Origin of the sequence: Enterobacter cloacae complex sp. 397G4 (genome assembly GCF_050031515.1) — a bacterium.
Classification (GTDB): domain Bacteria; phylum Pseudomonadota; class Gammaproteobacteria; order Enterobacterales; family Enterobacteriaceae; genus Enterobacter; species Enterobacter hormaechei_C.
This window is the reverse complement of record NZ_JBLGWE010000001.1, coordinates 916,949-974,619: the sequence shown is the minus strand read 5'-3', so window position 1 is coordinate 974,619 and position 57,671 is coordinate 916,949. Positions and strand designations below refer to the sequence as shown.

The 57,671-nt window shown below is 54.7% G+C and carries 51 protein-coding genes and 1 rRNA gene (2 of these 52 running past the window's edge); 16 read left to right on the top strand and 36 right to left on the bottom strand.

Annotated elements, in window-relative coordinates:
• Both ACQG1Y_RS04605 and gmhB read right to left on the bottom strand, forming a co-directional pair.
• Window positions 1-966, bottom strand: a 16S ribosomal RNA gene (locus tag ACQG1Y_RS04605); it reaches 576 nt to the left of the window's first position.
• Window positions 967-1,337: 371 nt separating this feature from the next.
• Entirely contained in the window at window positions 1,338-1,904 is a 567-nt protein-coding gene (gene gmhB, locus ACQG1Y_RS04600) for a D-glycero-beta-D-manno-heptose 1,7-bisphosphate 7-phosphatase (protein ID WP_047740772.1), read from the bottom strand.
• A gap of 188 nt (window positions 1,905-2,092) precedes the next feature.
• Between gmhB and metN the strand changes: the two genes are divergently transcribed.
• The 6 genes from metN (at window position 2,093) to proS (ending at window position 7,672) form a co-directional block, all read left to right on the top strand.
• Window positions 2,093-3,124 carry a methionine ABC transporter ATP-binding protein MetN gene (gene metN / locus ACQG1Y_RS04595; protein ID WP_006810022.1) on the top strand — a complete coding sequence of 344 codons (1,032 nt, stop codon included), beginning with the start codon at window positions 2,093-2,095 and terminating at the stop codon, window positions 3,122-3,124.
• On the top strand, window positions 3,117-3,770 hold the full coding sequence (locus ACQG1Y_RS04590; protein WP_003856130.1) for a methionine ABC transporter permease MetI: 654 nt from the start codon (window positions 3,117-3,119) through the stop codon (window positions 3,768-3,770). The genes metN and ACQG1Y_RS04590 overlap by 8 nt, the downstream gene beginning before the upstream one ends.
• Window positions 3,771-3,810: 40 nt before the next feature.
• Window positions 3,811-4,626 (top strand): methionine ABC transporter substrate-binding lipoprotein MetQ, encoded by an 816-nt coding sequence (gene metQ, locus ACQG1Y_RS04585; RefSeq protein ID WP_003856132.1) that lies wholly within the window; start codon window positions 3,811-3,813, stop codon window positions 4,624-4,626.
• Window positions 4,627-4,732: 106 nt separating this feature from the next.
• Window positions 4,733-5,137 (top strand): Rcs stress response system protein RcsF, encoded by a 405-nt coding sequence (gene rcsF, locus ACQG1Y_RS04580; protein WP_015572735.1) that lies wholly within the window; start codon window positions 4,733-4,735, stop codon window positions 5,135-5,137.
• Complete coding sequence (gene tsaA, locus ACQG1Y_RS04575) at window positions 5,134-5,841, top strand: tRNA (N6-threonylcarbamoyladenosine(37)-N6)-methyltransferase TrmO (protein ID WP_015572734.1); 708 nt, start codon at window positions 5,134-5,136, stop codon at window positions 5,839-5,841. Before rcsF ends, tsaA begins: the two co-directional genes overlap by 4 nt.
• Window positions 5,842-5,953: 112 nt before the next feature.
• A complete protein-coding gene (proS, locus tag ACQG1Y_RS04570; protein ID WP_032647317.1) occupies window positions 5,954-7,672 on the top strand; it encodes a proline--tRNA ligase in 1,719 nt (572 codons plus the stop codon).
• A gap of 45 nt (window positions 7,673-7,717) precedes the next feature.
• On the opposite strand, the gene nlpE is transcribed toward proS, so the two are convergent.
• The 3 genes from nlpE to ACQG1Y_RS04555 are packed head-to-tail and all read right to left on the bottom strand — an operon-like array spanning window position 7,718 to window position 9,414.
• Window positions 7,718-8,416 carry an envelope stress response activation lipoprotein NlpE gene (nlpE, locus tag ACQG1Y_RS04565; protein ID WP_017383734.1) on the bottom strand — a complete coding sequence of 233 codons (699 nt, stop codon included), beginning with the start codon at window positions 8,414-8,416 and terminating at the stop codon, window positions 7,718-7,720.
• A gap of 39 nt (window positions 8,417-8,455) precedes the next feature.
• Entirely contained in the window at window positions 8,456-8,872 is a 417-nt protein-coding gene (gene arfB / locus ACQG1Y_RS04560) for an alternative ribosome rescue aminoacyl-tRNA hydrolase ArfB (RefSeq protein ID WP_006810027.1), read from the bottom strand.
• Window positions 8,869-9,414 carry a YaeQ family protein gene (locus ACQG1Y_RS04555; RefSeq protein WP_033486501.1) on the bottom strand — a complete coding sequence of 182 codons (546 nt, stop codon included), beginning with the start codon at window positions 9,412-9,414 and terminating at the stop codon, window positions 8,869-8,871. Before ACQG1Y_RS04555 ends, arfB begins: the two co-directional genes overlap by 4 nt.
• Window positions 9,415-9,609: 195 nt before the next feature.
• Here ACQG1Y_RS04555 and ACQG1Y_RS04550 point away from each other — a divergent pair, with 195 nt between their 5' ends.
• Together ACQG1Y_RS04550 and rof are read left to right on the top strand one after the other, a co-directional pair.
• The gene (locus ACQG1Y_RS04550) at window positions 9,610-9,810 is read left to right on the top strand and encodes a YaeP family protein (RefSeq protein WP_003856146.1); all 201 of its coding nucleotides are present in this window, start codon (window positions 9,610-9,612) and stop codon (window positions 9,808-9,810) included.
• On the top strand, window positions 9,797-10,057 hold the full coding sequence (gene rof, locus ACQG1Y_RS04545) for a Rho-binding antiterminator (RefSeq protein ID WP_003856148.1): 261 nt from the start codon (window positions 9,797-9,799) through the stop codon (window positions 10,055-10,057). Before ACQG1Y_RS04550 ends, rof begins: the two co-directional genes overlap by 14 nt.
• Window positions 10,058-10,083: 26 nt before the next feature.
• Here the strand turns inward: rof and tilS are convergent, their stop codons facing one another.
• From tilS to rpsB, 20 genes are all read right to left on the bottom strand, one after another.
• Window positions 10,084-11,370: a tRNA lysidine(34) synthetase TilS gene (tilS, locus tag ACQG1Y_RS04540; protein WP_047062365.1), complete on the bottom strand. Its 1,287-nt coding sequence runs from the start codon at window positions 11,368-11,370 to the stop codon at window positions 10,084-10,086.
• Between the two features lie 58 nt (window positions 11,371-11,428).
• On the bottom strand, window positions 11,429-11,818 hold the full coding sequence (locus ACQG1Y_RS04535) for a VOC family protein (RefSeq protein ID WP_003856151.1): 390 nt from the start codon (window positions 11,816-11,818) through the stop codon (window positions 11,429-11,431).
• Between the two features lie 66 nt (window positions 11,819-11,884).
• Window positions 11,885-14,017 carry a lysine decarboxylase LdcC gene (locus tag ACQG1Y_RS04530; protein ID WP_058688997.1) on the bottom strand — a complete coding sequence of 711 codons (2,133 nt, stop codon included), beginning with the start codon at window positions 14,015-14,017 and terminating at the stop codon, window positions 11,885-11,887.
• A gap of 100 nt (window positions 14,018-14,117) precedes the next feature.
• Window positions 14,118-15,077: an acetyl-CoA carboxylase carboxyl transferase subunit alpha gene (gene accA / locus ACQG1Y_RS04525; RefSeq protein WP_003856154.1), complete on the bottom strand. Its 960-nt coding sequence runs from the start codon at window positions 15,075-15,077 to the stop codon at window positions 14,118-14,120.
• Window positions 15,078-15,089: 12 nt separating this feature from the next.
• Window positions 15,090-18,572 (bottom strand): DNA polymerase III subunit alpha, encoded by a 3,483-nt coding sequence (gene dnaE, locus ACQG1Y_RS04520; protein ID WP_047740770.1) that lies wholly within the window; start codon window positions 18,570-18,572, stop codon window positions 15,090-15,092.
• A 38-nt stretch (window positions 18,573-18,610) separates the two neighbouring features.
• Entirely contained in the window at window positions 18,611-19,207 is a 597-nt protein-coding gene (rnhB, locus tag ACQG1Y_RS04515) for a ribonuclease HII (protein ID WP_015572727.1), read from the bottom strand.
• Window positions 19,204-20,352 (bottom strand): lipid-A-disaccharide synthase, encoded by a 1,149-nt coding sequence (lpxB, locus tag ACQG1Y_RS04510; RefSeq protein ID WP_003856161.1) that lies wholly within the window; start codon window positions 20,350-20,352, stop codon window positions 19,204-19,206. The genes rnhB and lpxB overlap by 4 nt, the downstream gene beginning before the upstream one ends.
• On the bottom strand, window positions 20,352-21,140 hold the full coding sequence (gene lpxA, locus ACQG1Y_RS04505) for an acyl-ACP--UDP-N-acetylglucosamine O-acyltransferase (protein ID WP_047740769.1): 789 nt from the start codon (window positions 21,138-21,140) through the stop codon (window positions 20,352-20,354). The genes lpxB and lpxA overlap by 1 nt, the downstream gene beginning before the upstream one ends.
• 3 nt (window positions 21,141-21,143) lie before the next feature.
• Window positions 21,144-21,599, bottom strand: coding sequence for a 3-hydroxyacyl-ACP dehydratase FabZ (gene fabZ / locus ACQG1Y_RS04500; RefSeq protein ID WP_003856165.1), 456 nt, complete (start codon window positions 21,597-21,599; stop codon window positions 21,144-21,146).
• A gap of 104 nt (window positions 21,600-21,703) precedes the next feature.
• Window positions 21,704-22,729 carry a UDP-3-O-(3-hydroxymyristoyl)glucosamine N-acyltransferase gene (gene lpxD, locus ACQG1Y_RS04495; protein ID WP_003856168.1) on the bottom strand — a complete coding sequence of 342 codons (1,026 nt, stop codon included), beginning with the start codon at window positions 22,727-22,729 and terminating at the stop codon, window positions 21,704-21,706.
• Window positions 22,730-22,732: 3 nt separating this feature from the next.
• A complete protein-coding gene (skp, locus tag ACQG1Y_RS04490) occupies window positions 22,733-23,227 on the bottom strand; it encodes a molecular chaperone Skp (RefSeq protein WP_006810039.1) in 495 nt (164 codons plus the stop codon).
• A 123-nt stretch (window positions 23,228-23,350) separates the two neighbouring features.
• Window positions 23,351-25,768, bottom strand: coding sequence for an outer membrane protein assembly factor BamA (bamA, locus tag ACQG1Y_RS04485; RefSeq protein ID WP_003856172.1), 2,418 nt, complete (start codon window positions 25,766-25,768; stop codon window positions 23,351-23,353).
• Between the two features lie 31 nt (window positions 25,769-25,799).
• Window positions 25,800-27,152 carry a sigma E protease regulator RseP gene (rseP, locus tag ACQG1Y_RS04480; RefSeq protein WP_023303108.1) on the bottom strand — a complete coding sequence of 451 codons (1,353 nt, stop codon included), beginning with the start codon at window positions 27,150-27,152 and terminating at the stop codon, window positions 25,800-25,802.
• 11 nt (window positions 27,153-27,163) lie between these two features.
• Entirely contained in the window at window positions 27,164-28,021 is an 858-nt protein-coding gene (gene cdsA, locus ACQG1Y_RS04475; protein WP_003856175.1) for a phosphatidate cytidylyltransferase, read from the bottom strand.
• A 12-nt stretch (window positions 28,022-28,033) separates the two neighbouring features.
• Window positions 28,034-28,792 (bottom strand): (2E,6E)-farnesyl-diphosphate-specific ditrans,polycis-undecaprenyl-diphosphate synthase, encoded by a 759-nt coding sequence (gene ispU / locus ACQG1Y_RS04470; protein ID WP_003856176.1) that lies wholly within the window; start codon window positions 28,790-28,792, stop codon window positions 28,034-28,036.
• Window positions 28,793-28,977: 185 nt separating this feature from the next.
• Window positions 28,978-30,177, bottom strand: coding sequence for a 1-deoxy-D-xylulose-5-phosphate reductoisomerase (gene ispC / locus ACQG1Y_RS04465; protein ID WP_015572723.1), 1,200 nt, complete (start codon window positions 30,175-30,177; stop codon window positions 28,978-28,980).
• A 92-nt stretch (window positions 30,178-30,269) separates the two neighbouring features.
• A complete protein-coding gene (frr, locus tag ACQG1Y_RS04460; protein WP_017383739.1) occupies window positions 30,270-30,827 on the bottom strand; it encodes a ribosome recycling factor in 558 nt (185 codons plus the stop codon).
• Window positions 30,828-30,994: 167 nt separating this feature from the next.
• The gene (gene pyrH / locus ACQG1Y_RS04455; RefSeq protein WP_002889306.1) at window positions 30,995-31,720 is read right to left on the bottom strand and encodes a UMP kinase; all 726 of its coding nucleotides are present in this window, start codon (window positions 31,718-31,720) and stop codon (window positions 30,995-30,997) included.
• A 149-nt stretch (window positions 31,721-31,869) separates the two neighbouring features.
• Window positions 31,870-32,721, bottom strand: a complete 852-nt coding sequence (gene tsf, locus ACQG1Y_RS04450; protein WP_015572722.1) for a translation elongation factor Ts — start codon at window positions 32,719-32,721, stop codon at window positions 31,870-31,872.
• Between the two features lie 117 nt (window positions 32,722-32,838).
• Window positions 32,839-33,564 carry a 30S ribosomal protein S2 gene (rpsB, locus tag ACQG1Y_RS04445; protein ID WP_003856207.1) on the bottom strand — a complete coding sequence of 242 codons (726 nt, stop codon included), beginning with the start codon at window positions 33,562-33,564 and terminating at the stop codon, window positions 32,839-32,841.
• Between the two features lie 321 nt (window positions 33,565-33,885).
• Here rpsB and map point away from each other — a divergent pair, with 321 nt between their 5' ends.
• From map to ACQG1Y_RS04425, 4 genes are all read left to right on the top strand, one after another.
• Window positions 33,886-34,680 (top strand): type I methionyl aminopeptidase, encoded by a 795-nt coding sequence (gene map / locus ACQG1Y_RS04440; RefSeq protein WP_032652626.1) that lies wholly within the window; start codon window positions 33,886-33,888, stop codon window positions 34,678-34,680.
• Window positions 34,681-34,742: 62 nt separating this feature from the next.
• Window positions 34,743-37,418, top strand: a complete 2,676-nt coding sequence (glnD, locus tag ACQG1Y_RS04435; RefSeq protein ID WP_032671533.1) for a bifunctional uridylyltransferase/uridylyl-removing protein GlnD — start codon at window positions 34,743-34,745, stop codon at window positions 37,416-37,418.
• A gap of 32 nt (window positions 37,419-37,450) precedes the next feature.
• Entirely contained in the window at window positions 37,451-38,275 is an 825-nt protein-coding gene (gene dapD, locus ACQG1Y_RS04430) for a 2,3,4,5-tetrahydropyridine-2,6-dicarboxylate N-succinyltransferase (RefSeq protein ID WP_003856214.1), read from the top strand.
• A 111-nt stretch (window positions 38,276-38,386) separates the two neighbouring features.
• A complete protein-coding gene (locus ACQG1Y_RS04425) occupies window positions 38,387-38,776 on the top strand; it encodes a DUF3461 family protein (RefSeq protein WP_015572719.1) in 390 nt (129 codons plus the stop codon).
• 89 nt (window positions 38,777-38,865) lie between these two features.
• On the opposite strand, the gene ACQG1Y_RS04420 is transcribed toward ACQG1Y_RS04425, so the two are convergent.
• The 3 genes from ACQG1Y_RS04420 to dgt form a co-directional block, all read right to left on the bottom strand.
• Window positions 38,866-40,023 (bottom strand): CdaR family transcriptional regulator, encoded by a 1,158-nt coding sequence (locus ACQG1Y_RS04420; protein WP_003856217.1) that lies wholly within the window; start codon window positions 40,021-40,023, stop codon window positions 38,866-38,868.
• A 146-nt stretch (window positions 40,024-40,169) separates the two neighbouring features.
• Window positions 40,170-41,603 carry a serine endoprotease DegP gene (gene degP, locus ACQG1Y_RS04415; RefSeq protein ID WP_015572718.1) on the bottom strand — a complete coding sequence of 478 codons (1,434 nt, stop codon included), beginning with the start codon at window positions 41,601-41,603 and terminating at the stop codon, window positions 40,170-40,172.
• Window positions 41,604-41,735: 132 nt separating this feature from the next.
• A complete protein-coding gene (gene dgt, locus ACQG1Y_RS04410; protein WP_047740767.1) occupies window positions 41,736-43,250 on the bottom strand; it encodes a dGTPase in 1,515 nt (504 codons plus the stop codon).
• A gap of 82 nt (window positions 43,251-43,332) precedes the next feature.
• Here dgt and mtnN point away from each other — a divergent pair, with 82 nt between their 5' ends.
• Genes mtnN through ACQG1Y_RS04395 form a run of 3 tightly spaced genes read left to right on the top strand, consistent with a single transcriptional unit; the run spans window position 43,333 to window position 45,480 of the window.
• Window positions 43,333-44,031: a 5'-methylthioadenosine/S-adenosylhomocysteine nucleosidase gene (mtnN, locus tag ACQG1Y_RS04405; RefSeq protein ID WP_003856223.1), complete on the top strand. Its 699-nt coding sequence runs from the start codon at window positions 43,333-43,335 to the stop codon at window positions 44,029-44,031.
• Window positions 44,024-44,833 (top strand): vitamin B12 ABC transporter substrate-binding protein BtuF, encoded by an 810-nt coding sequence (btuF, locus tag ACQG1Y_RS04400; RefSeq protein WP_017383741.1) that lies wholly within the window; start codon window positions 44,024-44,026, stop codon window positions 44,831-44,833. The genes mtnN and btuF overlap by 8 nt, the downstream gene beginning before the upstream one ends.
• 23 nt (window positions 44,834-44,856) lie before the next feature.
• A complete protein-coding gene (locus ACQG1Y_RS04395) occupies window positions 44,857-45,480 on the top strand; it encodes a TRIC cation channel family protein (protein ID WP_003856227.1) in 624 nt (207 codons plus the stop codon).
• 58 nt (window positions 45,481-45,538) lie between these two features.
• On the opposite strand, the gene erpA is transcribed toward ACQG1Y_RS04395, so the two are convergent.
• Together erpA and clcA are read right to left on the bottom strand one after the other, a co-directional pair.
• Complete coding sequence (gene erpA, locus ACQG1Y_RS04390) at window positions 45,539-45,883, bottom strand: iron-sulfur cluster insertion protein ErpA (RefSeq protein ID WP_003856230.1); 345 nt, start codon at window positions 45,881-45,883, stop codon at window positions 45,539-45,541.
• Window positions 45,884-45,968: 85 nt separating this feature from the next.
• Window positions 45,969-47,369, bottom strand: coding sequence for a H(+)/Cl(-) exchange transporter ClcA (gene clcA / locus ACQG1Y_RS04385; protein ID WP_017383743.1), 1,401 nt, complete (start codon window positions 47,367-47,369; stop codon window positions 45,969-45,971).
• 177 nt (window positions 47,370-47,546) lie between these two features.
• Between clcA and hemL the strand changes: the two genes are divergently transcribed.
• The gene (hemL, locus tag ACQG1Y_RS04380; protein ID WP_015572714.1) at window positions 47,547-48,827 is read left to right on the top strand and encodes a glutamate-1-semialdehyde 2,1-aminomutase; all 1,281 of its coding nucleotides are present in this window, start codon (window positions 47,547-47,549) and stop codon (window positions 48,825-48,827) included.
• Between the two features lie 528 nt (window positions 48,828-49,355).
• Here hemL and fhuB read toward each other — a convergent pair.
• The 6 genes from fhuB to ACQG1Y_RS04350 all read right to left on the bottom strand — a co-directional run.
• The gene (gene fhuB, locus ACQG1Y_RS04375; protein WP_193360876.1) at window positions 49,356-51,338 is read right to left on the bottom strand and encodes a Fe(3+)-hydroxamate ABC transporter permease FhuB; all 1,983 of its coding nucleotides are present in this window, start codon (window positions 51,336-51,338) and stop codon (window positions 49,356-49,358) included.
• On the bottom strand, window positions 51,335-52,225 hold the full coding sequence (gene fhuD / locus ACQG1Y_RS04370) for a Fe(3+)-hydroxamate ABC transporter substrate-binding protein FhuD (RefSeq protein WP_047051285.1): 891 nt from the start codon (window positions 52,223-52,225) through the stop codon (window positions 51,335-51,337). The genes fhuB and fhuD overlap by 4 nt, the downstream gene beginning before the upstream one ends.
• Window positions 52,225-53,022 (bottom strand): Fe3+-hydroxamate ABC transporter ATP-binding protein FhuC, encoded by a 798-nt coding sequence (gene fhuC / locus ACQG1Y_RS04365; protein ID WP_047733132.1) that lies wholly within the window; start codon window positions 53,020-53,022, stop codon window positions 52,225-52,227. The genes fhuD and fhuC overlap by 1 nt, the downstream gene beginning before the upstream one ends.
• Before the next feature lie 50 nt (window positions 53,023-53,072).
• Window positions 53,073-55,283 carry a ferrichrome porin FhuA gene (fhuA, locus tag ACQG1Y_RS04360; RefSeq protein ID WP_015572711.1) on the bottom strand — a complete coding sequence of 737 codons (2,211 nt, stop codon included), beginning with the start codon at window positions 55,281-55,283 and terminating at the stop codon, window positions 53,073-53,075.
• 204 nt (window positions 55,284-55,487) lie between these two features.
• Window positions 55,488-56,435, bottom strand: coding sequence for a fimbrial protein (locus ACQG1Y_RS04355; RefSeq protein WP_260591401.1), 948 nt, complete (start codon window positions 56,433-56,435; stop codon window positions 55,488-55,490).
• Window positions 56,436-56,479: 44 nt separating this feature from the next.
• Window positions 56,480-57,671 carry the 3' portion of a fimbria/pilus outer membrane usher protein gene (locus ACQG1Y_RS04350; RefSeq protein ID WP_086524264.1) on the bottom strand. It continues 1,286 nt past the right edge of the window, so only the last 1,192 of its 2,478 coding nucleotides appear in the window; the start codon falls outside the window, past its right edge; the stop codon is at window positions 56,480-56,482.

Here is a 57,671-nt window from a genome sequence, read left to right as displayed (position 1 = left end):
CATCGAATTAAACCACATGCTCCACCGCTTGTGCGGGCCCCCGTCAATTCATTTGAGTTTTAACCTTGCGGCCGTACTCCCCAGGCGGTCGACTTAACGCGTTAGCTCCGGAAGCCACGCCTCAAGGGCACAACCTCCAAGTCGACATCGTTTACGGCGTGGACTACCAGGGTATCTAATCCTGTTTGCTCCCCACGCTTTCGCACCTGAGCGTCAGTCTTTGTCCAGGGGGCCGCCTTCGCCACCGGTATTCCTCCAGATCTCTACGCATTTCACCGCTACACCTGGAATTCTACCCCCCTCTACAAGACTCTAGCCTGCCAGTTTCGAATGCAGTTCCCAGGTTGAGCCCGGGGATTTCACATCCGACTTGACAGACCGCCTGCGTGCGCTTTACGCCCAGTAATTCCGATTAACGCTTGCACCCTCCGTATTACCGCGGCTGCTGGCACGGAGTTAGCCGGTGCTTCTTCTGCGGGTAACGTCAATTGCTGAGGTTATTAACCTCAACACCTTCCTCCCCGCTGAAAGTACTTTACAACCCGAAGGCCTTCTTCATACACGCGGCATGGCTGCATCAGGCTTGCGCCCATTGTGCAATATTCCCCACTGCTGCCTCCCGTAGGAGTCTGGACCGTGTCTCAGTTCCAGTGTGGCTGGTCATCCTCTCAGACCAGCTAGGGATCGTCGCCTAGGTGAGCCGTTACCCCACCTACTAGCTAATCCCATCTGGGCACATCCGATGGCAAGAGGCCCGAAGGTCCCCCTCTTTGGTCTTGCGACGTTATGCGGTATTAGCTACCGTTTCCAGTAGTTATCCCCCTCCATCAGGCAGTTTCCCAGACATTACTCACCCGTCCGCCACTCGTCAGCAAAGCAGCAAGCTGCTTCCTGTTACCGTTCGACTTGCATGTGTTAGGCCTGCCGCCAGCGTTCAATCTGAGCCATGATCAAACTCTTCAATTTAAAAGTTTGATGCTCAATGAATTAAACTTCGTAATGAATTACGTGTTCACTCGTTGAGACTTGGTATTCATTTAGTGTCCGAGGACATTAAGAATCCATGTCACTTTGAGTGCCCACACAGATTGTCTGATAAATTGTTAAAGAGCAGTTGCGACGCGCTTCAGCGCTCTGTCGCGAGGTGGCGTATATTACGCTTTCCTCTTTCAGAGTCAACCCGTTATTTCAGGATTTTTTCTCTTCAACCGACCGGGTTGTCTGTGAAGTGATTCACATCCGCCGTGTCGATGGAGGCGCATTATAGGGAGCCGCCGAGGAATGACAAGCGGAAAAATGCATTTTTATTTCAACCGCTCACCTTTTCGCCAAAACGCCTAATTTTGGTGCTTTTTAATCTCTTTTGGCAGTTCTGCCAGACTCGTTATCACCCAGTCGGCTGCATTTTCTGCTTCTGGGGTGACCGGTTTACCGGTACGCACTAATACTTTGGTACCTACACCTGCCGCCGCTGCTGCCTGCATATCTTCCAGTTTATCGCCCACCATATAAGATGCGGCCATATCAATGTGCAGGAATTCCTGTGCAGAGATAAACATGCCCGGGTGTGGCTTACGGCAATCACAGGTCTGACGATACGCCTCTACACTTCCCTGCGGGTGATGCGGACAATAATAGATGCCATCAAGATCGACGCCACGATCGGCCAGAGACCAGTCCATCCATTCCGTCAGCGTCTCGAACTGCGCTTCGGTGAATTTACCCCGGGCGATACCGGACTGGTTAGTTACCACCACCAGCGCATAGCCCATCTCTTTCAACTGGCGCATGGCATCTATTACGCCCTCGATAAATTCGAACTCATCAATCTCATGGACGTAACCGTGATCCACATTAATAGTGCCGTCACGATCGAGAAAAATTGCGGGTACAGATTTTGCCACCGGTTTGCTCCTGAAAAAGTCTTGTTCAGCTAGTATCTCATGAATTGCAGCGCAATAAAGTGCTCATCGCACAGAGGTGGATTGATTTAGACGTCTGGATGCCTTAACATCCATTTTGTTTACGGTCATTCCCCGTATCTGGCAGAAGAAAATGCCACGGCTAACTTACTTACGATAAAAATAATCTAATGATTAAACTTTCCAATATCACCAAAGTGTTCCAGCAGGGGAACCGAACCATTCAGGCGCTGAACAACGTCAGCCTGCATGTGCCTGCTGGTCAGATTTATGGCGTCATTGGCGCATCGGGTGCGGGTAAAAGTACGCTGATCCGTTGTGTTAACCTGCTTGAGCGCCCAACCCAGGGCAGCGTAGAAGTTGGCGGCCAGGAGCTTACCGCTCTCTCAGAAAAAGAACTCACCAAAGCGCGTCGCCAGATTGGCATGATTTTCCAGCACTTTAACCTGCTGGCATCCCGCACCGTGTTCGGCAACGTTGCCCTGCCGCTTGAGCTGGATAACACGCCGAAAGAAGAAGTTACGCGTCGCGTCACCGAACTGCTCGACCTTGTTGGTCTGGGCGACAAGCATGATAGCTACCCGGCAAATCTGTCCGGTGGGCAAAAACAGCGTGTGGCCATTGCCCGCGCGCTGGCAAGCAATCCTAAGGTGCTGCTGTGCGATGAAGCCACCAGCGCGTTAGACCCGGCCACCACGCGCTCTATTCTGGAACTGTTAAAAGACATTAACCGTCGCCTGGGCCTGACGATTCTCCTTATTACGCATGAAATGGATGTAGTGAAACGCATCTGCGACTGCGTGGCGGTCATCAGCAACGGTGAGCTGATTGAGCAGGACACGGTGAGTGAAGTCTTCTCGCACCCGAAAACGCCGCTGGCTCAGCAGTTCATTCAGTCCACACTGCATCTGGATATTCCGGAAGATTATCTGGAACGTTTAAAAACAGACGCAACGCCTGACAGCGTCCCGATGCTGCGCATGGAGTTCACGGGCCAGTCCGTTGACGCACCGCTGCTGTCCGAAACCGCGCGTCGCTTTAACGTGAATAACAACATTATTAGCGCGCAGATGGACTACGCCGGTGGCGTGAAGTTCGGCATTATGCTGACGGAAATGCACGGCACACAGGAAGAAACCCAGGCGGCAATTGCCTGGCTGCAAGAACATCACGTAAAAGTAGAGGTACTGGGTTATGTCTGAGCCGATGATGTGGCTACTGGTTCGCGGCGTTTGGGAAACGCTGGCAATGACCTTCGTATCGGGCTTCTTTGGTTTTGTGATTGGGCTGCCGGTCGGCGTGCTGCTGTACGTTACGCGCCCGGGTCAAATTATTGAAAACGCGAAGCTGTATCGCACGCTCTCTGCGCTGGTGAACATTTTCCGGTCTATTCCGTTCATTATTCTGCTGGTGTGGATGATTCCGTTTACGCGCGTGATCGTCGGGACGTCGATTGGTTTACAGGCAGCTATTGTCCCGCTGACCGTTGGCGCGGCACCGTTTATCGCCCGTATGGTGGAAAACGCCCTGCTGGAAATCCCAACCGGCCTGATCGAAGCTTCCCGCGCTATGGGTGCGACGCCAATGCAGATCGTTCGCAAAGTTCTGCTGCCAGAGGCGCTGCCTGGGCTGGTGAACGCAGCAACCATCACGCTTATCACCCTGGTCGGTTATTCCGCAATGGGCGGCGCCGTAGGTGCTGGCGGTTTAGGCCAGATTGGATATCAGTACGGCTATATTGGCTATAACGCTACCGTAATGAATACCGTTCTGGTATTGCTGGTTGTGCTGGTTTACTTAATTCAATTCTCTGGCGATCGTATCGTCCGGGCTGTTACGCATAAATAACGTTACAAACAACACAAACTCGACGAGTTAAGGATATAACATGGCGTTTAAATTTAAGACCTTCGCAGCAGTAGGCGCACTGATTGGCTCGCTGGCACTGGTGGGTTGCGGTCAGGACGAAAAAGATCCAAACCACATCAAAGTAGGCGTTATCGTCGGTGCAGAACAGCAGGTTGCTGAGGCCGCGCAGAAAATCGCTAAAGAGAAATATGGCCTGGACGTTGAACTGGTGACCTTCAACGATTACGTTCTGCCGAACGAAGCGCTGAGCAAAGGCGACATTGACGCTAACGCCTTCCAGCATAAACCGTACCTGGATCAGCAGATCAAAGATCGTGGCTACAAACTGGTTGCTGTCGGTAACACCTTCGTTTACCCGATTGCCGGTTACTCCAAGAAAATTAAATCTTTGGATGAACTCCAGCCGGGTTCACAGGTTGCCGTCCCTAACGACCCAACCAACCTTGGCCGTTCCCTGCTTCTGCTACAGAAAGTGGGCCTGATTAAACTGAAAGAAGGCGTTGGCTTGTTACCGACCGTTCTGGACGTAACCGAAAACCCGAAAAATCTGAAAATTGTTGAGCTGGAAGCACCACAGCTGCCACGTTCTCTGGACGATGCGCAGATCGCCCTGGCCGTGATCAACACCACTTACGCCAGCCAGATCGGCCTGACCCCAGCGAAAGATGGCATCTTCGTTGAAGATAAAGATTCCCCGTACGTCAACCTGATCGTGACTCGCGAAGACAACAAAGACGCGGAGAATGTGAAGAAATTCATACAGGCATATCAGTCTGAAGAAGTGTACCAGGAAGCCAATAAGGTGTTTAACGGCGGCGCGGTTAAAGGCTGGTAATCTCCCGGCAGTGTAATATCATCAAGACGGGCATTTGCCCGTCTTGTCATTTGTGCGGTCAACTGCTTCAATATCTGACGTTTTGATTATCCACTGAGGAATTATTATGCGTGCTTTACCGATCTGTTTTTTAGCACTGATGCTGAGCGGCTGTTCTATGCTAAGCAGATCTCCTGTTGAACCTGTTCAAAGCACTGCAACCCCGCCAAAAGCGGAGCCAGCAAAACCGAAAGCGCCTCGCGCTGCGCCGGTACGTATTATTACCAAAGCCGACGAGCTGGTCGGTAAGCCATTCCGTGAACTGGGCGAAGTGAGCGGCGAATCCTGCCAGGCAACGAATCAGGACTCCCCACCCAATATTCCGACAGCCCGCAAGCGTATGCAAATCAACGCGTCGAAAATGAAAGCCAACGCGGTGCTGCTGCACAGCTGCGAAGTCACCAGCGGCACACCAGGTTGCTATCGCCAGGCGGTATGTATCGGTTCTGCGCTTAACATTACGGCGAAATGAGTTCATTTCAGTTCGAGCAGATAGGCGTTATCCGCTCCCCTTATAAAGAAAAGTTCGCCGTGCCGCGTCAGCCGGGTCTGGTCATTAACGGCGGCGGCGAGCTTCATCTTGTCGCGCCGTATAATCAGGCCGATGCAGTGCGCGGGCTTGAGGCGTTCAGCCATTTATGGGTGGTCTTTGTATTTCACCAGACCATGGAAGGCGGCTGGCGTCCCACCGTGCGTCCGCCTCGTCTGGGCGGAAATGCCAGAATGGGTGTCTTTGCCACCCGCTCAACCTTCCGTCCCAACCCCATCGGGATGTCGCTGGTCGAGCTGAAAGGCATACGTTGTCAGAAAGATCAGGTGATCCTGGAGTTAGGTAGCCTTGACCTGGTTGATGGCACGCCGGTCATAGATATTAAGCCTTACCTGCCCTTCGCCGAAGCGCTGCCGGATGCCCGGGCAAGCTATGCTCAGGACGCACCGCAGGCAGATATGCCGGTTCACTTCACGTCTGAAATTACAACGCAAATCAGCGAGCTGGAAAAGCGTTATCCTCGCCTGCGTGACTTTATCGTTGAAGTGCTGGCCCAGGACCCCCGTCCCGCCTACCGCAAAGAAGAGGAAGCCGGGAATACGTACGCCGTCTGGCTGCTGGACTTTAACGTGCGCTGGCGCGTGACTGCGGCGGGTTTTGAAGTGTTTGCCCTGGAACCCAGGTAATTTTGTTCTCCTCTCTTTTGGCATCTTTGCCACACTGGTAAACTAAACCACTTTTTTTGTGTCAGGCTGGTGTTTCAGCCTGTTCCAATCGTCGAAATGGAACCGTAACAACATGCGTACTAGCCAATATCTGCTCTCCACTCTGAAGGAGACACCTGCCGACGCCGAGGTGATCAGCCACCAGCTGATGCTGCGCGCCGGGATGATCCGCAAGCTGGCCTCCGGGTTATACACCTGGCTGCCGACCGGCGTGCGCGTCCTGAAAAAAGTCGAAAACATCGTGCGTGAAGAGATGAACAACGCCGGTGCTATCGAGGTGTTAATGCCGGTCGTTCAGCCCTCTGAACTGTGGCAGGAGAGCGGTCGCTGGGAGCAGTACGGTCCTGAACTGCTGCGTATTGCCGATCGTGGCGATCGTCCATTCGTTCTCGGTCCAACGCATGAAGAAGTGATCACCGATCTGATCCGTAACGAGCTGAGCTCTTACAAACAGCTGCCGCTGAACTTCTTCCAGATCCAGACTAAGTTCCGTGACGAAGTGCGTCCACGCTTTGGCGTCATGCGTTCTCGCGAGTTCCTGATGAAAGATGCTTACTCTTTCCATACTTCTCAGGAATCGCTGCAAGAGACCTACGACAAAATGTACGCGGCCTACAGTAAAATCTTCTCCCGCATGGGGCTGGATTTCCGTGCTGTACAGGCTGATACCGGTTCAATCGGCGGTAGCGCCTCCCATGAATTCCAGGTTCTGGCGCAGAGCGGCGAAGACGATGTGATCTTCTCTGACTCCTCTGATTACGCCGCGAACATCGAATTTGCAGAAGCGCTGGCACCGAAAGAACCACGCGGCGCGGCAACGCAAGAGATGACGCTGGTTGATACGCCAAACGCGAAAACTATCGCCGAGCTGGTTGAGCAGTTTACTCTGCCGATCGAAAAAACCGTGAAAACCCTGCTGGTGAAATCGGCTGAAGGTAGCGCTTATCCACTGGTTGCCCTGCTGGTACGAGGCGATCACGAGCTGAACGAAGTGAAAGCCGAGAAGCTGCCGCAGGTTGCCAGCCCGCTGACCTTCGCAACGGAAGCGGAGATCCGCGCCGTGGTGAATGCAGGTCCTGGTTCTCTGGGTCCGGTGAACATGCCTGTTCCGGTGATCATTGACCGCACCGTTGCGGCGATGAGCGACTTCGCTGCGGGCGCAAACATCGACGGTAAACACTACTTCGGCATCAACTGGGATCGTGACGTGGCGACGCCGGAAGTGGCTGACATCCGTAACGTGGTCGCAGGCGATCCAAGCCCGGACGGCAAGGGTACCCTGATGATCAAACGCGGTATCGAAGTAGGCCACATCTTCCAGCTGGGCGATAAGTACTCGCGCGCAATGAACGCTGCCGTTCAGGGCGAAGATGGCCGTAACCAGGTTCTGACCATGGGCTGCTACGGCATTGGCGTAACGCGCGTTGTTGCTGCCGCTATCGAGCAGAACTATGACGAACGCGGAATCGTCTGGCCGGATAACATCGCGCCGTTCCAGGTGGCGATCCTGCCAATGAACATGCACAAGTCTTACCGCGTGCAGGAGCTGGCTGAGAAACTCTACGCTGAGCTGAGCGCGAAAGGTATCGACGTGCTGATGGATGACCGTAAAGAGCGTCCTGGCGTGATGTTTGCTGACATGGAACTGATCGGTATTCCACACACCATCGTCATTGGCGACCGTAACCTCGACAGCGACGAGATTGAATACAAATACCGTCGCAACGGCGAAAAACAGATGATCAAGACGGGAGATATTCTTGATTACCTGGTGAAAGCCATCAAAGGTTAAGAAACAAAAAACCCCGCCAGTGCGGGGTTTTTTAATGGCTATATCTTATTTGCTTTCGCAGTCTTTCCCCGCAGCAAACTTCGCATCTTTATCTGCCACCAGCGTTTTCACCAGCTCGCCGCTATCCGGGTTTGGCTCCAGCGTAAAATGCCCTTCAACCGTCAGCAACACTGGCTTACTGTCGTTGCCGCGCGCGACGGCATAGTCTCGCTCCAACTGGGCATTGTTCGCCACGCTGACTTTCTTCCCGGTTGCACAGTCAGTGAAGATCGCCGCATCCGCCATGTAGAAATACATCCCTCGCATCGCCATTGGGGTGGCTGGCAGGGTCGCTTTCACCGGGGCCAACGTGTAGTTGAACTGGGATTCAATCGGATTGCCTTCGCGATCGAGCATCTCCATCCCCTCGCCTTTGGCGCGGAAGAAGGTTTTATCGCCCGTGGTATCCGTCAATACCAGCTTCTCAGCCGTACGCGCCCATGTTCCGTAAGATGCAAAAGAAGACGGTTCTTTCGCCCCCTGGTAACGCTGGTTCATGACCCAGGTGCCATCTTTTTGCAGGAACAGAGAGGTTTCGATGCCCTCGCAATCTGCACACGGTAATACGCCGCGCCAGCTTTGCTGCATCGGCTTTAATTCTTCATTTTGCGTTGGCTGTAGTACCTGCGTTTCTGAACGGTTATTACAGCCAAAAAGCGCGAACAGGCTTGTCACGGCCAGCGCTGATAATAATGCTTTTTTCACAATACTTTCCTTATGAAAAAGGGTATCCCTTTCGTCACATTATGGGTGACGGACTTTGCCACGCAGTGATTTTACAGTGGATTTCTGCGCCTTCGATGACAACCGACGTTCTTTCGATGCCCGCGTTGGACGTGTTGCCCGGCGACTTTTTTGTACAGCCGTCAGCTCTTTAATGACCGCGACCAGCCGGGCTATTGCCGCTTCCCGGTTAAGCTCCTGGCTGCGATACTCCTGCGCTTTAATCACCATCACACCCTCGCTGGTGATCAGGTGATGGCTGGCGGCAAGCAGGCTTTCTTTATAATACTCTGGCAGGCTGGAGGCCCGAATGTCAAAGCGCAAATGGATAGCCGTTGAGGCCTTGTTAACGTGCTGTCCCCCTGCTCCCTGGGCCCGGATGGCGGTGATCTCCAGCTCGTTATCAGGGATGCTGACGTTTCGGGACAATACAATCATGATGCGGGCTGCCAGGCCGCGAGATGAATTTCCAGATTATTCTGAGAACCGGAAAGCCAGATGGCGCCGTCCTGAATCGTCGCCTGTAGCGCCATCGTCCGGCTGGCGAACGCACTCAGCTGCGCCAGCTGTTCATCATCCAGATACCAGACGGTAAGATTTTTGAACTGCGCACATTTATTTTTATTTTGTTGCCACCAGATCTCCGCCGCTCTCTGGTTGTAGGCAAACAACGCCACTTCAGCAGACTGGGTGCAGGCCTTTTTGATCCGGCGTTCATCCGGCAGGCCAAGCTCAATCCATAAATCGATACCCAGATGATCGTTGCGCAGCCAGGCTTCCGGTTCATCTTCCGCGCTTAAACCACGGGTAAATTGCAGACGCTCGTCGGCATACTTAATCCACGCCAGCAGGCGCAGCATCATGCGCTCCTGGGTTTCAGAAGGGTGACGCGCCAGCGTCAATGACGCATCCAGAAACTGGTTACGGTCAAGATCCGCCACATTGACCACAGCTTTATAAATTGTCGCTTTCAGCGCCATGAGAGAACTCCTTTCGAATCAGGCATACATTGTAGCGAAAACCGCGGCAAAAGGCTGTTACGAGGTGGTGGCTCCCTCTTATCAAGGCGCTGATATTGCTTAAATGAGTATGGTATAGTCACCTTGCTAAACCGAGTTTAACTTCGTAGGCTTAATGATATCTCACAGTAAGTCAGTACGCTGGCAGGAGGTGATGTGAATAATTATTGTGAGTTGATTCGCAGACGGTATGCGGAGATCGCCAGCGGAGATCTGGGGTACATTCCGGATGCGTTGGGCTGTGTATTGAACGTGCTAAATGAAGTGGCCTCTGATGAGAGCCTTTCTGAATCGGTCAGGGAAAAAGCAGCGTATGCTGCGGCGAATTTACTGGTGAGCGATTATGTCGATGAATGATACCTATCAACCCATCAATTGTGATGACTATGACAACCTCGAACTCGCCTGCCAGCATCATTTAATACTGACGCTGGAGCTAAAAGATGGCGAAGTGCTAAAGGCAAAGGCCAGCGATCTGGTTTCCCGTAAAAATGTGGAATACCTGGTTGTGGAAGATGCAGGTGCAACGCGTGAGCTACGCCTCGACAAAATTGCCAGTTTCAGCCATCCGGAAATCGGCACCGTTGTGGTGAGCGAATCCTGATAACCAACGGGCAGCCAGGCTGCCCGTTACGCTTTCCATTCAAAATTAACACCCGCTTCAGCCCACCCCTCTTCAGTGATGAACACCTCTGCCGCCGCGATGAGCGTGTCGCCGTAAAACAGAAGCGGCGTGGTATCACGTCGCCAGGGCGGAACGTTCTGTTCCTGCCAGATTTTCTTCAGCTTACGCCCGCCGTTACGCCCGACGATATGCAGCATGCCGCTGGCCCTGAAGCGTATAGTGACGTTCTCGTCCGGCTCAGGTAGACGCACATTGCCCGAATGGCTTAACGCAACGACACCGGCATTCATCGGTAGCGTTAATGCTTTTTCCGGCGACGGCCAGTCGAGCACAACGTCAGCCAGCGACGGCACAGATTTTACCCACCAGAGTTGCCCTTTATAGCGCCTGACGTCATAACCATTCAGGTGTATACACGGGGCGGCATCTTCCCTCGCCTGTGCAACTTCCTCCCAGATACGGTTGAGCATCGCCCGGGACGGCATAACCGCATGGTGGTAAGCCAGCCAGCGACGAATCAGAGCAGCCCGACGCACGGGGCTCATCACCTTCAACGGCGCAATGTTCAGGGCACCGTCAGCGGTAGTCAGCGTATCCAGCTCCTCGCTCAGCAACTCATCCAGCAAGCTTTCCTGTTCAGCACACAGCATGGCGCTTCTGGCCGCCGCTTCGGAAAAATGCGCCCAGCGCTCACTCAGCAGCGGTAAGACGCGCAGGCGCAGGAAGTTACGGTCGTAACTGTCGTCCTGATTGCTCTCGTCTTCAATCCAGCACAGATGATGCTGCTGCGCCCAGGCTTCCAGTGATGCGCGCGTCTCACCCAGCAGCGGGCGGATGAGCTCTGTTTCAGCAAAATCTGCGCGCTCAGGCATGGCAGATAATCCCGCAGGCCCGCTGCCCCGCTTGAGCGCCAGTAAAAACGTCTCGCACTGGTCGTCCAGATGCTGCGCGGTGACCAACGCTTCTCCAGGCTGTAATGCGCCGGAAAACGCGGCGTAGCGGGCTTTCCGCGCCTGCGCCTCAATACCCAGCCCCTCATCCTCAAGCGTGACGCGTTCAACGATCAGCGGGATTGCCCACCCTGAACACACCGCTTCGCAGTGCGCTACCCAGTCGTCGGCATGGGGGCTTAAGCCGTGATGGATATGCATCGCCCGCAGCTGGACGTCAGGCTCACGGTCGCGCCAGAGCTTAAGGCGGTGCAGCAAAACGGTGGAATCCAGGCCACCGCTGAACCCCACCAGCAGCTGGCGATAGGGTGAAACGGCGTGCGCGATAGCAGGTAAGGTCATAGGAAATTACACATAAAAAATGCCCGAACTGAACGGGCATTATCACACATGACGGCGATTACTGCTGGTAAAGCTCCAGCGGCAGGCCGTCCGGATCGTTGAAAAAAGTGAAACGTTTATCGGTAAAGGGATCGACACGAATCGCTTCGCAGGCCACGCCGTGGGCTTCCAGATGTTTTACCGCGCTGTCCAGGTCATCGACGCTGAAGGCCAGGTGGCGCAGGCCGCAGGCTTCCGGGCGTGAAGGACGCGCTGGCGGGAAAGGAAAAGAGAACAGTTCAATCACATATTGTCCGTTTAACGCCAGATCGCCTTTCCAGGAGTCGCGCTCCTCACGGTAAGCCTCGCTCAACAGCGTAAAGCCGAGAACGTCGCAGTAGAATGCCTTACTTTTCGCGTAATCGGTGGCAATGATCGCAATATGATGAACCGCTTTTAAACCCAGCATAGTTTCTCCTTTTTATGATGCTCTGAACGTTACAACCGACAACCCGCCCCTGGCAAGCAGACCCTTTTATTTTAGGACTCTCACCCAGTACACGCCGTTATCATCGCGTTTCGCGCCATGAATATCCGTTTCAAAGCCCGGATAGTGGCGCCCTACCGAACAGAGCATCAGCAGGAAATCGAGCACCGCCCGGCTCTCCTCGGTGATCATTTCACCCGGCATCAGCAGCGGCACGCCCGGCGGATAAGGCAGGATCATGTTGGCCGATACCCGCCCGACCAGGTTCTCCAGCTCAACGGTTTCAACCTCCCCTTTCACCTGGCGCTGCCACGCCCTGTGCGGCGTCAGCTTCATTTCAGGCAGAACATCAAATGCCTGCAACATCAGGCGCGGCAGATCGTGCTGGCGGATCAGCCTGTGGATCCCCTGGGCCAGATCCTGAATACGCATATTGCGATAGAAGTCAGGATCTTCCGCGTAGAGATCCGGCAGCATATTCTTTACCCGCAGGTTCAGATCATATGCACGCTTAAACTCCATCAGTCCGCGCAACAGCCCCATCGCGCGGGTTTTATCGATCCCGATGCTGAACAGGAACAGCAAATTATAGGGGCCGGTTTTCTCCACCACCACGCCGCGCTCATCAAGGAACTTCGCCACCAGCGCAGCCGGGATCCCTTCCTCACCCATCACGCCCTGCTCATCCATGCCCGGCGTCAGGATCGTCACCTTAACCGGATCGAGGAACATATGGTCCGCATCGGCATCCCGAAAACCGTGCCAGCTCTCCCCCGGCGCGACGGGCCAGCATTCTGCTTCATCAATCTCTTCCGGCTGCCAGATATCAAAGAACCAGCCGTCCGCTTCATCTTTAAGCCGCTGAACCTCTTTTCGGAAATGCAGCGCCCGTTCCACCGAACGATTGATCAGGCGTTTACCCGGATTACCGCGCAGCATCGCCGCCGCCGTTTCGATGGACGCCACCAGCGGGTAGCTCGGCGACGTGGTCGTGTGCATCATAAAGGCTTCGTTGAAGGTGTCCTCGTCGTACTCGCCCTTGATGTGAATGAGAGACGCCTGGGAAAACGCGGCCAGCATTTTGTGCGTCGACTGCGTTTCGAAGAACACCTTGCCCGGCACCCGCTCGCCGCTCATCCCACTTTTACCCGAGTAAATCGGGTGGAAATTGGTGTAAGGCACCCACGCGGAGTCAAAGTGGATCGACGGCACGTCGAGCGTCTGCTTGATCCAGTTCGTGTTGTAAAGCAGCCCGTCATAGGTGGAGTTGGTGATCACCGCGTGCACAGGCCAGCTTGCCTCGGGGATCGCTGCGATCTTATTTTCAATGGCTTCAAGCGCGAATTCACGGCGAGGAATGCCGCCGAGAATACCCAGCGCATTACGCGTAGGCGACAGCCAGAGCGGCACCACGTCGCTCATCATCAGCAAATGCGCCAGTGATTTGTGGCAGTTTCGGTCAATCAGCAGCGTACTGCCGGCAGGCGCGGCGTACATCCCGACGATTTTGTTCGAGGTTGAGGTACCGTTGGTCACCATGTAGCTTTGCTCGGCGCCAAAGGTCCGGGCGATGTACTCTTCGGCTTCCAGATGCGGGCCGGTATGATCCAGCAGAGAGCCTAACTCGGTGACCGAAATCGACACATCCGCCTTCAGCGTGTTACCGCCGAAGAAATCGTAGAACAGACATCCCACCGGGCTTTTTTGATAGGCTGTTCCCGCCATGTGGCCTGGCGTACAGAAGGTGTACTTCCCTTCATTCACATAGGTGAACAGCGCGCGCGTGAACGGCGGTGTGATGTTATCGAGGTATTCACCGGTGTACTGCTGAATGCGGGTCGCAATGTCCTCGGCAACGCCGAGTGAGTATTCGAAGAACCACAGCGCCATACGCATATCATGCGCGCTCACGTCCATGGTCGAGTGAGTGTTGATAAACGCGTACAGCGGAAGATATTCGTTGAGCTTATTGATATCGCTGCACAACTCCATGTCGTATTCGTCCCAGTCGAATATCACGCCACAGATGCGCGGATTGTGTTCGATAAATTTCAGCAGGTCGGCGCTGTTTTGCGGCCAGATCAGCTGGTATCCGCGTGCTTTGAGGGCTTGCTCCAGCTCCTTGATGGGTTCGTCTTTATAAAAGACGCCGTGTGGCCCCATGATAGCAATGATGTTCATGGTTTACCTCCTTGAAAAACATCAGATAAGCATAGTTAAGGTAAACGGCAGGTATAAAAAAAGCCGCAACAATGTGCGGCTTTTAGGATAATTGTGAGGCTTACGCGTAACCGTAGGTCATCAGACGCTGATAACGACGGTTGAGCAGATCTTCTGTGCTCAGCACGTCCAGGTCCGCCAGATCTGCCAGCAGCTGCGCTTTCAGGGAAGCAGCCATCACTTCCGGCTTACGGTGCGCGCCGCCCAGCGGTTCAGGGATAACGGTGTCGATCAGCTTCAGCTCTTTCAGACGTGGGGCAATGATGCCCATCGCTTCAGCAGCCAGCGGCGCTTTATCGGCACTTTTCCACAGAATGGAGGCACAGCCTTCCGGAGAGATAACGGAATAGGTACTGTACTGTAGCATATTCACTTTATCGCCCACGCCAATTGCCAGCGCACCGCCGGACCCACCTTCACCGATAACGGTACAGATGACCGGCACTTTCAGGCGAGACATCTCACGCAGGTTGCGTGCGATGGCTTCAGACTGACCGCGCTCTTCAGCGCCAACACCCGGGTAAGCACCCGGCGTGTCGATGAAGGTGATGATAGGCATATTGAAACGCTCAGCCATCTCCATCAGACGCAGGGCCTTACGGTAGCCCTCTGGCGCTGGCATACCGAAGTTACGACGGATTTTCTCTTTGGTTTCACGGCCTTTCTGATGACCAATAATCATCACCGGACGTCCATCCAGACGCGCGATACCGCCGACGATAGCTTTATCGTCAGCGTATGCGCGGTCGCCTGCCAGTTCGTCAAATTCGTCAAACGCCAGGCGGACATAATCCAGGGTGTACGGACGCTGTGGATGACGCGCCAGCTGGGCGATCTGCCATGCGCCGAGATCGGCAAAGATTTTGCGCGTCAGTTCTACGCTTTTTTCGCGCAGACGATGCACTTCTTCGTCGATGTTAATATCCAGTTTTTCATCCTGACGGCTCACGGCTGTCAGAGAATCGATTTTCGCTTCCAGCTCTGCAATCGGCTGTTCGAAATCAAGGAAATTCAGACTCATAGTATTCCTGTATTAGTCAAACTCCAGTTCCACCTGCTCCGAACCAATGAGGCCACGGAGATCGTTCAGTAAACGATCGCTCGGAGAGACACGCCACGTTGCACCAAAGCGCAACCGCGCACGTGCATCCGCCCTCTGATAGTAGAGATGTACTGGAATGGTCCCCGAGCGGTGGGGTTCCAGAGACTGACGGAGTCGGTTTAAAAGCTGGTCATCAATTTGCCTGTCCGTCAGCGAGATAGCAAGCCCGCGAGCATATTTTTCCCGGGCTTCGTCAATGTCCATCACTTCGCGGGCGGTCATTTTAAGCCCCCCGCTGAAGTCATCAAAGCTGACCTGTCCGCTGACGATAAGTATGCGGTCTTTTTCCAGCAATTGCTGGTATTTATCCAGCGCGTCGGTGAACAACATCACCTCCAGACGCCCGGAACGGTCATCCAGGGTACAGATGCCGATACGATTGCCGCGCTTGGTGACCATTACCCTTGCAGCAATCACGAGCCCCGCAGCCGTGGTGATTTTACCACGTTCTGTCGGATGCATGTCTTTAAGCCTGTGGCCGCCGACATAGCGCTCAATTTCTTTCAGATACTGGTTGATCGGGTGCCCCGTCAGGTACAGGCCTAACGTCTCACGCTCCCCATCCAGCACCACCTGTTCTGGCCAGGGCTGGCAGTTGGAATAAGACTGCTCAATCTGCTCTGGCTCTTCCGCCAGCACGCCGAACATATCTGCCTGGCCAATGGCTTCCGCTTTCGCGTGCTGATCGGCTGCTTTCAGCGCATCGCCGAGCGAGTTCATCAGCGCGGCGCGGTGTGGCCCCAGCCGATCAAACGCGCCGGACATGATCAGTTTTTCCAGCACCCGGCGGTTAAGTTTTTTGGTATCGGTGCGGGCGCACAGATCGAACAGCTCGCGGAAATAGCCGCCGTTGTTACGCGCTTCGATGATCGCCTCGATCGGCCCCTCACCTACGCCCTTGATAGCGCCGATCCCATAGACGATTTCCCCGTCATCGTTAACGTGGAAATGGTACAGGCCAGAGTTAATATCCGGCGGCAGGATCTTCAGCCCCATGCGCCAGCACTCGTCCACCAGGCCAACCACCTTCTCGGTGTTGTCCATATCGGCGGTCATTACCGCCGCCATAAACTCAGCGGGATAGTGAGCCTTCAGCCACAGCGTTTGATACGAAACCAAAGCATAGGCGGCGGAGTGGGATTTGTTAAATCCGTACCCGGCGAATTTCTCCACCAGGTCGAAGATTTTCATCGCCAGTTCGCCATCGACGCCGTTTTTCTTCGCCCCATCCTCAAAGATGGAACGTTGCTTGGCCATCTCTTCCGGCTTTTTCTTACCCATCGCACGACGCAGCATGTCTGCGCCGCCAAGGGTATAACCAGAAAGCACCTGGGCGATCTGCATGACCTGTTCCTGATACAGGATGATGCCATAGGTTGGCTCCAGTACCGGTTTCAGGCTTTCATGCTGCCACTGCACGTCCGGGTAGGAAATCTCTTCGCGCCCGTGTTTACGGTCGATAAAGTTATCTACCATCCCCGACTGCAACGGCCCCGGACGGAACAGGGCCACCAGCGCGATCATATCTTCGAAGCAGTCTGGTTGCAGACGCTTAATCAAATCTTTCATGCCGCGGGATTCAAGCTGGAAGACGGCTGTCGTCTCCGAACGTTGCAGCATGTCGAAACTTTTCTTGTCATCAAGCGGGATAGCCGCGATATCCAGCGGAGGCTCGCCGTTCTTCTCGCGACGGGCGTTGATCATCTCCAGCGCCCAGTTGATGATGGTCAGCGTACGCAGGCCGAGGAAGTCGAACTTCACCAGCCCGGCGTATTCTACGTCGTTCTTGTCGAACTGGGTGACCGGATGCTGGCCCGCTTCGTCGCAGTACAGCGGCGCAAAGTCGGTGATTTTGGTCGGGGCGATAACCACCCCCCCCGCATGCTTACCGGCGTTACGCGTGACGCCTTCCAGCTTGCGCGCCATGTCGATCAGCGCTTTGACCTCTTCATCGGCTTCGTAGATTTCCGGCAGCTGAGGTTCAGCTTCAAAGGCTTTCGCCAGAGTCATGCCCGGATCGGGCGGCACCAGCTTAGAGATACGATCGACAAAACCGTACGGGTGGCCCAGAACGCGGCCCACGTCGCGGATAACCGCTTTCGCGGCCATCGTACCGAAGGTGATGATCTGCGAAACCGCATCACGACCGTACATATCGGCCACGTGCTCAATCACCTGGTCGCGTTTTTCCATGCAGAAGTCGACGTCAAAGTCGGGCATGGAGACACGTTCCGGGTTGAGGAAACGTTCGAACAGCAGGTCAAATTCCAGCGGATCGAGATCGGTGATTTTCAGGGCATACGCCACCAGCGAGCCGGCACCAGAACCACGGCCCGGACCTACCGGCACGCCGTTATCTTTCGACCACTGGATGAACTCCATCACGATCAGGAAGTAGCCTGGGAACCCCATCTGGTTGATCACCTGGAGTTCAATATCCAGGCGCTCGTCATATTCAGGACGCTTCTCTTTACGGACCGCTTCATCCGGGAAGAGGAATTCCAGACGCTCTTCCAGACCCTCTTTCGATTTCATGACCAGGAAATCTTCGGTGGTCATGTCGCCCGTCGGGAACTGCGGCAGGAAGTATTCGCCGAGACGCACGGTGACGTTACAGCGCTTGGCAATCTCTACGCTGTTTTCCAGCGCTTCCGGGATGTCCGAGAAAAGCTCACACATCTCCTCTTCGCTGCGCATGTACTGCTGCGATGAGTAGTTGCGCGGACGTTTCGGATCGTCGAGGGTGAAGCCGTCGTGGATGGCGACGCGAATTTCATGCGCGTCAAAATCAGCCGCCTCAAGGAAGCGCACATCGTTGGTGGCCACCACAGGCAGGCCACGCGCTTCCGCCAGGGCGACGGCCGCATGCAGGTAGCTCTCTTCATCCGCACGCCCGGTACGAATCAGCTCCAGGTAATAGCGATCCGGGAAATACTCTTCGTAGAACGAGACGCACTGATCCACCAGCGCGTTATTACCGCGCAGCAGACATTTGCCGACATCTCCCATACGGCCACCGGAGATCAGCAGCAAACCTTCGTTCAGCTCCGCCAGCCAGTCGCGGTCAATCCATGGACCCAGTGCGCCGTAGCCGCGCTGGTAGGCTTTTGAGATCAGCAGAGTGAGGTTCTGATAGCCCGTGTTATTCATGGCTAACACGGAAATTTGCGTCATCTCATCGCCGAGCAGGTCGCTCTGCACATGAAAATCCGCGCCGACGATGGGCTTTAATCCTGCACCATGCGCCGTTCCGTAGAACTTCACCAGGCCACAAAGGTTGGTAAAATCGGTGATCGCCAGCGCAGGCATGCCAAGCGAGGCCGCCTTTTTTACCAGCGGCCCGGTCTTTGCCAGCCCATCGATCATGGAGTAGTCGCTATGCACCCGCAGGTGTACGAAACGTGGTTCAGCCATCTTCAAATCCCGCGTTACTTAATTGCTTGCGTCTTGATTCAGGACACCAGTCCCAGCGCGCGTTTAACCGGGCCAAAGCTGCGCCGATGATGTTCAGTTGCGCCATGTTCAGCCAGCTTTTCCAGATGGAAAGCCGTTGGATATCCCTTGTGCTGGGCGAAACCATACGCGGGATAAGTGAGGTCCAGCGCGGCCATTTCGGCATCGCGCGTCACTTTGGCAATGATTGACGCCGCACTGATTTCTGCGACGCGGCTATCGCCTTTAACAACAGCCATGGAAGGCATCGGCAGCGCCGGGCAACGGTTACCGTCGATCAGCACATACTCAGGCACAATCTTCAGGCCAGCGACGGCACGCTGCATCGCCAGCATGGTGGCGTGCAGAATGTTCAGATCGTCGATCTCATCCGGCTCTGCGCGCCCGAGACTCCAGGCCAGCGCCTTTTCTTTAATTTCATCGAACAGCGCCAGGCGACGCTTTTCACTCAGTTTTTTCGAGTCGTTCAGGCCAACGATCGGGCGGGCTGGATCGAGGATCACCGCCGCGGTCACAACGGCACCCACTAACGGGCCACGACCGACTTCATCCACACCTGCAACGAGGTGGGTATGGGGATAAATAAATTCCATCATTGTGCTAACTCCAGCACCGCATCGGCCGCCTGCTCATCAGCATTACAGCGGATCAGTTGATGCAGTTCACGGAAGGTATCATGCATCTGGTGGCTGGTTTTACCGTTGGCCAGCAGCGGCAGTAATGCATCAGCCAGCGCCTGCGGCTGGCATTCATCCTGCAAGAGCTCTTTCACCAGCTCGCGGCCCGCAAGCAGGTTTGGCAGGGATACGTAATCTGTTTTTACCAGACGTTTTGCCAGCCAGAAGGTAAACGGCTTCATGCGATAACCGACCACCATTGGGCATTTTGCCAGCATACACTCCAGCGCAGCCGTGCCGGAAGCCAGTAGTGCGGCATCGCTCGCAAACATGGCTTGCCGCCCTTTCCCGTCCAGCAGGCGGACGTGAAGATCCGGGGCGACGTCAGCTTTGATACGCTCAAACTGCTCGCGGCGTTTGGCATTCACCAGCGGCACGACCACTTCAAGATCGGGGTAAGTCTTGCGAAGAATTTGCGCCGTTTTCAGGAAATCGGCACTGAGCATTTCAACTTCCGCACCCCGGCTCCCTGGCAGCAGCGCCAGACAGTGCACATCATGCGGGATGCCCAGTTCGTCACGCGCCGCGTTTTTATCCGGATCCAGCGGCATGGCATCCGCCATGGTATGACCGATAAAACGGCACGGGACATTAAATCTGTCGTAAAACGCTTTTTCGAAAGGCAGAAAAGCCAGCACCAGATTAGTGGATCGTCCGATTTTGAAAACGCGTTTCTGTCGCCACGCCCACACGGACGGACTGACGTAATGGATAGTTTTGATCCCCTGCTTTTTCAGGTTCCCTTCAAGGGTAATATTGAAATCAGGCGCATCAATGCCGACAAATACATCGGGCTTAAGGTCGGTAAAGCGGCGGGTAAGGTCGGCGCGAATATGCAGCAGGCGACGCAAGCGCCCCAGCACCTCGACGATGCCCATCACAGCCAGCTCTTCCATTTCATACCAGGCTTCACAGCCTTCGGCCTGCATCAGCGGCCCAGCCACGCCCACAAAGCGAGCATTGGGTACACGGGCTTTAAGCGCGCGGATAAGACCTGCACCAAGAATATCGCCGGAGGTTTCTCCGGCGACCAGGGCGATGGTAAGCGGACGACTGTCGACCATTAACGAATCAGACCACGGGTTGAACGTTCAAAGAATTCCATGAACGTTTTCACTTCAGGGTGCTTATTCGCCAGCTCGGCAATTTCCGGCTTAGCCTCTTCCAGCGTTTTACCGCTACGGTACAGCAGTTTGTACGCGTTGCGGATCGCAGTAATCGCTTCGCGACTAAAACCACGACGCTTGAGACCTTCGATGTTCACGCCAAACGGCGTGGCATGGTTGCCCTGCGCAATCACAAACGGTGGGACGTCCTGCGCCACACCGGAGCATCCGCCGACCATCACGTGTACACCAATGATGCAGAACTGATGGACTGCGGTCATGCCGCCAATAATGGCGAAATCATCAACCGATACGTGTCCCGCCAGCGTTGCGTTGTTGGCGAGAATACAGCGGCTACCCACGGTACAGTCGTGCGCAATATGCGCATTAACCATAAACAGGTTGTCGCTGCCCACCTTCGTCAATCCACCGCCTTGCGTTGTACCACGATGAATGGTGACGCTTTCGCGAATGCGGTTACGATCGCCGATTTCCACGCGGGTCGGTTCGCCAGCATACTTGAGATCCTGGTTAACTTCGCCGATGGAGGCGAACTGATAGATCTCATTGTTGCAGCCAATGGTGGTATGACCATTCACGACAACGTGAGATTTCAGTACTGTACCCTCACCAATTTCGACATGGGGTCCAACAATACAAAACGGGCCAATGTGGACATTGGCACCAATGATGGCACCCGTTTCCACAATGGCGGTAGGATGAATAAAGGCGGATTTATCAATCACGTATCAGGCCTCCCGGCTACGCGCACACATCATTGTCGCTTCGCAAACAACTTTGCCGTCAACCATAGCTACGCCTTTGAAGCGAGTCAGGCCGCGACGCGTTTTTTCAAAAGTGACTTCCATGATCATTTGATCACCAGGCACGACCGGACGCTTGAAGCGCGCTTCATCGATACCCGCGAAGTAATAGAGTTCACCCGGTTCCAGTTTACCTACGCTTTTAAACGCCAGAATACCGGTAGCCTGTGCCATCGCTTCCAGGATCAATACACCCGGGAAGATAGGCTTACCAGGGAAGTGCCCCTGGAAGAACGGCTCGTTAACGGAGACATTTTTCACTGCGCGCAGAAAACGACCTTCTTCAAAATCCAGCACACGGTCTACCAGTAAAAACGGATAGCGGTGCGGCAGAAGTTCTAAAATCTCTTCAATATGCAGAGTATGAGTGTCAGTAGTCAAAATACTCTTCCTGTCAAATGTACTAAGTAGCAATAATAACACGGCCTGCCGGTTTATAAACAAAGCCGACAGGCCGGGAAATTTAGCGTTAAACGGATGAACGCTTAGTCTTGTTGATCGATTTTGCGCTCAATCGCTTTGAGTCGCTTGCTCATATCATCAATATTCATCACCAGTGCAGCTGTTTTACGCCAGACCTTGTTCGGTTGCAGCGGAATACCTGAGGAATAAACGCCAGGCTCAGTGATTGGACGCATCACCATACCCATCCCCGTCACCGTGACTTTGTCGCATATTTCCATATGGCCATTGATCACGCTGGCACCGCCAATCATGCAGTAACGGCCAATTTTCAGGCTGCCTGCCATGATAACACCACCCGCAACTGCGGTATTGTCGCCAATCACAACGTTATGTGCAATCTGGCACTGGTTGTCTATGATAACACCGTTACCAATAATGGTGTCGTCAAGCGCACCGCGGTCGATAGTTGTACAAGCGCCGATCTCCACACGATCGCCGATAATCACGCGACCCAGCTGAGGGATCTTAACCCAGTTACCCCGATCGTTGGCGTAACCAAATCCGTCAGAACCAATCACCGTGCTGGACTGAACGAGACAATTCTCGCCAATCTCAACCTCATGGTAGACAGAGACATTGGCCCACAGACGAGTCCCTGCGCCAATTTTCGTATTTTTTCCAACAAAGCAGCCAGGGCCAATCACCACGTTATCACCCAAAACAACGCCGGATTCGATAACGGCGTTTGCGCCGACTGATACGTTGTTACCCAGCTGAGCCGTCGGATCAATCGCAGCACTGGCTGCAATATTCTGTGCCGGCTGCGGCGTGGTATCAAGAATTTGGGCCATGCGCGCATAGGTCAGGTAGGGATTTTTCACTACCAGTGCAGCGCTAGTGGCAAACGGAAGATCGTCCTGCGTCAGCACAACGGCAGACGCCTGGCACTGGGCCAGGTGTTCACGGTACTTAGGGCTTACCATGAAGGTAATAGTGCCTGCTTTAGCAGATTGCATGGACGCAACAGCGGTGATGACGATATCGCCATCACCGTGTAATTCTGCATCCAACTGCTGAGCTAAATCAGCCAGTCGAATTGAAGGCATTACTTATTTAACCTGTTTCAGAACATCAGCGGTGATGTCTTTAACATCGCTGCTGTTGAATGCAACGGCGTTCGCATCAACAACCAGATCGATGCTCTGATCGGCTGCTACTGCTTTAACGGCAGACTGAATACGCGTCACCAGTTTGCCACGCTCTTCGTTAGAACGACGCTGACGATCCTGCTCGAAAGCCTGTGCTTTCTGAGAGAAGGTCTGGCGCTGAGACATGACGTCTTTTTCCAGTTTGCTGCGCTCGCTCGCTTTCATGGTAGAACCATCACGCTGAAGACGCTGCATCTTGGACTGAAGATCACCTTCCATACGTTGCAGTTCGCTCGCACGGCCTTTGAATTCGTTTTCCAGCGTTGCAGAAACACCGGTTTTCTGTGCAACCTGCTGGAACAAATTACCCATGTTGACGATTGCAATTTTATCCGCTGCCTGAGCAGAAGTTGCCATCGCTAAACCGAGACCTGCAGCTAATAACCACTTTTTCACAATTAACTCCTTACCATCCCATTGGCACCCGAGGGGTACCGTTCTTTGCGTGGCAAGGCGACCGTGTTACCGATCGCCGGTTGTCAGCGCTACACTGCCAACGCATTCCATTGCAGCGGATTATTACCAGGTTTTACCAATGTTAAACTGGAACTGCTCCGCTTTGTCTCCATCGTATTTCTTAAACGGCTGGGCGTAAGAGAAGACCAACGGCCCCAGCGGTGACATCCATTGTAATGCGATACCTGCGGACATGCGAATGTTGCTCGGATCGCTGTAGTCCGGAACCCCCGCCGCACGCATCTGGGCGGTGTTCTCCCAGTTGGTGTCCCACACCGTACCTGCATCCATAAAGAAGGAGGTACGCACGGAGTTCGCATACTTATCACTGATAAACGGCGTAGGCGTGATGAACTCGAGGCTCGCCACGGCCATAGCGTTACCACCTACTGCGTCATCAGAGCTACATACTTGCTTAGGATCACGGCTTGCGCAGTTATCTTCGTCATTACCGCCGTAATAAACCGCTTTCGGACCAATGTTATTGGACTGGAAGCCACGCACGGTGCTTGAACCACCGGCGTAGAAGTTTTCATAGAACGGCAGTTCTTTGCTTCCAATACCGTCACCATAACCCCAACGGGTACGACCCAGAACAACCCACTTGTGATCTTCATCAATTGGGAAGTAGGACGCCGTATCCAGCGTGACCTTGTAGAACTCGTTATCCGAGCCCGGGATAGTCACTTTACCGTTCAGATTGACGCGTGAACCTTCCGTCGGGAAGTAGCCACGGTCAAGACGGTTGTAGGTCCAACCGTAGTTGAAGGTGAAGTCATCCGCGGCGAAACCGTTGTCATCGCTGGACGTACTCGCCGACTGACCGATGGAGTCCAGGTAACGCCACATCGCCACCTGCGGTTGCATGTTGGACAGGTCGTTATGCACGTACCCTAAACCTGCGCGCAAGGTGTTGTATTCGTTAACCGGGAAGCCAAGCGTACCATCCAGACCGTAACTCTTGTTGGTATACGAGGAGAGGTCCGCATCGTCCGCTTTAAAGTCGTTATAGAAGATACGACCGCCCAGGCTTACACCGTCAACGGTGAAGTATGGGTTGGTAACGGAGAACTCAGAGTAGGTCTGGTAGTCGTTTTTCGTCCCGTTGATACCGACAGAGTAGCCCGTACCCAGCCAGTTATCCTGCTGAACACCGACCTGGAAGCTCACGCCACTTTCAGTACCGTAACCAATACCGAAGTTGAAGCTACCGGTATTACGTTCTTTAACTTTATAAACAACATCAACCTGATCCGGACGACCTGGTACACGCTGAGTATCGGTATCGACCGTTTCGAAGTAGCCCAGACGGTTCAGACGCTCTTTACCCTGATCTACCAGATCGCTTCCCAGCCATGCCCCTTCCATCTGGCGCATTTCACGGCGCAGAACGGAGTCTTTAGAGGTATCGTTACCTTCGAAGCGGATCTTACGCACGTAGAAGCGGTTGCCCGCATCAACGTTAACGTGCAGCTTAACGGTTTTATCCGTGTCGTTAATTTCCGGCTGCGTTTGCACACGCGGATACGCATAACCATAACGGCCGAGCAGCTTCTTAATGCTGTCTTCCATTTTGGTGACTTTAGATCCGCTGTACAGATCGCCCGGCTGAATTTTGGTCAGAGATTCAATTTCAGCTGAATGTCCTGCCAGGTTGCCGCTGACTTCAACACCCGAAAGCGTGTACTTATCGCCTTCTGTGATGTTAACGGTAATGTAGATACCTTTCTTGTCCGGAGTCAGACTCACCTGAGTTGAATCGATGTTGAAACGGGCGTAACCGCGATCCAGATAGTAGCTGCGCAGGGTTTCAAGGTCACCCGCCAGTTTCTGTTTCTGGTATTTACGATCGCCTACCACATTCCACCACGGCACTTCGTCACGCAGCTGGAAGTTGGAGATCAGTTCGTCGGTGCTGAACGCGTGGTTACCCACGATGTTGATCTGCTGGATCTTCGCAGAAACACCTTCCTGGAAGACCAGTTTCAGGTCAACACGGTTACGTGGCAGCGGTGTAACAACCGCTTTAACGCTCGCGCTGTATTTACCGACGCTGTAGTAGAAATCTTCCAGACCTTTTTCAATGTCTGCAAGGGTTGTGCGGTCCAGAGATTCCCCCACACGAACACCCGATGCCTCAAGGTTCTGCTTGAGCATGTCATCTTTCACCGATTTGTTACCGGAGAAAGTGATGCTGGCAATCGTTGGACGTTCTTTTACCTGAACCACCAGCGTATCACCATCGCGCAGGACGCGGACATCCTCAAAGTTGCCAGTGGCAAACAGAGCACGGATGGTGTTACTGATATCTTCATCATTAACCGTATCGCCGGGGCGCACAGGCATACTGAGGAGGGCCGCACCAACGGCGACACGCTGAAGGCCTTCGAAATGAATATCTTTCACTACGAACCCGTCAGCACCGTATACGGTCGCGCTGCTAAACAGCAGCGACGCTATGAGCAACTTTTTCATCGCCATCGTTATTATGCGTTCTTCCTAACTAACTCTCTTACAACCGAGAGAAATCATTGAAAAGTGCAAGCCCCATTAACAGCACCAGCAAAATCGAGCCAATGCGATAACTAAAGTCTTGAACTCGCTCGGATACCGGTCCGCCTTTTAGCTTTTCAATCGCTAAAAACAGCAGATGGCCCCCATCTAATACGGGAAGCGGGAACAGGTTGATTATCCCCAGGTTCACGCTAATCAGCGCAAGGAACATGAGATAGTAAATCACCCCGAACTCCGCTGACATCCCAGCCCCCTGAGCAATCGAAATTGGCCCACTGAGGTTGTTCAGTTTCACATCACCGGTTATCAATTTCCCCAACATGTTGACCGTAAGCTTCATCAGCTGCCATGTTTTATCCGTGGCCTCAACGATGGCGCTAAACGGCCCATACTGGCGTATTGTCTTGTACTCATCTGGCAGTGGGATCACTTTCGGCACAACGCCTGCAAACCCTTCCGCCTTACCGCCGCCCGATTTGGTATCCGGGGTGAGAGTCAGTGAGAGCGAACTCCCCTGCCTTTCCACTTCCAGCGCGAGCGGCTTGCCTGGATTATCGCGCACCAGAGTAACAAAGGTCATCCATTGTGTTAATGGCTGACCATCGACTTTAACGATCCTGTCACCCGCTTGTAAACCTGCTTTACTCGCTGCCGATTTGGCCTGTACTTCGGCTAATACCGGCTCGATCTGCGCGCCGCGCGGTCGAATCCCGAGTGCGGCGACAGGGTCCTCTTTGTCTGGCTCAAAGCGCCAGTGGCGTAAATCCAGCACTTTTTCCTGCCGCTGGTCGGAACCAAAAGGTGATACGCTGACGGTTGTCTGCTCATCACCAATTTTGGCAACCAGTTGTAACCTCACGGCATCCCAATCAGGGGTTTCGATACCATCAATCGCTTTAAGTTCCATTCCCGGTGTAATTTGCGCCGTTGCCGCAATAGAACCCGTAGTGATTTCGCCCACGACCGGGCGCACGCCAGGCACACCGATGATAAACACCAGCCAGTAAGCGAAGATAGCGAAGATGAAATTGGCTACCGGGCCGGCAGCGATGATGGCAGCACGTTGTCCAACAGTTTTATTGTTAAACGCGCTATGGCGAAGTTCCGGGGCGACAGGCTCAACGCGTTCGTCGAGCATTTTGACATAGCCGCCCAGGGGAATCAGAGCAATGACAAACTCGGTGCCATGCTTATCGGTGCGCTTCCAGAGCGATTTGCCAAAGCCAATCGAGAATCGCTCCACCCGCACACCACAGCGCCGGGCAACCCAGAAATGGCCAAATTCATGCACGGTAATCAGTACACCCAGTGCAACAATGAACGCCGCCAGATTCCAGAGAATGCTCAGCATAAAACCTTCCGTTATATCGTCCCAAACACCAGTAAAAGCAGGCAAGCAAATACGGGAACAGCCGCGGTAAGGCTGTCAATGCGATCCAGTATTCCGCCATGTCCTGGAATCAGGTGACCACTGTCCTTAATCCCTGCTTCACGCTTAAACATACTCTCGGTTAAATCACCCAGCACCGATGCCAGCGCCGCGAAAATCGAACATACCAGCAGCGTCGAGGGGGCAACCTCAAGATTCGCCCAGACGCCATAGCCCCAGGAGATAATCGCTGCCGTAAACAGGCCGCCGATGAAGCCTTGCCAGGTTTTGCCCGGAGAAACCTTTGGCGCCAGTTTATGTTTGCCGAACAGTTTACCAAACATATAGGCCCCGGAGTCAGCCCCCCAGACGAGAATCATCACATAAAGCAGCCATATCGCGCCGCTGTAGTGGTTTTCGTCATAGTGCCAGGCGCGCAACGCAACCATCCCCCAGAAAAACGGAACAATCGTGAGCAGACCAAAAATAAGGCGCAACACTTTAGAGTTACGCCAGATCGCCGCAGAGCCCGGATAGAAAAGCACTAAAACAAGCGCAGCAATCCACCAGGCCAGCGATATCCATAAGGATCCGGCAACCAGCGGCTGGTGAACATCATGATGATATTCAGGCAAGGTATACAGCATCAGGGCCAGTAAAAAACCACAGAGTACCGCCAGCCATACCCGCTGAGTGCGCGAGGTAAAGCCGCTAAGCTGCCCCCATTCCCACGCGGCGAGCATACACACCACCAGCGTAACAATAGCGAATCCCACCGGAGGCAGTAAAAACAGCGCTGCGATGACGACGGGTATTAATACAAAAGCGGAAATCAGGCGATACTTCAGCAAAAGCTACCCCCATCAGGCGTTATCGCCACCAGGCTCGGTGCCGCCGAAACGACGCTCTCGATTGGCAAAGGCATGCAGCGCACCTTCAAAGTCTTGTTCATCAAAATCTGGCCAAAGAACATCCGTAAAGTAAAGTTCGGCGTAGGCAATTTGCCACAGCAAAAAGTTACTTATGCGATGTTCCCCCCCTGTCCTTATAACCAAATCCACGGGTGCCAGTTCATTCATGCAGATTTGCTGACTCAGCGCCTCTTCATCAATCTGGTCGGGTCTTAACAGCCCTTCCTGAACCTGCTCAGCCAAATGCCGAACCCCCTGGATAATATCCCAGCGTCCGCCGTAATTCGCCGCGATATTGAGCGTCAGGCCGGTATTATTTTCCGTCAGCGCTTCTGCTTTGCGAATCCGTTCCTGCAAACGTGAGTTAAAACGACTGGTTTCGCCAATAATACGCAAGCGGACGTTGTGGCGGTGCAGGCTTTTTACTTCACTATCGAGCGCCCACACGAACAGTTCCATCAACGCAGTCACTTCCTGCGCAGGTCGATTCCAGTTCTCACTGCTAAAAGCATAGAGCGTTAACGCATCAATGCCGTTATTGGCGGCAAAAGAGACGGCGCGGCGAACAGATTTCGCCCCAGCTTTATGCCCAAAGGCTCGTATCTTCCCTTGTCTTTTCGCCCAGCGGCCATTGCCATCCATGATGATTGCAACATGGCGACAGCCATGTGCTGGCAAGTTTTCGCTTATTGGTTGATTCGCAGACAACATAACGCGTTTTTAGTCCCTGAAAGGATTTAACGGTACACAGGAATACTGAAGCCTATACATAAAAAAGCCGTGTCAAACCACGGCTTACCTGACCACTTAAAGCCAAATACCTGCGATCAGGTGGCGCAGACTATATCACTGAAGCCCAACGCTAACAAATAGCACGACGACTAGTGCTTGCTTTATCACCAGCTTGCGAGACGTGTCACCTGTTTACGCGCAACAATGCGTGCCTGTTCATCCACGGCCAGCACCTCTTCCACGCTCTGCGGCTCACGCAAATCCATTATCTCCAGCACGGATAAATTCAACGCGGCGATGTCAGTAAAGCGGATCTGCTGATTCAGGAATGCTTCAACGGTCACTTCATTGGCTGCATTAAGCGCCGTTGTCGCCGCCTGCCCCTGATCGAAGGCCGTCATCGCCAGTTTCAGACAGGGATAACGGTCGTAATCAGGCTCGCTAAACGTCAGTGAACTCAGCTTACAAAAATCGAGAGGTTTAACGCCCGATTTAACGCGGTTTGGCCACGCCATCGTATGAGCAATAGGCGTACGCATATCCGGTTCGCCCAGCTGGGCCAGCACGCTGCCGTCCTGATAGCGCACCATCGAGTGAATCACCGACTGCGGGTGGATCAGCACTTCCATCTGTTTCGCCGACGCATTGAACAGCCAGCGAGCTTCAATGTATTCCAGACCTTTGTTCATCATGGTGGCCGAATCGACGGAGATCTTACGCCCCATTGACCAGTTCGGATGACGGCACGCCTGATCCGGCGTCATTGCGCTCAATTCAGACAGTGGCGTTTCACGGAACGGGCCACCAGACCCGGTAAGCAGAATCGACACAACGCCATTCTGCTCCAGGTCAGCGTACCCCAGGTTTTGTTGAAAAGGTTGAGGCAAACTCTGAAAAATCGCGTTGTGCTCGCTATCGACCGGCAAAAGACGCGCCCCACGCTGTTTTACCGCCTCCATAAAGAGGCGTCCACAGGTGACCAGCGACTCTTTGTTCGCAAGCAGGACATCTTTCCCCGCATCAATAGCGGCAAGCGTCGGCAGAAGACCCGCCGCCCCGACGATTGCCGCCATGACCTGATCAACTTCATCAAGCGCGGCCATATCGCACGCCGCCTGTTGCCCGCTGAGCACCTCGGTACGGCAGCCCTTCTCCTGCAACAGCGCTTTCACCTGGCGGGCGCTCTCTTCATCATCCATCACCGCAAAACGGGGGGTAAACTCCAGGCACTGTTCGACCATTCGCTGCACGTTTTTTCCGGCCACAAGCGCGGCTACGGTGTAGCTGTCAGGATTATGACGTACAACGTCGAGAGTGCTGCAACCGATAGAGCCGGTCGAGCCGAGGAGAGTGAGATGCTTCATGAGATGCCCAAAAGTTAGACCAGATAAAAGCAAAACGCCGCCAGCAAGACCCAATGTCCTTCTGAACGGCGTTTATCAGTGTACAGCGAAAATCAGAACTGCATCAGTTCCGCTTCTTTTTCTGCCAGCGCCGCATCAATTTTCTTGATGGCCGCGTCGGTCATTTTCTGAATGTCGTCCTGAGAACGACGATCGTCATCTTCACTGATCTCTTTTTCTTTCAGCAGGGCTTTCACTTTATCGTTCGCATCGCGACGCACGTTACGCACGGAAACACGACCCTGCTCAGCTTCGCCACGCACTACTTTGATCAGGTCTTTACGACGCTCTTCCGTCAGAGGAGGCAGTGGAACGCGAATATCCGCGCCGGCTGAGCTTGGGTTCAGACCCAGGTCAGATGCCATGATTGCTTTTTCAACGGCCGGGCTCATTGAGCGGTCGAACACGTTGATTTTCAGGGTACGGGTATCTTCTACCGTCACGCTCGCCAGCTGACGCAGAGGCGTTGGCGTACCGTAATATTCTACGATGATGCCATCCAGCAGGCTTGGGGAAGCACGGCCAGTACGGATTTTGCTGATTTGGTTTTTGAACGCTTCTACGCATTTTTCCATGCGTACTTCAGCATCTTTTCTGATGTCGTTAATCACGTTACGGATCCTTGAAAACTTGTCTCAGGCAGACTATCCGCCAGCACAGCGCTACAGGTGTGCTAAGTATAGTCGCGTTTAATTCATGACAACGCCAAAGGCGCGCCCGGGTAAGATACCACGTCGAAATAAAGCGGAATCTTACCTGTATTTATCGCCGACGGAAATTATTCCGTGATCAAAGTGCCTTCTTTTTCGCCCATAACAACGCGACGCAGCGCGCCTGGCTTGTTCATGTTGAAGACACGGATCGGTAGTTTGTGGTCACGAGCCAGCGTAAAGGCGGCAAGATCCATCACTTTCAGCTCTTTTTCCAGCACTTCGCTGTAGGTCAGCTGATCGTACATGGTCGCTGAAGGATCTTTTGCCGGGTCGGCAGTAAACACGCCATCTACTTTGGTCGCTTTCAGCACCACATCGGCTTCGATTTCGATACCGCGCAGGCAGGCTGCGGAATCGGTGGTAAAGAACGGATTACCCGTACCGGCGGAGAGGATCACCACGCGGTTGTTGCGCAGCAGGCTGATGGCCTCTGCCCAGCTGTAGTTATCGCATACGCCATTCAAAGGAATAGCGGACATCAGGCGAGCGTTCACATAGGCGCGATGAAGCGCATCACGCATCGCCAGGCCATTCATCACGGTTGCCAGCATACCCATGTGGTCGCCCACTACGCGGTTCATCCCCGCTTTCGCCAGACCAGCACCACGGAAAAGGTTGCCACCGCCAATGACCACGCCAACCTGAATACCCAGTTCGACCAGTTCTTTGATTTCCTGTGCCATGCGATCAAGGATGCTTGCGTCAATACCGAAGCCTTCCGATCCTTGCAGCGCTTCGCCACTCAGCTTAAGCAGAATGCGTTTGTACACGGGTTTTGCATTGGTAGCCATGTTTCTTTCCTGAGACTGTCAACGATTAAGATGGGGTTAATTCTGGCGACATGATATGTCGCAAATCAGCACAGCGATACTGGAGCCTGTCTGATTTCGTGAGACGGGTGACAAAAAGAAGCCGCCCTCAGGCGGCTCCTTTTCAATCATTAAGACTGCTTGGACATTGCAGCAACTTCTGCTGCGAAGTCAGTCTCAACTTTCTCGATGCCTTCGCCCACTTCGAAGCGGATGAAGCCAGTTACATCAGCGTTGTGCTCTTTCAGCAGCTGAGCAACAGACTTGCTTGGATCCATTACGAAAGGCTGGCCAGTCAGAGAAACTTCGCCGGTGAATTTCTTCATGCGGCCTTCAACCATTTTCTCTGCGATTTCTTTTGGCTTACCAGACTGCATCGCGATGTCCAGCTGAACCTGGTACTCTTTCTCTACCACTTCAGCAGACACGTCTTCTGGCTTAACGAATTCTGGTTTGCTTGCAGCGATGTGCATTGCCAGCTGTTTAACCAGCTCTTCGTCAGCGCCTTTAGCCGCAACCAGAACACCGATACGCGCGCCGTGCTGGTAAGAGCCCAGAACATCGCCTTCAAGGGAAGAAACGCGACGGATGTTGATGTTCTCACCGATTTTAGCAACCAGCGCAACACGCTCTTCTTCGAACTGTGCTTTCAGAACTTCAACGTCAGTGATTTTGCCTGCAACCGCTGCGTCCAGAACTTTGTTAGCAAATGCCTGGAAACCAGCATCTTTAGCAACGAAGTCAGTCTGGCAGTTAACTTCCAGAATGATGCCGTAGTTGCCGTCGATTTTGGTGATGATCACGCCGTCAGCAGCAACGTTGCCTGCTTTCTTAGCTGCTTTGATCGCACCGGATTTACGCATGTTTTCGATTGCCAGCTCGATGTCGCCGTTCGCTTCGGTCAGCGCTTTTTTGCAATCCATCATGCCTGCGCCAGTACGCTCACGCAGCTCTTTTACCAGGGATGCGGTAATTTCAGCCATTCTTAAATCCTCGGGAGATGTGAACTGCCCGGCCGGGAGCCAAACAGTATAAATTGAAAAAAGGGGCCGATAATGGGCCCCTATTCATACACGGTACTAATAAGGGGTAAAACCTTATTATTCAGCTTCTACGAAGCTTTCTTCCGCCTGAGAAGCCAGATCCTGGGAACGGCCTTCACGAACGGTAGCAGCTACAGCGCTCAGGTACAGGCTAACAGCACGGATTGCGTCGTCGTTACCCGGGATAACGAAGTCAACACCGTCCGGATCGGAGTTGGTATCAACGATAGCGAATACCGGGATACCCAGGTTGTTAGCTTCTTTGATTGCGATGTGCTCGTGGTCTGCATCGATTACGAACAGCGCGTCTGGCAGGCCGCCCATATCTTTGATACCGCCCAGGCTGTTTTCCAGCTTGTCCAGTTCACGAGTGCGCATCAGCGCTTCTTTCTTAGTCAGCTTATCGAAAGTACCGTCCTGAGACTGGGTTTCCAGATCTTTCAGGCGCTTGATGGACTGACGAACAGTTTTCCAGTTGGTCAGCATGCCGCCCAACCAGCGATGGTTCACGAAGAACTGGTCGCAGCTGTTAGCAGCATCTTTCACAGCTTCGCTTGCAGCGCGCTTAGTACCAACGAACAGAATCTTACCTTTACGGGAAGAGATCTTGTTCAGCTCAGCCAGGGCTTCGTTGAACATTGGTACAGTCTTCTCAAGGTTGATGATGTGAACTTTGTTACGTGCGCCGAAGATGAAAGGCTTCATTTTCGGGTTCCAGTAACGGGTCTGGTGACCGAAGTGAACACCAGCCTTGAGCATGTCGCGCATGGAAACAGTTGCCATGTTTAAAACCTCTATATTGAAAGTTGGGGTTATGCCTCCACGTATCCCATATTACCGACCCCGAAGGGCACCCCGGAATATGTGCCGATACGTGTGTGTTGTTACACAAAGTGAGATTTGTCGCTCCCGTCCAGCCTGTGTATCTGAGATGGATCGGAAGTCCGGCGCGCTTTATATCACAAAACACGGCCAGAAACCAATAATTGTTGGCGGAGTGTGCTGTTAATGATTCTCAATTTGGCACGGGGTGCGCCTGACTGATACCATTGACAACACTTACACTAGTATTGTCGAAAAAATCGACACCGATGGACAGATTACATGGCTATCTCTATTAAGACACCTGAAGAAATTGAAAAGATGCGCGTCGCCGGTCGTCTGGCCGCGGACGTGCTGGAAATGATCGAGCCGTTTGTGAAACCGGGCGTCAGCACTGGCGAACTGGATCGCATCTGTAACGACTATATCGTCAACGAGCAGCACGCGGTCTCCGCCTGCCTTGGCTATCACGGTTTCCCGAAATCCGTCTGCATCTCTATTAATGAAGTGGTTTGCCACGGCATTCCGGACAACGAAAAACTGCTGAAAGATGGCGACATCGTCAACATCGACGTGACCGTGATTAAAGACGAGTACCACGGCGACACCTCTAAGATGTTCATCGTTGGCAAGCCGACGATTCTGGGCGAGCGTCTGTGCAAAGTGACGCAAGAGAGCCTCTACCTGGCGCTGAAAATGGTGAAGCCGGGCATCCGCCTGCGCACCATCGGTGCCGCAATCCAGAAATTTGTGGAAGCGGAAGGTTTCTCCGTGGTGCGCGAATATTGCGGTCACGGTATTGGTCGTGTGTTCCATGAAGAACCGCAGGTTCTGCACTACGATGCAGACGACGGTGGCGTAGTGCTGCAAAAGGGCATGACCTTCACTATCGAACCAATGGTCAACGCGGGTGATTACCGCATCCGTACCATGAAAGATGGCTGGACGGTAAAAACCAAAGACAGAAGCTTGTCTGCCCAGTACGAGCATACTATTGTGGTTACAGACAACGGCTGCGAAATTATGACGTTGCGCAAGGATGACACCATCCCGGCGATACTGACGAACATTGAGTGATAAGAAGCCGGCGAATGCCGGCTTTTTTAATGGCGATAGCTTTTTCTTATGGGTGGCGCACGATGAGTAATCTCTTACCCGAACAGTATGCTAATACAGCACTTCCCACCCTCCCCGACCAGCCTGATAACCCGGGCGTCTGGCCACCACATGAGCTGACCTGCGCGCATATCAAAGCCCACATGGAGGTTTTCCATCGCTGGCTGGGTAACGCATTTGACGCAGGCGTTTCAGCCGAGCAGCTCATTGAAGCGCGCACCGAATTTATCGACCAGCTCCTGCAACGTCTGTGGATCGACTACGGTTTCGGACAGGTGAGCGACGTCGCGCTGGTTGCGGTCGGCGGCTATGGCCGGGGTGAACTGCATCCGCTCTCTGATATCGACCTGCTGATCTTAAGCCGTAAAAAACTGCCGGACGATCGGGCGCAGAAAATCGGTGAACTGTTGACCCTGCTCTGGGACGTAAAGCTGGAAGTGGGCCACAGCGTACGCACGCTGGAAGAGTGTCTGCTGGAAGGGTTATCTGACCTGACCGTCGCCACCAACCTGATTGAAACCCGCCTGCTGATTGGCGACGTGGCGCTGTTCCTCGAACTGCAAAAGCACATCTTTAGCGACGGCTTCTGGCCTTCGGAAAAATTCTTCGCCGCGAAAGTCGAAGAACAAAACCAGCGCCACCAGCGCTATCACGGTACCAGCTATAATCTCGAACCGGATATTAAAAGCAGCCCCGGTGGCCTGCGCGATATCCACACGCTGCAATGGGTCGCCCGTCGCCATTTTGGGGCAACATCGCTGGACGAAATGGTCGGGTTTGGTTTTCTGACCGAAGCCGAACGTAACGAACTCAATGAGTGTCTGCATCTGCTGTGGCGCATCCGTTTTGCCCTGCACCTGGAAGTCACCCGCTACGATAACCGCCTGCTGTTTGACCGACAGCTCAGCGTGGCGCAGCGCCTGAATTACCAGGGCGAGGGCAACGAGCCGGTCGAGCAAATGATGAAGGATTTCTTCCGCGTCACCCGCCGCGTCTCTGAGCTAAACCAGATGCTGTTACAGCTGTTCGATGAGGCGATCCTCGCGCTGACGGCAGACGAAAAACCGCGTCCGATTGATGACGAATTTCAGCTGCGCGGCACGCTTATCGATCTGCGCGACGAAACGTTGTTCATTCGCGAACCGGAAGCGATCCTGCGAATGTTCTACACCATGGTGCGCAACAGCACGATCACCGGGATCTACTCCACCACCCTGCGTCATCTGCGCCATGCACGACGTCATCTGAAGCAGCCGCTGTGTTACATCCCGGAGGCGCGCTCGCTGTTCCTGAGCATGCTTCGTCATCCGGGCGCCGTCAGCCGCGGTCTGCTGCCGATGCACCGTCACAGCGTATTGTGGGCCTATATGCCCCAGTGGTCGCATATTGTCGGGCAGATGCAGTTCGACCTGTTTCACGCCTATACGGTAGATGAGCACACAATCCGCGTCATGCTGAAGCTGGAAAGCTTCGCTAAAGAAGAGACGCGCTCCCGCCATCCGCTGTGCGTTGAGCTGTGGCCACGTCTGGCGCACCCGGAGCTGATCCTGATCGCCGCCCTGTTCCATGATATCGCCAAAGGTCGCGGCGGCGACCACTCCGTGCTCGGTGCCCAGGACGTGCTGAAATTTGCCGAGCTGCACGGCCTGAACTCGCGTGAAACGCAGCTTATCGCCTGGCTGGTTCGCCATCATCTGCTGATGTCAGTTACCGCTCAGCGTCGTGATATTCAGGATCCGGAAGTGATCAAGCAGTTCGCCGAGGAAGTGCAAACGGAGAACCGCCTGCGCTACCTGGTCTGCCTGACGGTAGCCGATATCTGCGCCACCAACGAAACCCTGTGGAACAGCTGGAAGCAGAGCCTGCTGCGCGAACTCTACTTCGCCACCGAAAAACAGCTGCGTCGCGGGATGCAGAACACCCCCGACATGCGTGAGCGTGTGCGCCACCATCAGTTGCAGGCGCTGGCTCTGCTGCGCATGGATAACATCAACGAAGAGGCGCTGCATCAGATTTGGGCGCGCTGTCGCGCCAACTACTTTGTGCGCCACAGCCCAAACCAGCTTGCCTGGCACGCCCGGCATCTGCTGAAGCACGACCTGACAAAACCGATGATTCTGCTCAGCCCGCAGGCCACGCGCGGCGGGACGGAAATTTTCATCTGGAGCCCGGACCGGCCTTATTTGTTTGCAGCGGTCTGTGCCGAGCTGGACAGGCGTAACCTGAGCGTGCACGACGCGCAGATTTTTACCACCCGCGACGGCATGGCGATGGACACCTTTATTGTGCTGGAGCCGGACGGCAGCCCGCTGTCGTCGGACAGGCATGAGGGGATACGCTTTGGCCTCGAGCAGGCGATTACGCAGCGCAGCTGGCAACCTCCGCAGCCGCGTCGTCAGGCGGCAAAACTGCGCCACTTTACCGTCGATACCGAGGTCAATTTCCTGCCGACCCATACCGACCGTAAATCGTTCCTTGAGCTGATTGCGCTCGACCAGCCAGGGCTGCTCGCCCGCGTCGGTCAGGTTTTTGCCGATCTGGGAATTTCGCTTCACGGCGCCCGAATTACAACCATTGGCGAACGAGTAGAAGATTTATTTATAATCGCGACGGCCGACCGGCGTGCCCTTAATAATGACCTGCAACTTGAAGTGCAACAACGGTTGACAGCAGCCCTCAATCCAAACGATAAAGGGTGACGTGTTTTTTAGTGAAATGGAAAGAGTAAACAATGCAGCAGTTACAGAACGTTATTGAGTCCGCTTTTGAGCGTCGCGCCGACATCACTCCGGCAAATGTGGATACCGTGACCCGTGAAGCGGTAAACCAGGTTATTTCCCTGCTGGATTCCGGCGCGCTGCGCGTGGCAGAAAAAATCGACGGTCAGTGGGTTACTCATCAATGGCTGAAGAAAGCTGTGCTGCTCTCTTTCCGCATCAACGATAACCAGGTTATCGACGGAGCAGAAAGCCGCTACTTCGATAAAGTGCCAATGAAATTTGCGGATTACGACGAAGCGCGCTTCCAGAAAGAGGGCTTCCGCGTAGTACCACCGGCGGCCGTTCGTCAGGGTGCCTTCATCGCACGCAACACCGTGCTGATGCCATCCTACGTGAACATCGGCGCCTACGTTGACGAAGGCACCATGGTAGACACCTGGGCTACCGTCGGCTCCTGCGCGCAGATCGGTAAAAACGTTCACCTGTCCGGCGGTGTGGGCATCGGTGGCGTTCTGGAGCCACTTCAGGCTAACCCAACCATCATCGAAGACAACTGCTTCATCGGCGCACGTTCCGAAGTGGTGGAAGGCGTGATCGTCGAAGAAGGTTCTGTGATCTCCATGGGCGTTTATATTGGCCAGAGCACCCGTATTTACGATCGCGAAACCGGTGAAATTCACTACGGCCGCGTTCCAGCCGGTTCCGTTGTGGTTTCCGGCAACCTGCCGTCTAAAGATGGCAAATACAGCCTGTATTGCGCGGTCATCGTGAAAAAAGTGGACGCGAAAACGCGCGGTAAAGTAGGCATCAATGAACTGCTGCGCACCATCGATTAATCGGGTATAACAAAAAGCGGGGGCAACCCCGCTTTTTTTATATCCGAAGGTGGCGAAAATAGATTTTTTCGTTAATTATTCATAGGTTATGTTGAGATCAAGGGTACCGCTATGTACGATAATCTGAAAAGTCTGGGCATTACCAATCCTGATGAAATTGATCGTTATAGTCTCCGCCAGGAAGCCAATAACGATATTTTGAAAATCTATTTTCACAAGGACAAAGGAGAGTTCTTCGCCAAAAGCGTGAAGTTTAAATACCCTCGCCAGCGTAAGACCGTTGTCGCTGACGGTATCGGTCAGGGATATAAAGAAGTACAGGAAATCAGCCCTAACCTGCGCTACGTGATCGACGAACTCGATCAAATCTGCCAGCGCGATCGCAGCGAAGTCGATCTGAAACGTAAGATCCTTGACGACCTGCGTCACCTGGAAAGCGTAGTCACCAATAAGATCAGCGAGATTGAAGCGGATCTTGAGAAATTGACGCGTAACAAATGAGCCGTTTTATTGCCCGGTGGCGCTTCGCTTACCGGGCCTATGAACGCATGTAGGCCGGGTAAGGCGAAGCCGCCACCCGGCAAACAGCATCATCTCTGTTCATCCAGCTGCAACGCCACATACAGCAGTAGCCGGTCGTCAAAGTTCCCTAAATCCAGCCCCGTCAGTTCCGAGATCCGGTTTAGCCGATACTCCAGCGTATTACGGTGAATAAACAGCGCTTTTGACGTTGCCAGCGGCTGCACGTTATGCCTGAACCATGCCTGCAACGTGCGGCGCAGCAGCCCGTTGTTGTCCATCGCTTTCAGACGCACAAGCGGACGCGCCAGCTCGTTGGCCTGCCAGCCACCGCGCAGGCTGTCGAGCAGGACTGGCAGCATCAGATCCTGATAGAAATAACTGCGGCTCTCCGGCATGCGCTGTTTACCCACCATCATGGTGGTGCGCGCCGTTCGCCATGAACGAGCGATACTTCCCGGCCCGGTAAAGTAATTTCCCAGTGCGACGCGAAAACGGAGCTGTCCGTTCTCCTTCATGCGCTCGATGAGCAGCTCAACGCGGCGACGATGATCTTCCGCGTCCCAGCGGCCAAACTGATTAAGCGCAGGCTTGAGCACCACCATTTCCGTCAAAGAGACAATCGCCACCAGGTTGTTACGCTCCGGCGTCGCCAGCATGTTTTGCAGCTGCTGTAGCTCCACCATGGCGCTGTCCACACCAAGCTGGCCGCTATCCACCTCAATAACGGCGACCACGCGCGGCTGATTCAGGTCGATACCCAGACGCTGCGCCCATTCGCTCAGGGCAGGCGTGTGCTCCTCCGCCTGAATCAAATTCATCACCAGCTCTTCACGCAGGCGGCTGTCCTGGGCGAGCAGATGCATCAGACGCGACTGCTCCAGCATCATCTCCGCCGTCATGCAGACCAGCTCACCGTATTTACGCAGCGATTCAGGATCGCCGGTCAGACCGATAACGCCAACAATTTCTCCTTCCAGACGCAGCGGCAGGTTGATCCCCTGACGGACCCCGTGGAGATGTTTCGCCACGGCGTCATCGATGTCGACCACGCGCCCCTGAGAGAGCACCAGCAACGCCCCTTCGTGCAATTCCCCAATACGCTCACGATCGCCACTGCCGATAATGCGCCCACGGGCATCCATTACGTTGATATTGGTATCGATGATGCGCATGGTTCGCGCCACGATATCCTGCGCCATTTTGGTATCAAGATGCCAGCCAGCCATATAACCCTCCCGTGAGCAGAGCTCAAGCATAGAGAAGTTCAGATAAGGCTGCATTGTGCAGATGCACAAAGGCAGAGAGAGATGTATGGAGTTGTGGGAAAGGTCACAGAAAAGAGAAAGCCCCTGCGAACAGGGGCTTAAGAGGATTATTGCATCAGGAGATAAATAGAGGTATCACCACGCTGAATATTCAGTGCCAGCACGGACGGCTTGCTGTCGAGAATTTTGCGCAGTTCAGCGATGTTTTTCACCGGCTGCTGGTTAGCGCCCATGATCACATCACCTTTTTTCAGGCCGATACGGGCAGCAGGTGAGTTCGCTTTCACGTTGTTCACCACCACGCCTTTATCTGCCCCTTTGTTGCTCATTTCAGCACCTTCAATACCGCTGAAGATGGTGCTGGAATCCACCTGATTCTGACTGCTCTGTTGCAGTTCCAGGCTCACGTTAACCGGCTTACCTTCACGCAGCAGGCCGAGGGTCACTTTACTGCCGATTGGCATAGAACCCACTTCCGCACGCAGGGCGGCAAAGCTGCTGATCGGCTTACCGTTCAGAGAGGTGATCACGTCACCCGCTTTAATGCCGGCTTTCGCCGCCGAAGAGTTCGGCATGACCTGGCTTACGAATGCGCCGCGCTGAGCGTCCACTTTCATCGCTTTCGCCAGCTCGGAGTTCAGTTCGGTACCCATGATCCCCAGCTCACCGCGTTTCACCTGTCCATATTGCACCATCTGCGCAGTCAGGTTTTTCACCATGTTGCTCGGGATAGCAAAGCCGATACCGATGTTGCCACCGTCCGGTGCCAGGATAGCGGTGTTGATACCGATCAGCTCACCGTTCAGGTTAACCAGCGCACCGCCGGAGTTACCGCGGTTAATGGCCGCATCCGTCTGGATGAAGTTTTCATAGTTTTCCGCGTTCAGGCCGCTACGTCCCAGCGCAGAGACGATACCCGAGGTCACGGTTTCACCCAGACCAAACGGGTTACCGATGGCGACGGTGTAGTCACCCACGCGCAGCGCGTCAGAGTCGGCAAGCTTAATCGCCGTCAGGTTCTTCGGATCCTGGATTTGAATCAGCGCGATATCAGAGCGCGGGTCTTTACCGACCACTTTGGCATCGAATTTACGGCCATCGCTCATCTGCACCTTAATGGTGTTAGCATTATCTACCACGTGGTTATTGGTCACCACGTAGCCTTTCGCTGCATCAATAATAACGCCCGAGCCGAGTGCCATGAATTTCTGCTGCTGGCCGCCGCCCTGACCGTCATCCCCTGCGCCGCCACCCTGACAGAACGGAGAACTCTGGAATGGCGAACCGTCCTGGCAGAATGGCGAATTGTCGCCGAAGAACTGCTGGAAATTACGCGGCATACGCGGCGTATTGACGGTCGTGCTGCCCTCAACGTTAATACTCACCACCGATGGCATCACTTTTTCGAGCATCGGGGCCAGGCTTGGCATCTGCTGCGCAGTCGCTGCCGAGGAAGCTGTCTCGGCCGCCATCGCCAGAGGGGACAGCGCTAAACCTAAACTCAGAGCCAGTGCACTCATTGCTAATGTGGTTTTTTTCATGTTTCTCAATCTCGATTTACCAGATAACGCAAAATTGCTGTGTAACTCAGATTCGTTTTATACCGCTTAGTTCCGGGATTAAGTTTATGGAAAAAGTAAAAATTTATTGGTCGTCTTTACAAAACTCATGGCTTATTCAACGGCCATAAGCTTGCGGTATTCATCCCAGGCATACAAATCTGTCATCCCGCTGATATAGTCCTGGATAAGACGACAGCGATAATAATATTCCATGACTGGCCATTGGGAAGAATGGCGATCTATTTTACTAACGGCTTCAATGTATGCCAGCCGGTGGCGAGTTGAAAGCTTCTGATAGAGACGAGATTCAATCGGCAGGCGGCGAACACGTTCATTTTCGACCAGCTCACTGAACTCATCGACCGTCAGCTGGAGCAGCGGGCCATAAATTTCCAGCAACCCGCTGATAACCCGGTATCCTTGCAGCTCCAGCTGTTCGACATCCGGGTGGCTGAAAACATGGCGAACAGCCACGTTTTTATATAATTCAAGAAGCTGACTAAAACTGCTCTCATCTTCCAGCAGGGCGTGATTAAATTCCCCGCTAAATATCATCGGCAAATTATCAATGAAACGGGCGGCCGCATACGGCACCAGTTTATTCAGTGTGTTCACCCGCAAATACATAAAGAACTGATCTTCGGTACTGCGGCTCAGCGAATTTGAACGCGATTTATCCCAGGCATTCTCGACGACCTGCGCAAACAGAGAACCTTTTTCATGCTCTCCCCAGGCATCATGAAGATGCTGATACAACTCCTCGACGCTGAATATTCTTTTTTCCACCGCGTCTTCCAGATCGGCCACGCAATAAGAAATGTCATCAGCCGCTTCCATAATCCATGTCAATGGAAAACGGCCGTTAGGGGTCAGAGACAGTTCTTTACGCAACCGCACGATGTATGCTTCTTCCGATAAGTAATAGCCCGGTTTTTTCATCAGGTAGCTATGCGTGGCGGGCGTTTCTCCGGTCCACCATGCGGGACGCGTGTATTTAAGAATACAGCCCACCTGGGCCCAGGTCAGATTCATCCGCATCAGGGAGTGCACCAGACGGATCCCCTGCGCGTTACCTTCGAAATGACACAGATCCTGGCGCACCTTACGGCGCAGATCGTTCAGGCTATCTTCGCCTTCACGCAGGCGTAAATCGCGTACCACACAGCGGTCATCGCTGAGCGGCTGGCTTATGGCGTCAGAGGGAAAAAGCCGCTGTTTAAACCAGTCATTGATGGCGGCCTCGCCGAAATGACCAAAGGGAGGATTGCCGATATCGTGCATCAGGCAGGCCATCTCAACGATGCTTTCGAACGGCCCGGTCAGTTCATCCAGTCCGTAGGTTTCCAGCAGACGTTGCTCTTTAAGGCGGCTGAGGATCTCTTTCGCAATGTAGCGCCCCACCTGCTGCACTTCCATGGAGTGCGTTAACCGCGTACGCACCGCGGCGTTACGCTCCAGCGGGAACACCTGGGTTTTTTGCTGTAACCGACGGATGGCGGGCGAGTTGATGATACGTCCGCGATCGCTTTCGAAAATGCGCAGGATCTCATGTTCGCTCTTTTCGCCCTGTGGCGAACGGAAACGTCGGTGCCAGTTAATTTTGGTGCGAAAATCGATTGGTGCCATGTGCTCCCCCGCGTGAGAATGCGTTTCCCCTTAACCGCATGATAGACTATGCATCTTAACAAGGCACATCGCGAGTAAATCTATGAAAATCGGCATTATTGGTGCAATGGAAGAAGAAGTTACGCTGCTGCGTGACAAAATTGAGAACCGTCAGACCCTCTCCCTCGGTGGCTGTGAGATCTACACCGGCCAGTTGAACGGTGTTGACGTGGCTCTGCTGAAATCAGGCATCGGTAAAGTTGCAGCGGCACTGGGCGCGACCCTGCTGCTTGAGCGCTGCAAGCCTGACGTTATCATTAATACGGGTTCTGCGGGCGGTCTGGCGCCGACGCTGAAAGTGGGCGATATCGTGGTTTCCGACGAAGCGCGTTATCACGATGCAGATGTCACCGCATTCGGCTACGAATATGGTCAGCTTCCGGGCTGCCCGGCCGGGTTTAAAGCGGATGATAAGCTGATTGCCGCCGCTGAAAGCTGCATTAACGAGCTGAACCTCAATGCGGTGCGTGGCCTGATCGTCAGCGGCGATGCCTTTATCAACGGCTCTGTCGGTCTGGCGAAAATCCGTCATAACTTCCCGCAGGCTGTGGCCGTTGAGATGGAAGCCACGGCCATCGCGCACGTATGCCATAACTTCAGCGTGCCGTTCGTGGTCGTTCGCGCGATCTCTGACGTGGCGGACCAGCAGTCCCACATCAGCTTCGACGAATTCCTGGCCGTTGCGGCCAAACAGTCCACCGTGATGGTGGAAACCCTGGTGCAGAAACTGGCGCGTGGGTAAGGTGTCATTCAGGGCGCTGGTCGCCCTGCTTCTGCTCGCTCCAGCCTGGCTCATCGCCGCGCCGCGGGTGATCACTCTCTCCCCTGCCAATACGGAACTGGCGTTTGCCGCCGGGATCACGCCCGTTGCGGTGAGCAGCTTTTCCGATTATCCACCGCAGGCCGCCCATATCGAACAGGTTGCCACCTGGCAGGGAATGAACCTGGAACGCATAGTGGCGCTGAAGCCCGATCTGGTCCTCGCCTGGCGCGGCGGTAATGCCGAACGGCAGGTGAACCAGCTCTCTTCGCTGGGAATAACGGTAAAATGGGTGGACGCGGTGAGCATCGAACAGGTGGCGCAAACCCTCCGTGACCTCGCGCCCTTCAGCCCTACCCCCCAACGCGCCGGGCAGGCTGCACAGCAGATGCTCAACGACTATGCCGCGCTAAAAGCCCGATACGGCACGCAACCGAAACAACGCGTTTTTCTGCAATTTGGCAGCCAGCCGCTGTTCACTACCGGGAAAGGCTCGATCCAGAACCAGGTGCTTGAAACCTGTGGAGGTGAAAATATCTTTGCCGAAAGCCGGGTTCCCTGGCCCCAGGTCAGTCGTGAGCAGGTTCTTGCGCGACAACCGCAGGCCATTGTGGTGGTCGGAAATGCGAGCGAGATTCCTAAAATAGAACAATTCTGGCATCGGCAGCTTAAAATTCCGGTCATCGCACTCAACAGCGACTGGTTTGAACGCGCCAGCCCGCGTATTATCCTCGCCGCAAAACAACTCTGCGCCGAACTGGCAGAGAGTCACTCAAACAGATAAATACCCCCTTCGAGGATTTAACGATGCTCGTGTATTGGCTGGATATTCTTGGCACAGCCGTTTTTGCTATCTCCGGCGTTTTGCTTGCCGGAAAACTGCGCATGGACCCTTTTGGCGTACTGGTACTCGGCGTTGTTACGGCGGTGGGAGGCGGAACGATCCGCGATATGGCGCTGGCAAATGGCCCGGTATTTTGGGTAAAAGATCCCACGGATCTGGTGGTGGCGATGGTCACCTGCCTGTTAACCATCGTGCTGGTTCGTCAGCCTCGCAGACTGCCAAAATGGATATTGCCGGTGCTGGATGCCGTCGGTCTGGCGGTCTTTGTGGGAATAGGCGTGAATAAAGCCTTTATTGCCGGGACTGGCCCGCTGGTGGCGATCTGTATGGGCGTGTTAACCGGCGTGGGCGGAGGGATTATTCGCGACATACTGGCGCGAGAAGTCCCGATGATCCTGCGAACGGAAATCTACGCGACGGCCTGTATCATCGGGGGGATTGTTCACGCCACGGCGTATTACACCTTTGCTGTCCCGCTGGAGAATGCGGCGATGCTGGGGATGGTGGTCACGCTGGTGATCCGTTTAGCGGCGATACGCTGGCACCTGAAGCTGCCGACGTTTGCGCTGGATGAAAATTCAAGATAGGCGTCGTTTATAAGCCCGGTAGCGCTTCGCTTACCGGGCCTACAATCTGCATTCAGGCTTAAATACTGAACGAAGAACCACACCCGCAGGTGCTGGTCGCATTCGGGTTAGTCACCACAAAGCGCGAACCTTCCAGACCTTCAGTGTAGTCCACTGAACCGCCCACCAGATATTGCAGGCTCATCGGGTCAACCACCAGCGCGACGCCCTGTTTCTCGATAGTCATATCACCATCGTTAACCTGATCGTCAAAGGTAAAACCATACTGGAAGCCACTACAGCCGCCGCCGGTAATATAAACACGCAGTTTCAGATCCGGATTGTCCTCGTCGGCAATCAGGGTTTTCACTTTTTTCGCTGCTGCTTCGGTAAATTCCAGCGGCAACGCTACGTCATCACTCATCTTATGCTCCCATGAATACTGCGACTGCTATTGGGCAAAAATCACCCAATTCTTTTTGTCATTATCTAATACCCTGGTAATTCATTCAAGTATTCTGCTTCAGGGCCTGTTCAGCTTCCTGTTTCGCCAGGGTACGGGCAAGAATGGTGGAGTATAGCGGTTTTCCACCCAGGAATTGGGCTAATAGTGTCGCGCCGAGACAGGTAATGATCATTGGCAAAATGAGCTGGTAATTGTCGGTCATTTCCAGCACCAGTACGATCCCGGTCAGCGGCGCGCGCAGGGAGGCCGCCAGCAGCGCCCCCATTCCCGCAACCGCAAACGTCCCCGCATCCAGATGGTAGGCCGGGAAACCTGCCGCCGCCGCCATCCCGAACGCCGTACCCAGCAGCGTCCCCAGTGCCAGCATCGGAGCAAAAATGCCGCCCGGGGCGCCAGAGGAGAAGCACAATACCGTGGTGATGACGCGTGAAATAAACATAAACAGCAGCAGGCCTACGCTGAAATTCCCCGCCGCGGCAATGGGAATCAGGCCGAAACCGCCGCCCGCCGCATTCGGTTCGATGAAACCGAGGATCCCGCACACGCCGCCAAGCAGGCCTCCCACCAGCACCCATTTCGTGGTATTTCCGCCATGGATGCGCTGAAACATATCCTGCGCCCGTAAAATCAGGGTGTTAAAAAGCGGGCCGACGACGCCAAAAATCATCCCAAGAACCAGATACAGCCATAAAGTATTGACCGGCGCATTGGTCAGCTTGCCAACTTCAATCACCGCTCCTTCGCCGTTAAAGACGCGAAAGACAATGCTCGACATAATCACGCCGGTAAACACCGCTTTAATGGAGATCAGGTTGTAGCGGAACTGGGCGCGCATCTCTTCAATGATAAACAGGATACCCGCCAGCGGCGCGTTAAACGCCGCAGACAGCCCCGCTGCTGCCCCCGTCGCCAGCAGCGTATGCCGTGCTTCGGCGCTGCGCATACGGAACAGATCGCCGACCATGCGCCCGACGTTACCGCCCAGCTGTACCGTTGGCCCTTCCCGACCGAGCACCATGCCCGCCCCGAGGGTTCCCATCCCGCCGATAAATTTCACAGGAAGCACCCGCCACCAGCGAACCGGGCGTAGCTCCTCCAGCGCCCCCTCAATTTCAGGGATCCCCGAGCCACCTGCTTCAGGTGCGAATTTACGCACCAGAAAATACCCCACCATGGCAAACAGCGCCGAAAGGCCAAAGGCCCACACCCAGACCAGCCATTCCCGATCGGCAAAGCTGGCGACGGTACCTATGCGCCAGTTGAGCACCGCGTTGACCGCTTTCTCGAATGCGACCCCCACCAGCCCGGCCAGCGTACCGACCACGGCGGCTGCCAGCAGAATGGCTAACGGTGTTTTGTCACGGTTGAGCAGCCGCCGGATACTGACCCGGTGCTTCGCGCGCGTAAACTGTTGTTGTTCAAAAGAAGGTGTGTTCTCGTTCATTACCTGTTCTGTTTCGTCATACAAAAGGCCGCAGGGATTCTACCAGAGACAATCCCCTCGTCCCCTGAAAAATACTTAACAATTGTTAAGCCTTCTGAGGGGCAAAAATTTTATAACCTCTTCCGAATCACTTAGAATAGTTGCCTTAACTTATTTCTACGAACCAGGAACGACGCCATGAGCAAGTCTGAAAACCTCTACAGCGCAGCCCGCGAGCTAATCCCAGGCGGCGTGAACTCACCCGTGCGCGCCTTTACCGGCGTGGGTGGCACCCCGCTGTTTATCGAACGTGCGGATGGGGCATATCTGTATGATGTGGATGGTAAAGCCTATGTCGATTACGTCGGCTCCTGGGGCCCGATGGTACTGGGGCACAACCACCCGGCGATCCGCAACGCGGTGATTGAAGCCGCTCAGCGCGGCCTGAGCTTCGGCGCGCCAACCGAGATGGAAGTCAAAATGGCGGAGCTGGTCACCGAGCTGGTGCCAACGATGGACATGGTGCGTATGGTGAACTCCGGTACCGAAGCGACCATGAGCGCTATCCGTCTGGCGCGCGGTTTTACCGGTCGTGACAAGATCATCAAGTTCGAAGGTTGTTATCACGGCCACGCCGACTGCCTGCTGGTAAAAGCCGGTTCCGGCGCGCTGACGCTCGGTCAACCGAACTCCCCGGGGGTGCCGGCTGATTTCGCGAAACACACGCTGACCTGCACCTATAACGATCTGAACACCGTTCGCGCCGCGTTCGAGCAGTATCCGCAGGAGATCGCCTGCATCATCGTTGAACCGGTGGCGGGCAACATGAACTGTATTCCACCGCAGCCGGATTTCCTGCCGGGCCTGCGCGCACTGTGCGATGAGTTCGGCGCGCTGCTGATCATCGACGAAGTGATGACCGGTTTCCGCGTCGCGCTGGCGGGAGCGCAGTCATACTACGGCGTAGAGCCAGATCTGACCTGCCTCGGCAAAATCATTGGCGGCGGCATGCCTGTCGGCGCGTTTGGCGGCCGTAAGGACGTGATGGACGCGCTGGCGCCAACCGGTCCTGTTTACCAGGCAGGTACGCTCTCCGGTAACCCGATTGCGATGGCTGCGGGCTTTGCCTGTTTGACCGAAGTGGCGCAGCCGGGTATCCACGAAACCCTGACGGACCGAACGACGCAGCTGGCAAACGGCCTGCTGGAAGCCGCAGAAGACGCGGGTATTCCGCTGGTGGTAAACCACGTCGGCGGGATGTTCGGGATTTTCTTCACCGATGCGAAAACCGTGACCTGCTATCAGGACGTGGTGAAATGCGACGTGGAACGCTTCAAACGCTTCTTCCACCTGATGCTGGAAGAAGGCGTGTATCTGGCCCCGTCAGCGTTTGAAGCGGGCTTTATGTCCGTGGCACACAGCGAAGAAGATATCAATAACACCATCGACGCAGCGCGTAAGGTGTTTGCGAAGCTGTAAAATGTGCGGCTTGATGCCCTCACCCCAACCCTCTCCCACAGGGGGAGAGGGTTCCCCAGTAATTTGAAAGCAAAAGCGATAACGTTGCCTCAGAATAACTGAGGGCTTTCAGCGATGCCTCGGTCCGGCTGTAAATCGCTGAGGCGTTTCCTGTAGGTCGGGGCGAGGCGCAGGGATGCGCCGAGAGGGCGGGCTTTACAGGGACGTTTCCTCCGCCCGTACCCGATAAGCCGGAAGGAATAAGCCGAAGGTACCGCGAAGCGGCGATTTTCCGCCGGAAGCCCGGGTCGCCAGGGTGGTGGCGACTGAGCCACCCTGGCACGTTCACCGCTCATGTCGTGACAGAGTAGCAAGGAACATAAAGTGAACGGAATGACCACCAGAGCCGTATGTTCCCCTTCACCCCAGCCCTCTCCCTCAAGGGAGAGGGGGCCGTCTGTGCAGGCATTATTTTGTGGGAAACCCTCAGCCCACAGGGAGAGGAAGCAAAAACGAAAACGGCAATCTAAGGATTGCCGTTTACTTTTATTACCGACTCTGCTTTCTCAACAGATATATAAAGTACGGCGCGCCGATAAAGGTCGACAGCAGGCCCGCCGGGATCTGATACGGGAACAGCACCATCCTTCCGCACCAGTCAGCAAAGACCAGGATCGCTCCGCCCGTCAGCGCAGAGATCACGATATGCGGCAAAGTCCTGCGGAAGCCCATCATACGGGCGATATGCGGCGCCATTAATCCGACAAAACTGAGCGGGCCGATAGTCATGGTGGCCGTCGCCGTCAGGCACGCGGCCAGCAGCAACAGGGCGATACGCGTTGGCGTCAGCGCCACCCCGACCGCGCGGGCGGTATCCCCACCCAGCGGCAGAATGGTCATCCAGCGACGGCACAGCGGCACAATCGCCAGCAGTACGATCATCACAATCCCGGTATGCACCACCTGACTGCCGGTAGCGTTGTACGTTGAACCGGAAATCCAGGTCAGGATCTGCGCCATGCGCGGATCGCCGCTCGCCTGCAACATCATCAGCAGCATAGTAAACGCGGTGCTGAGCGCCATCCCGGCCAGCAGCATGCGGTGAGGTGAGAACCCCCCTCGCCCGGAGGCGATCAGGATAATCATCAGCGTGACTGCCGCGCCGATACTCCCGGCAGGCATCAGCCAGCCGAACGCATTTCCCGGCACGAGGAACAACATTAACACTACGCCAAACGCGGCCCCGGAGCTGATCCCTAATACTTCCGGGCTTGCCATCGGGTTGCCGGTGAGACGCTGGATAATACAGCCGGCCACCGCCAGCATGACGCCCGCAATCAGCGCGGAGAAGATCCGCGGCCAGCGCCACTGCATGAGTTCATGCAGCAAATCCCCCGTCGCCCAGTGCCAGCTCGTGGCGTCGCGTCCCAGCGAGAGTGCGGCAAACGAGGCGATAACCAGCACCGCCAGCCCGGCAAGGCTGAACCACACCACCGACTGACGTTCGGCATGTACTTTATCGCCGGCATCCATTGCCGGGGCGCTAATGCTGCGCAGGCGCGGCAACAGCCACAGCAGCAGCGGCGCGCCGATCAGGGCCGTCACCGAGCCCGTGGAAACTTCCATCCAGACGCGCGCCAGCCAGAGAATGAGTTGATCGGAAAGCCAGAGGATCAGCGCACCAATCAGCGGAGCCAGCATCAGACGCGCCAGCAGACGGCGCGCGCCGAGCATTTTTGCCAGCAATGGCGCAAACAGACCGATAAAACCGATGATGCCGACGGCGTTAACCAGTAACGCGCTCAGCACAATCGCCAGGGTCAGGGCCGCCAGACGCGCCAGCGACAGCGCCAGCCCCAGATTGCGCGCCACGCCGTCATCGAGGCCCATCAACGTCAGCGGACGCAGCAGCAGCAGCGTCAGCACCACGCCGCCGAACAGCTGCGGCCACAGGCGCTGGACGATACTCCAGTCGGTCTGGGTGAGCGTGCCGGTACTCCACATAAACATGCTTTGCAGCTGGTCGTGGTGAAACAGCACCAGCAGCTGGTTGATCGCCCCACAGTAGAGGCTGACGACCAGCCCCGCGAGGATCAGCGTGACCGGCGAGAGACGTTTTCCCCAGGCCACGCCAAAGACCAGCGCACCGACCACACATGCGCCTGCCAGCGCGGCAAACTGCGAGGTTAACGCTCCCGGCAGGGTCCAGAGAGTGGTGATGGTGATCCCCAGCTGAGCCCCCGTCGCCACGCCCAGCGTGGTCGGCTCTGCCAGCGGGTTACGCAACACCTGCTGAAACAGTACGCCCACCAGTCCCAGTCCCGCCCCGACCAGCAGGGAGATAGCCAGACGCGGCAGCAGGCTGTAGTGGAACAGCATTTGCTGAATATTATCGATATCCGGTGCGGCAAACGCGGCTGCCCATTGATCGCGCGGTAACGCCGTGCTCAGGTTAAAGCCGGTTAACATCAGGGCAGCCAGAAAAATGAGCGCTAACAGCAACATTGGGAAACGAGCCATACGCGTGCTCATGCCTTGCCTCCCAGTGCATTGTCCAGCACGCGGGCAAAATGCATTGCCGACAGCGTCGCGCCGTAGAACCATACCGCTGGCGCGCGCAGGAAGCGCTGCTCGCGGACGAACGGCATTGCCTGCCAGAGCGGGGTCGCCATCAGGGTTTGCATCTCGCGCTCGTTCCCGTGATCGAAGCACAGCACGTCCACATCACGAAACGCCGCCAGACGGTCAATACCCACGGCGGTACTGCCCCAGAATGTCATCTCGCCTTCCCAGGCATTGCGAATGCCAAAGCTGTCGAGCACTTCCTGGAACAGACAGTTATTTCCAAAGACCAGCATATGGCGGGCATCCAGCAGGGTTACCATCAGCAAAGGCCGATCGCCACGGTGGGCAAAGCGCGGCTTGAGGGAATCAATCAGCGCATCAAATTCATCGAGATGTTTTTTCGCCTGAGCCTCACGGTTGAGAAACTGCGCCATCTCGTGGATGGAATTTTTTGCCATGGTCAGCGGCTTTTTGCCGTCGCTAAAGGAAAAGCCCCGCCCTGGCGCAATCTTCGCCATGGTCTCTTCCGACGGGCCGTACCCCGCAGACCAGAATAAATAAGACGGTTTCATCTGGGTGAGAAGCTCAAGGTTCGGCTCCGTACGCAGGCCAATGTCGATGACGGAGTCCGGCAGTTTTGGCTCATTCACCCACAGGGTGTAGTTGGGAATATCGGCCACGCCGTAAGGCGTCACGCCAAGCGCCATCATCAGTTCGACGGGCAACCACTCCAGCGCCACGATGCGGTGCGGATCGATAGCGGCAGCGCGGGCCGGGCCCATCTTTAACAGCAGCGGTGAGAGCGCCATGGCCGTCAGCAGGCGACGGCGGCTAATGAATGTTGGATCCAGCATCAGTAGACAAAGCTCACGGGTGCAGCCCCGGCTGGGTGAGGCAGGATGCCCATAGGAATACCGTAGATATGTTCCAGCGTTTCGCTGCGCATCAGTTCGGCAGGCGTACCCTGAGCGATCATTTCACCGCCGCGCAGCGCTACCAGGTAGTCGCAATAGCGTGCCGCCATGTTGATATCATGCAGAACGGCAATCACCGTCAGGCCGCGCTGCTGACTTAAGCGATGCACCAGCGCCAGGACGTCAACCTGATGAGCAATATCCAGCGCCGAAGTGGGTTCGTCGAGCAGCAGGCAGCGGCTGTCCTGCGCCACCAGCATCGCGATCCATGCGCGCTGACGCTCGCCACCGGACAGGCTATCCACCAGACGATGCGCCAGCGGTTTTAACCCAACCAGCGCGATCGCCTCTTCCACTTTCTCTCTGTCAGCGAGGCCAAAACGCCCGAGCGCACCGTGCCACGGATAACGTCCAATCGCCACCAGCTCGCGCACCGTCATCCCCTCCGCCTGCGGCAACTGCTGCGGCAGATAGGCCACCTTGCGGGCAAAGGCCTTACTGCTCCAGCTCGCCAGCGGCTGGTCATCCAGCAATATGTCGCCCTCGGACGGCGGCTGATGACGACCCAGCATCTTCAGCAGCGTCGATTTACCGGAACCATTGTGCCCGATTAAACCGGTCACTTTACCTGCGGGAAACGTCAAAGAGAGCGGATGCAGCAAGGTGCGCCCGGGTACGCGAAAGGAGAGATTGTTAAGCGTGAAGGTGGAGTCGGATTGCGTTTTATTATCCTGCATGTCAGCCAACTTAAATAAAAAGGGCACGGCGAACCGTGCCCATAAAGAGGTTAGAAGCGGAAGGTCGCGGTGGCAACAACCTGGCGTCCTGCTCCCCAGTAGCATGCATACTCGCTGTAGCAGCTGGAGACGTATTCACGGTCAAAGATGTTGTTCACGTTGACGCCGACGGAAGATCCCGGCAGACCAAAGCGCGCCAGATCGTATTTCACGGTCGCATCCGCCAGGGCATAACCCGCGACGTTAAAGGACTCATAGGCTTTAGGCGACGCTGAGGAGTAGTACGTCACCGTGTTACCGATGTAACGCGCGCCCGCACCGACGGTCAGGCCACTCAGCGCCGTCTCGTGGAAGGTGTAATCCGCCCACAGGGATGCCATGTTGCGCGGTACTTCTGCCGGACGACGACCTTCATACCAGGTATCGTGGGTATATTCCGCATCTGTGTAGCTGTAGGCCGCCGTTACGTTCACGTTAGCCGACACCGCCGCTTTCGCTTCCAGCTCAAAGCCACGGGAGCGAATTTCACCGCCCTGCACGCTAAAGCCGCTGGTCGGGTTCGCCGGATCGGCGGTCAGGTTGTTGTTCTTGGTCAGCTGATATACCGCGGCCGTCACCACAACAGGCAGATCTTTAGGAACATACTTCACGCCCGCTTCATACTGCTTGCCGCGCGCCGGGTCGAACGGTTTGCCGCCCTGGGTGGTGCCAGAGAGCGGTTCAAAGGATTCACTGTAGCTGAAGTATGGGGTAATCCCGTTGTCGAACAGGTAGTTAATCCCCCCGCGCCAGGTAAATGCCTGATCGTTAATTTCCGCGGTGGTCCCGTTATTACGGTTAAAGGCAGACGTTTTTGCAAAGTCATAGCGGCCACCCATGGTGAGTACCCACTTATCCCATTCCGCCTGATCCTGCGCATAGAGCCCGGTCTGCTCCTGGCGATTGAGCATGGCATACGGGAAGTTCACATTGACGTTCGCATTGCCGTGCTGCGGATTGTTCATGCTGATCGGATCGGCGGTACCGTAGTCAGCATCAATATCATTGCGCATACGAAGGTAATCCACCCCCGTCAGCAGCGTATGGTCAACGGCACCGGTCGCGAATTTCGACTGGAGCTGTGTATCAACCGTGAACGAGTTGAGGTCTTCATCTGAGCGCACGTACGCACGGCTGATTTGGGCCGGAGCGATATAGCCATTACCGTAAACTGAACGGTAAAGCGTATTGATTTTGGTATAACGCAGATTCTGACGCACGGTGAAGGTGTCGTTGAATTCATGCGCGAAGCTGTAACCCACCATTTTCTGACGACGGGAGATCTTATTGTCTTCATCGCCTTCGTTGAAATCGGTCGGCAGTTTGTGCGCCTTTCCGTTAGCATCATAGTAAGGCACAACGGTACCTTCACGCGGCAGCCAGCCGTAGTAACCCGCATCCGGATCGCTCTGGAAGTTGCTCAGGAAAGTGAAATCAGTTTTATCATCAGGACGCCAGCTGAAAGACGGCGCAATCGCGTAACGAGTAGACTTCACCATCTCCTGCTGCGCATTTTCACTGCGTCCCAGGCCGGTCAGACGGTAGGACCACACGCCGTTATCATCAATCGCGTCGCTGAAGTCAAACCCAGTCTGCCACAGGTTATCCGTCCCCATTTTGAACTGAATTTCTTTTAACGGTTCCGTGGTTGGACGCTTGCTGACCATACTCACTACGCCGCCAGGGTGGCTTTTGCCATACAGTACGGACGTCGGGCCTCGCAGCAGCTCTACGCGCTCCAGGAAGTATGGGTCCATCGACGCTTCAGAGTAGTTATCCCCTTGCAGCTTCATACCATCCAGATACTGGTTGGTATTCACGGTGCTGGAGGTGGTGAACCCACGAATCGAAACCACATCATAGGTCGTTGAGGCGCCGCGCGTTGCGAAAACGCTCGGCGTGTAGGCCAGCGCCTGTTTAACCGTCCCCGGCTGTTTCATGTCCATCTCTTCACGTGTGACCACGGAAATGGACTGCGGGGTTTTCTCGATCGGTGTATCGGTTTTCGTCGCCGTTGCAGTGCGCTTTGCTGCAATCGTCGGTGCAGGCCCCCAGGCACTCTCCTGCGCAGCCGGTGCGGCAGTAACAGTAATGGTTTCTTCTTTTTTCGGGGTTTCGGCGGCATGAGCATAAGCAGACATGCCGGCAACCGCTGTGGCTACGACGACCGCGATTTTACGCAGCGACGTGTTAATTGGCTGAGCAGTATTGGAAAGCGCCATGATGGATCTCTGATGGAAAAGTGAATGATAACGTAAACGAGAATTATTATTATGACCGCAGAATAATATGCGAAACGTTGGCTGCATAGCAAGCAGTATGCGGCCCTACAAGATTTAAGGGTTTAAGAATTAACCAGATGAAAATAGAGGGTTAATGAAGTTAGCGAAATGATCGCTAAAGCCCGCCGAAACGGGCCGGAGGGCTTAACGATAGAAGAGTTCGAAAGTCGCGACGGCGTCGACTTTCCCGGCTTTAACCTCTCCCGTTTTGATGTAACGGGCTTTGAGTGGGATCTCAACCGGGACGTTGTCCTGGGTACGGGTTATTGCCGTGTAGCTCTGGTCGAACTGGAGCACTGCATCGTTCTTGTCGAGGATTTGAATGCCTACGCCGCTTGCAGCGTTGTCTCCGGTAGCAATGTTGAGGATATTACCATCCGTTACGCCAGTCGACCCTGCACTGGTGAACTGATAATCAATTTTTGTTCCGGCTGCGCAGTCCGTAATATCAATCCTGAAACGACTGTCGGTCAGGATGTCGGAATACTGACCGTTAAAATCGTGCACATTGACCGTTTCTAGCGGCACGTAGATGTTTTTATCCACCAGGTTACAGGTGTTTGTTGTGATATGTACACTGGTTGGTGAAAAGCGGATTTCGCCTATCACATGGTTATCGTAAGTCTCATGTGAGGTTAACAGGGACGTATTAAGATCGCCCTCTTCGACCTCACCGATAACGATCAACTGAGCGGTAGCCCGGAAGTTGTAATTCGTTGAAAAGCTTCTTATCGTGCCAAGATAAGTTTCCGGCCTGATAATGTCTTCTTCGGTATAGCTGGGGAACTGGGTTGTAGACGCTGCAACGCGAACCCCAATTCCGGTCACGTTGGTTTTGTACACTCCGGGTAAAACATCTTCACGCGCATCAGCACCACTCAATGAGAGATAGCCTCTACGTACCCGAACGGAATCATCATCACAGCTTTGCGAGATCTCACCTGATTCCACGCTGGCGTCGTAAATAATCGTACCGACCTGGACATCTGGCTCAAGCTGTATGACAGCGGGAATGTTGAAGGTAACAATTCCCCCGCTACTCCCGCCTCCCGTAAATGTACAAGTTGCGAAGGCCGGAACTGAAAACAGCATGATTAGGCCAGCCATTGCGCTGATGAATAGTTCTTTGCTACGCCTCATTGGCAATCTACCGTCATTTTCAAAATAGTTGCTGAGCGCCCGGGAGGGAGATCCCCCGCCCACGCACACCGTTGATCGCGCCCGTCACCCCACTGCACATTCAGGGAAACCGCTTCATGCAGACCGGTAAGCCAGACTTCTCCTTCATCACCGACGATAGCCGTTGCACTTTCCTGCGTGACAATGGCGCCGAAAGGTACCGGCTTGCCGTGGAAAAGCAGCGTGATAAGCGCACGCTTCCCCACTCGTGCATCAAAATTCGCTGAGATGGCCGCACCTTTTGTTGGGACAACATCCTGGGTAGCGGCAGCAATTTCAATATCTTCACGATCCAGGGTGTTGACCGTAATACCGTTTTTCCGGTAGGCCGTCAGGGAAGGGACAATCGCGTTACCAAAGCGATCGGTGGAGATCCCTCGCCCGTTCTGTACTTTGACGTTATCGCCATCTTTGATATGGACAATGGCAAAGGCGTCGCGGACGGATTGCCCCAGGGTTACTCCATGTTCATGCGCAACAATTGAACCCTGCGCGCTGTAGTTCCACTGTCGGTTATCGCCCCCGTAGTTATACCCCAGCCCGACATCACCGGCAGATCCCCGGTAGCGCCCGGATACACTGCCTCCATAGCCAGTATCGTGACTGGCATAGGTCTGCTGGAGGTTATAGCTGAGGTTATTGTTCTCAAGTGCCGTGCCGCCGATCCCTACCTGATGCGAAACGAATCCACCGCTGGCAGTGTTGGCGCTGTAAGTTGACCAGGCGTTCGCTAGCCAGCGTGAAAGAGGTACGTTGACCATCAACGCCATTTGCCGATTGGTATTGGCGTCCGGCGTACGCGTCAGGCTGTAGCTTACCGACCAGGTTATACCGCGCCAGCCGGAGCTTAGCCCCGCACTGACGCTGCGCTCGTGTCCTGCCATGTTCCAGTAATCCTGCTGATAGCCATTAAGGTAAGCCGATCCCCAGTCCGAAACGCGTTGGGAAAGATTAACCTGCATGCGGCTGCGCCGATTATTGGTTCGCCGATAGGTATAAATCCCATCGTCAATCTCGCTGTCACGCTGGTCGACAGCTTCCTGAAAGGTATAAAACCCTGAGGTGGAATAACGGTAGCTGGCAAGCGTCACGGTGGTGTCTGTATCCGGAATATCCCTGGAATACTGCGCACGCCATGACATCCCGCGG

Coding starts and splice junctions, on each gene's coding strand:
- metN (WP_006810022.1), top strand. CDS start 2,093: ATGATTAAACTTTCCAATATCACCAAAGTGTTCCAGCAGGGGAACCGA.
- ACQG1Y_RS04590 (WP_003856130.1), top strand. CDS start 3,117: ATGTCTGAGCCGATGATGTGGCTACTGGTTCGCGGCGTTTGGGAAACG.
- metQ (WP_003856132.1), top strand. CDS start 3,811: ATGGCGTTTAAATTTAAGACCTTCGCAGCAGTAGGCGCACTGATTGGC.
- rcsF (WP_015572735.1), top strand. CDS start 4,733: ATGCGTGCTTTACCGATCTGTTTTTTAGCACTGATGCTGAGCGGCTGT.
- tsaA (WP_015572734.1), top strand. CDS start 5,134: ATGAGTTCATTTCAGTTCGAGCAGATAGGCGTTATCCGCTCCCCTTAT.
- proS (WP_032647317.1), top strand. CDS start 5,954: ATGCGTACTAGCCAATATCTGCTCTCCACTCTGAAGGAGACACCTGCC.
- arfB (WP_006810027.1), bottom strand. CDS start 8,872: ATGATTGTATTGTCCCGAAACGTCAGCATCCCTGATAACGAGCTGGAG.
- ACQG1Y_RS04555 (WP_033486501.1), bottom strand. CDS start 9,414: ATGGCGCTGAAAGCGACAATTTATAAAGCTGTGGTCAATGTGGCGGAT.
- rof (WP_003856148.1), top strand. CDS start 9,797: ATGTCGATGAATGATACCTATCAACCCATCAATTGTGATGACTATGAC.
- tilS (WP_047062365.1), bottom strand. CDS start 11,370: ATGACCTTACCTGCTATCGCGCACGCCGTTTCACCCTATCGCCAGCTG.
- ACQG1Y_RS04535 (WP_003856151.1), bottom strand. CDS start 11,818: ATGCTGGGTTTAAAAGCGGTTCATCATATTGCGATCATTGCCACCGAT.
- ACQG1Y_RS04530 (WP_058688997.1), bottom strand. CDS start 14,017: ATGAACATCATTGCTATCATGGGGCCACACGGCGTCTTTTATAAAGAC.
- accA (WP_003856154.1), bottom strand. CDS start 15,077: ATGAGTCTGAATTTCCTTGATTTCGAACAGCCGATTGCAGAGCTGGAA.
- dnaE (WP_047740770.1), bottom strand. CDS start 18,572: ATGGCTGAACCACGTTTCGTACACCTGCGGGTGCATAGCGACTACTCC.
- rnhB (WP_015572727.1), bottom strand. CDS start 19,207: ATGATGGAATTTATTTATCCCCATACCCACCTCGTTGCAGGTGTGGAT.
- lpxB (WP_003856161.1), bottom strand. CDS start 20,352: ATGGTCGACAGTCGTCCGCTTACCATCGCCCTGGTCGCCGGAGAAACC.
- lpxD (WP_003856168.1), bottom strand. CDS start 22,729: ATGCCTTCAATTCGACTGGCTGATTTAGCTCAGCAGTTGGATGCAGAA.
- bamA (WP_003856172.1), bottom strand. CDS start 25,768: ATGGCGATGAAAAAGTTGCTCATAGCGTCGCTGCTGTTTAGCAGCGCG.
- rseP (WP_023303108.1), bottom strand. CDS start 27,152: ATGCTGAGCATTCTCTGGAATCTGGCGGCGTTCATTGTTGCACTGGGT.
- ispU (WP_003856176.1), bottom strand. CDS start 28,792: ATGTTGTCTGCGAATCAACCAATAAGCGAAAACTTGCCAGCACATGGC.
- ispC (WP_015572723.1), bottom strand. CDS start 30,177: ATGAAGCATCTCACTCTCCTCGGCTCGACCGGCTCTATCGGTTGCAGC.
- pyrH (WP_002889306.1), bottom strand. CDS start 31,720: ATGGCTACCAATGCAAAACCCGTGTACAAACGCATTCTGCTTAAGCTG.
- tsf (WP_015572722.1), bottom strand. CDS start 32,721: ATGGCTGAAATTACCGCATCCCTGGTAAAAGAGCTGCGTGAGCGTACT.
- rpsB (WP_003856207.1), bottom strand. CDS start 33,564: ATGGCAACTGTTTCCATGCGCGACATGCTCAAGGCTGGTGTTCACTTC.
- map (WP_032652626.1), top strand. CDS start 33,886: ATGGCTATCTCTATTAAGACACCTGAAGAAATTGAAAAGATGCGCGTC.
- glnD (WP_032671533.1), top strand. CDS start 34,743: ATGAGTAATCTCTTACCCGAACAGTATGCTAATACAGCACTTCCCACC.
- dapD (WP_003856214.1), top strand. CDS start 37,451: ATGCAGCAGTTACAGAACGTTATTGAGTCCGCTTTTGAGCGTCGCGCC.
- ACQG1Y_RS04425 (WP_015572719.1), top strand. CDS start 38,387: ATGTACGATAATCTGAAAAGTCTGGGCATTACCAATCCTGATGAAATT.
- ACQG1Y_RS04420 (WP_003856217.1), bottom strand. CDS start 40,023: ATGGCTGGCTGGCATCTTGATACCAAAATGGCGCAGGATATCGTGGCG.
- degP (WP_015572718.1), bottom strand. CDS start 41,603: ATGAAAAAAACCACATTAGCAATGAGTGCACTGGCTCTGAGTTTAGGT.
- dgt (WP_047740767.1), bottom strand. CDS start 43,250: ATGGCACCAATCGATTTTCGCACCAAAATTAACTGGCACCGACGTTTC.
- mtnN (WP_003856223.1), top strand. CDS start 43,333: ATGAAAATCGGCATTATTGGTGCAATGGAAGAAGAAGTTACGCTGCTG.
- ACQG1Y_RS04395 (WP_003856227.1), top strand. CDS start 44,857: ATGCTCGTGTATTGGCTGGATATTCTTGGCACAGCCGTTTTTGCTATC.
- erpA (WP_003856230.1), bottom strand. CDS start 45,883: ATGAGTGATGACGTAGCGTTGCCGCTGGAATTTACCGAAGCAGCAGCG.
- clcA (WP_017383743.1), bottom strand. CDS start 47,369: ATGAACGAGAACACACCTTCTTTTGAACAACAACAGTTTACGCGCGCG.
- hemL (WP_015572714.1), top strand. CDS start 47,547: ATGAGCAAGTCTGAAAACCTCTACAGCGCAGCCCGCGAGCTAATCCCA.
- fhuB (WP_193360876.1), bottom strand. CDS start 51,338: ATGAGCACGCGTATGGCTCGTTTCCCAATGTTGCTGTTAGCGCTCATT.
- fhuD (WP_047051285.1), bottom strand. CDS start 52,225: ATGCTGGATCCAACATTCATTAGCCGCCGTCGCCTGCTGACGGCCATG.
- fhuC (WP_047733132.1), bottom strand. CDS start 53,022: ATGCAGGATAATAAAACGCAATCCGACTCCACCTTCACGCTTAACAAT.
- fhuA (WP_015572711.1), bottom strand. CDS start 55,283: ATGGCGCTTTCCAATACTGCTCAGCCAATTAACACGTCGCTGCGTAAA.
- ACQG1Y_RS04355 (WP_260591401.1), bottom strand. CDS start 56,435: ATGCTGTTTTCAGTTCCGGCCTTCGCAACTTGTACATTTACGGGAGGC.